The organism is Pullulanibacillus sp. KACC 23026 (assembly GCF_029094525.1).
In the GTDB taxonomy this organism is placed as follows: Bacteria; Bacillota; Bacilli; order Bacillales; family Sporolactobacillaceae; genus KACC-23026.
On record NZ_CP119107.1, the window covers coordinates 4,613,721 to 4,669,515 of the forward strand.

At 43.0% G+C, this 55,795-nt stretch carries 66 protein-coding genes, 6 tRNA genes and 3 rRNA genes (1 of these 75 running past the window's edge); 5 read left to right on the plus strand and 70 right to left on the minus strand.

All coding sequences use genetic code 11. The features are described 5' to 3' along the window. From glmS to rocF, 7 genes are all read right to left on the minus strand, one after another. A protein-coding gene (gene glmS, locus PU629_RS21400) for a glutamine--fructose-6-phosphate transaminase (isomerizing) (protein ID WP_275282041.1) crosses the window boundary here: on the minus strand, nt 1–1,654 show its 5' portion. 149 nt of this gene lie to the left of the window's left edge; the window shows 1,654 of its 1,803 coding nt (coding positions 1–1,654); its start codon is at nt 1,652–1,654; the stop codon falls past the left edge of the window. A 430-nt stretch (nt 1,655–2,084) separates the two neighbouring features. Continuing rightward, a complete protein-coding gene (glmM, locus tag PU629_RS21405; protein WP_275282042.1) occupies nt 2,085–3,437 on the minus strand; it encodes a phosphoglucosamine mutase in 1,353 nt (450 codons plus the stop codon). Nucleotides 3,438–3,522: 85 nt separating this feature from the next. Then, nucleotides 3,523–4,767, minus strand: a complete 1,245-nt coding sequence (locus PU629_RS21410; RefSeq protein WP_275282043.1) for a CdaR family protein — start codon at nt 4,765–4,767, stop codon at nt 3,523–3,525. After that, the gene (gene cdaA / locus PU629_RS21415; protein ID WP_275282044.1) at nt 4,760–5,581 is read right to left on the minus strand and encodes a diadenylate cyclase CdaA; all 822 of its coding nucleotides are present in this window, start codon (nt 5,579–5,581) and stop codon (nt 4,760–4,762) included. The genes PU629_RS21410 and cdaA overlap by 8 nt, the downstream gene beginning before the upstream one ends. 211 nt (nt 5,582–5,792) lie before the next feature. After that, nucleotides 5,793–6,404, minus strand: a complete 612-nt coding sequence (locus PU629_RS21420) for an anti-sigma factor (RefSeq protein WP_275282045.1) — start codon at nt 6,402–6,404, stop codon at nt 5,793–5,795. Between the two features lie 14 nt (nt 6,405–6,418). Continuing rightward, the gene (gene sigW, locus PU629_RS21425) at nt 6,419–6,982 is read right to left on the minus strand and encodes an RNA polymerase sigma factor SigW (protein WP_275282046.1); all 564 of its coding nucleotides are present in this window, start codon (nt 6,980–6,982) and stop codon (nt 6,419–6,421) included. A gap of 330 nt (nt 6,983–7,312) precedes the next feature. Then, the gene (gene rocF, locus PU629_RS21430) at nt 7,313–8,209 is read right to left on the minus strand and encodes an arginase (RefSeq protein ID WP_275282047.1); all 897 of its coding nucleotides are present in this window, start codon (nt 8,207–8,209) and stop codon (nt 7,313–7,315) included. 733 nt (nt 8,210–8,942) lie between these two features. Between rocF and PU629_RS21435 the strand changes: the two genes are divergently transcribed. After that, nucleotides 8,943–9,407, plus strand: a complete 465-nt coding sequence (locus PU629_RS21435; protein WP_275282048.1) for a MarR family winged helix-turn-helix transcriptional regulator — start codon at nt 8,943–8,945, stop codon at nt 9,405–9,407. Between the two features lie 695 nt (nt 9,408–10,102). Here the strand turns inward: PU629_RS21435 and PU629_RS21440 are convergent. From PU629_RS21440 to PU629_RS21490, 11 genes are all read right to left on the minus strand, one after another. After that, a tRNA-Ala gene (locus tag PU629_RS21440) sits at nt 10,103–10,178 on the minus strand. Between the two features lie 22 nt (nt 10,179–10,200). Further along, nucleotides 10,201–10,285, minus strand: a tRNA-Tyr gene (locus tag PU629_RS21445). A gap of 9 nt (nt 10,286–10,294) precedes the next feature. Further along, nucleotides 10,295–10,370: transfer RNA gene (locus tag PU629_RS21450), tRNA-Val, on the minus strand. A 3-nt stretch (nt 10,371–10,373) separates the two neighbouring features. Continuing rightward, nucleotides 10,374–10,448: transfer RNA gene (locus PU629_RS21455), tRNA-Glu, on the minus strand. 243 nt (nt 10,449–10,691) lie between these two features. Further along, nucleotides 10,692–10,841, minus strand: a complete 150-nt coding sequence (locus PU629_RS21460) for a hypothetical protein (protein WP_275282049.1) — start codon at nt 10,839–10,841, stop codon at nt 10,692–10,694. A 261-nt stretch (nt 10,842–11,102) separates the two neighbouring features. After that, nucleotides 11,103–11,178 (minus strand) — tRNA-Thr (locus PU629_RS21465). 2 nt (nt 11,179–11,180) lie between these two features. Next, nucleotides 11,181–11,255: transfer RNA gene (locus PU629_RS21470), tRNA-Asn, on the minus strand. 381 nt (nt 11,256–11,636) lie between these two features. Continuing rightward, nucleotides 11,637–11,752, minus strand: a 5S ribosomal RNA gene (gene rrf / locus PU629_RS21475). Between the two features lie 64 nt (nt 11,753–11,816). Next, nucleotides 11,817–14,733: ribosomal RNA gene (locus PU629_RS21480) — 23S ribosomal RNA — on the minus strand. A gap of 124 nt (nt 14,734–14,857) precedes the next feature. Further along, nucleotides 14,858–16,418, minus strand: a 16S ribosomal RNA gene (locus PU629_RS21485). The 16S, 23S and 5S rRNA genes sit together here with 2 tRNA genes alongside, the layout of an rRNA operon. 662 nt (nt 16,419–17,080) lie before the next feature. Continuing rightward, nucleotides 17,081–17,302 carry a hypothetical protein gene (locus PU629_RS21490; RefSeq protein WP_275282050.1) on the minus strand — a complete coding sequence of 74 codons (222 nt, stop codon included), beginning with the start codon at nt 17,300–17,302 and terminating at the stop codon, nt 17,081–17,083. Nucleotides 17,303–17,457: 155 nt separating this feature from the next. On the opposite strand from PU629_RS21490, the gene PU629_RS21495 reads away from it, so the two are divergent. Beyond that, complete coding sequence (locus PU629_RS21495) at nt 17,458–18,219, plus strand: polysaccharide deacetylase family protein (RefSeq protein ID WP_275282051.1); 762 nt, start codon at nt 17,458–17,460, stop codon at nt 18,217–18,219. A gap of 167 nt (nt 18,220–18,386) precedes the next feature. Here PU629_RS21495 and PU629_RS21500 read toward each other — a convergent pair whose 3' ends face one another. Further along, nucleotides 18,387–18,992: a KinB-signaling pathway activation protein gene (locus PU629_RS21500; protein WP_275282052.1), complete on the minus strand. Its 606-nt coding sequence runs from the start codon at nt 18,990–18,992 to the stop codon at nt 18,387–18,389. A 194-nt stretch (nt 18,993–19,186) separates the two neighbouring features. On the opposite strand from PU629_RS21500, the gene gerD reads away from it, so the two are divergent. Further along, nucleotides 19,187–19,789 (plus strand): spore germination lipoprotein GerD, encoded by a 603-nt coding sequence (gene gerD, locus PU629_RS21505; protein ID WP_275282053.1) that lies wholly within the window; start codon nt 19,187–19,189, stop codon nt 19,787–19,789. A gap of 58 nt (nt 19,790–19,847) precedes the next feature. Here the strand turns inward: gerD and PU629_RS21510 are convergent, their stop codons facing one another. Next, the gene (locus PU629_RS21510) at nt 19,848–20,894 is read right to left on the minus strand and encodes an Mrp/NBP35 family ATP-binding protein (RefSeq protein WP_275282054.1); all 1,047 of its coding nucleotides are present in this window, start codon (nt 20,892–20,894) and stop codon (nt 19,848–19,850) included. Between the two features lie 360 nt (nt 20,895–21,254). Between PU629_RS21510 and PU629_RS21515 the strand changes: the two genes are divergently transcribed. Next, on the plus strand, nt 21,255–21,422 hold the full coding sequence (locus tag PU629_RS21515) for a hypothetical protein (protein ID WP_275282055.1): 168 nt from the start codon (nt 21,255–21,257) through the stop codon (nt 21,420–21,422). A gap of 71 nt (nt 21,423–21,493) precedes the next feature. Here PU629_RS21515 and cwlD read toward each other — a convergent pair whose 3' ends face one another. Beyond that, nucleotides 21,494–22,207, minus strand: coding sequence for an N-acetylmuramoyl-L-alanine amidase CwlD (cwlD, locus tag PU629_RS21520; protein ID WP_275282056.1), 714 nt, complete (start codon nt 22,205–22,207; stop codon nt 21,494–21,496). Between the two features lie 69 nt (nt 22,208–22,276). Beyond that, complete coding sequence (locus PU629_RS21525; protein ID WP_275282057.1) at nt 22,277–22,714, minus strand: DUF2521 family protein; 438 nt, start codon at nt 22,712–22,714, stop codon at nt 22,277–22,279. Between the two features lie 357 nt (nt 22,715–23,071). On the opposite strand from PU629_RS21525, the gene PU629_RS21530 reads away from it, so the two are divergent. Beyond that, a complete protein-coding gene (locus tag PU629_RS21530; RefSeq protein ID WP_343076297.1) occupies nt 23,072–23,665 on the plus strand; it encodes a nitroreductase family protein in 594 nt (197 codons plus the stop codon). Nucleotides 23,666–23,714: 49 nt separating this feature from the next. Here the strand turns inward: PU629_RS21530 and tuaH are convergent, their stop codons facing one another. The 48 genes from tuaH to rpsJ form a co-directional block, all read right to left on the minus strand. Then, nucleotides 23,715–24,893 carry a teichuronic acid biosynthesis protein TuaH gene (gene tuaH, locus PU629_RS21535; protein ID WP_275282058.1) on the minus strand — a complete coding sequence of 393 codons (1,179 nt, stop codon included), beginning with the start codon at nt 24,891–24,893 and terminating at the stop codon, nt 23,715–23,717. A gap of 18 nt (nt 24,894–24,911) precedes the next feature. Further along, nucleotides 24,912–25,670 carry a teichuronic acid biosynthesis protein TuaG gene (tuaG, locus tag PU629_RS21540; protein ID WP_275282059.1) on the minus strand — a complete coding sequence of 253 codons (759 nt, stop codon included), beginning with the start codon at nt 25,668–25,670 and terminating at the stop codon, nt 24,912–24,914. A gap of 12 nt (nt 25,671–25,682) precedes the next feature. Beyond that, nucleotides 25,683–26,363 carry a YveK family protein gene (locus PU629_RS21545; protein WP_275282060.1) on the minus strand — a complete coding sequence of 227 codons (681 nt, stop codon included), beginning with the start codon at nt 26,361–26,363 and terminating at the stop codon, nt 25,683–25,685. Between the two features lie 3 nt (nt 26,364–26,366). Further along, nucleotides 26,367–27,869, minus strand: a complete 1,503-nt coding sequence (gene tuaE / locus PU629_RS21550; RefSeq protein ID WP_275282061.1) for a teichuronic acid biosynthesis protein TuaE — start codon at nt 27,867–27,869, stop codon at nt 26,367–26,369. A 16-nt stretch (nt 27,870–27,885) separates the two neighbouring features. After that, nucleotides 27,886–29,097 (minus strand): teichuronic acid biosynthesis protein TuaC, encoded by a 1,212-nt coding sequence (gene tuaC, locus PU629_RS21555; protein ID WP_275282062.1) that lies wholly within the window; start codon nt 29,095–29,097, stop codon nt 27,886–27,888. Beyond that, nucleotides 29,094–30,545 carry a teichuronic acid biosynthesis protein TuaB gene (tuaB, locus tag PU629_RS21560; protein WP_275282063.1) on the minus strand — a complete coding sequence of 484 codons (1,452 nt, stop codon included), beginning with the start codon at nt 30,543–30,545 and terminating at the stop codon, nt 29,094–29,096. The genes tuaC and tuaB overlap by 4 nt, the downstream gene beginning before the upstream one ends. A gap of 20 nt (nt 30,546–30,565) precedes the next feature. Then, nucleotides 30,566–31,192 (minus strand): sugar transferase, encoded by a 627-nt coding sequence (locus PU629_RS21565; RefSeq protein WP_275282064.1) that lies wholly within the window; start codon nt 31,190–31,192, stop codon nt 30,566–30,568. Between the two features lie 319 nt (nt 31,193–31,511). Beyond that, nucleotides 31,512–32,699 (minus strand): multicopper oxidase family protein, encoded by a 1,188-nt coding sequence (locus PU629_RS21570; protein ID WP_275282065.1) that lies wholly within the window; start codon nt 32,697–32,699, stop codon nt 31,512–31,514. Between the two features lie 12 nt (nt 32,700–32,711). Then, on the minus strand, nt 32,712–33,938 hold the full coding sequence (locus PU629_RS21575; RefSeq protein ID WP_275282066.1) for a multicopper oxidase family protein: 1,227 nt from the start codon (nt 33,936–33,938) through the stop codon (nt 32,712–32,714). A 92-nt stretch (nt 33,939–34,030) separates the two neighbouring features. Next, on the minus strand, nt 34,031–35,674 hold the full coding sequence (locus PU629_RS21580; protein WP_275282067.1) for a phospholipase C: 1,644 nt from the start codon (nt 35,672–35,674) through the stop codon (nt 34,031–34,033). A 326-nt stretch (nt 35,675–36,000) separates the two neighbouring features. Next, complete coding sequence (rpsI, locus tag PU629_RS21585) at nt 36,001–36,393, minus strand: 30S ribosomal protein S9 (RefSeq protein ID WP_275282069.1); 393 nt, start codon at nt 36,391–36,393, stop codon at nt 36,001–36,003. Between the two features lie 18 nt (nt 36,394–36,411). Continuing rightward, nucleotides 36,412–36,849 (minus strand): 50S ribosomal protein L13, encoded by a 438-nt coding sequence (rplM, locus tag PU629_RS21590; protein ID WP_275282070.1) that lies wholly within the window; start codon nt 36,847–36,849, stop codon nt 36,412–36,414. 24 nt (nt 36,850–36,873) lie between these two features. Then, a complete protein-coding gene (locus tag PU629_RS21595; RefSeq protein WP_275282071.1) occupies nt 36,874–37,086 on the minus strand; it encodes a hypothetical protein in 213 nt (70 codons plus the stop codon). A 244-nt stretch (nt 37,087–37,330) separates the two neighbouring features. Then, the gene (gene truA / locus PU629_RS21600) at nt 37,331–38,071 is read right to left on the minus strand and encodes a tRNA pseudouridine(38-40) synthase TruA (RefSeq protein WP_275282072.1); all 741 of its coding nucleotides are present in this window, start codon (nt 38,069–38,071) and stop codon (nt 37,331–37,333) included. Nucleotides 38,072–38,086: 15 nt separating this feature from the next. Then, nucleotides 38,087–38,890, minus strand: coding sequence for an energy-coupling factor transporter transmembrane component T family protein (locus PU629_RS21605; RefSeq protein ID WP_275282073.1), 804 nt, complete (start codon nt 38,888–38,890; stop codon nt 38,087–38,089). 2 nt (nt 38,891–38,892) lie between these two features. Then, a complete protein-coding gene (locus tag PU629_RS21610) occupies nt 38,893–39,765 on the minus strand; it encodes an energy-coupling factor ABC transporter ATP-binding protein (RefSeq protein WP_275282074.1) in 873 nt (290 codons plus the stop codon). After that, nucleotides 39,741–40,589 (minus strand): energy-coupling factor ABC transporter ATP-binding protein, encoded by an 849-nt coding sequence (locus PU629_RS21615; RefSeq protein WP_275282075.1) that lies wholly within the window; start codon nt 40,587–40,589, stop codon nt 39,741–39,743. The genes PU629_RS21610 and PU629_RS21615 overlap by 25 nt, the downstream gene beginning before the upstream one ends. A gap of 114 nt (nt 40,590–40,703) precedes the next feature. Next, nucleotides 40,704–41,066, minus strand: a complete 363-nt coding sequence (rplQ, locus tag PU629_RS21620) for a 50S ribosomal protein L17 (RefSeq protein WP_275282076.1) — start codon at nt 41,064–41,066, stop codon at nt 40,704–40,706. Nucleotides 41,067–41,128: 62 nt separating this feature from the next. After that, on the minus strand, nt 41,129–42,073 hold the full coding sequence (locus PU629_RS21625; RefSeq protein WP_275282077.1) for a DNA-directed RNA polymerase subunit alpha: 945 nt from the start codon (nt 42,071–42,073) through the stop codon (nt 41,129–41,131). Nucleotides 42,074–42,303: 230 nt separating this feature from the next. Further along, on the minus strand, nt 42,304–42,699 hold the full coding sequence (gene rpsK, locus PU629_RS21630) for a 30S ribosomal protein S11 (protein WP_275282078.1): 396 nt from the start codon (nt 42,697–42,699) through the stop codon (nt 42,304–42,306). Between the two features lie 19 nt (nt 42,700–42,718). Beyond that, on the minus strand, nt 42,719–43,084 hold the full coding sequence (gene rpsM, locus PU629_RS21635) for a 30S ribosomal protein S13 (RefSeq protein ID WP_275282079.1): 366 nt from the start codon (nt 43,082–43,084) through the stop codon (nt 42,719–42,721). 29 nt (nt 43,085–43,113) lie between these two features. Next, nucleotides 43,114–43,227, minus strand: coding sequence for a 50S ribosomal protein L36 (gene rpmJ, locus PU629_RS21640; protein WP_003322638.1), 114 nt, complete (start codon nt 43,225–43,227; stop codon nt 43,114–43,116). A 30-nt stretch (nt 43,228–43,257) separates the two neighbouring features. After that, nucleotides 43,258–43,476, minus strand: coding sequence for a translation initiation factor IF-1 (gene infA / locus PU629_RS21645; protein WP_275282081.1), 219 nt, complete (start codon nt 43,474–43,476; stop codon nt 43,258–43,260). Further along, the gene (locus PU629_RS21650; RefSeq protein ID WP_275282082.1) at nt 43,469–43,792 is read right to left on the minus strand and encodes a KOW domain-containing RNA-binding protein; all 324 of its coding nucleotides are present in this window, start codon (nt 43,790–43,792) and stop codon (nt 43,469–43,471) included. Before PU629_RS21650 ends, infA begins: the two co-directional genes overlap by 8 nt. A 17-nt stretch (nt 43,793–43,809) precedes the next feature. Beyond that, complete coding sequence (map, locus tag PU629_RS21655; protein WP_275282083.1) at nt 43,810–44,556, minus strand: type I methionyl aminopeptidase; 747 nt, start codon at nt 44,554–44,556, stop codon at nt 43,810–43,812. Continuing rightward, on the minus strand, nt 44,553–45,206 hold the full coding sequence (locus PU629_RS21660) for an adenylate kinase (protein WP_275282084.1): 654 nt from the start codon (nt 45,204–45,206) through the stop codon (nt 44,553–44,555). Before PU629_RS21660 ends, map begins: the two co-directional genes overlap by 4 nt. A gap of 39 nt (nt 45,207–45,245) precedes the next feature. After that, nucleotides 45,246–46,526: a preprotein translocase subunit SecY gene (secY, locus tag PU629_RS21665; RefSeq protein WP_275282085.1), complete on the minus strand. Its 1,281-nt coding sequence runs from the start codon at nt 46,524–46,526 to the stop codon at nt 45,246–45,248. Then, the gene (gene rplO / locus PU629_RS21670) at nt 46,526–46,966 is read right to left on the minus strand and encodes a 50S ribosomal protein L15 (RefSeq protein WP_275282086.1); all 441 of its coding nucleotides are present in this window, start codon (nt 46,964–46,966) and stop codon (nt 46,526–46,528) included. The genes secY and rplO overlap by 1 nt, the downstream gene beginning before the upstream one ends. A 26-nt stretch (nt 46,967–46,992) precedes the next feature. Next, complete coding sequence (gene rpmD, locus PU629_RS21675; protein WP_275282087.1) at nt 46,993–47,181, minus strand: 50S ribosomal protein L30; 189 nt, start codon at nt 47,179–47,181, stop codon at nt 46,993–46,995. Nucleotides 47,182–47,194: 13 nt separating this feature from the next. Next, a complete protein-coding gene (gene rpsE, locus PU629_RS21680; RefSeq protein WP_275282088.1) occupies nt 47,195–47,695 on the minus strand; it encodes a 30S ribosomal protein S5 in 501 nt (166 codons plus the stop codon). Nucleotides 47,696–47,712: 17 nt separating this feature from the next. Next, on the minus strand, nt 47,713–48,063 hold the full coding sequence (gene rplR / locus PU629_RS21685) for a 50S ribosomal protein L18 (RefSeq protein ID WP_275282089.1): 351 nt from the start codon (nt 48,061–48,063) through the stop codon (nt 47,713–47,715). A gap of 28 nt (nt 48,064–48,091) precedes the next feature. Beyond that, nucleotides 48,092–48,631: a 50S ribosomal protein L6 gene (gene rplF, locus PU629_RS21690; RefSeq protein WP_275282090.1), complete on the minus strand. Its 540-nt coding sequence runs from the start codon at nt 48,629–48,631 to the stop codon at nt 48,092–48,094. 27 nt (nt 48,632–48,658) lie between these two features. Then, a complete protein-coding gene (gene rpsH / locus PU629_RS21695; protein WP_275282091.1) occupies nt 48,659–49,057 on the minus strand; it encodes a 30S ribosomal protein S8 in 399 nt (132 codons plus the stop codon). A 29-nt stretch (nt 49,058–49,086) separates the two neighbouring features. Further along, complete coding sequence (locus tag PU629_RS21700; RefSeq protein WP_275282092.1) at nt 49,087–49,272, minus strand: type Z 30S ribosomal protein S14; 186 nt, start codon at nt 49,270–49,272, stop codon at nt 49,087–49,089. 21 nt (nt 49,273–49,293) lie between these two features. Then, nucleotides 49,294–49,833 carry a 50S ribosomal protein L5 gene (gene rplE / locus PU629_RS21705; RefSeq protein ID WP_275282093.1) on the minus strand — a complete coding sequence of 180 codons (540 nt, stop codon included), beginning with the start codon at nt 49,831–49,833 and terminating at the stop codon, nt 49,294–49,296. Nucleotides 49,834–49,858: 25 nt separating this feature from the next. Continuing rightward, entirely contained in the window at nt 49,859–50,170 is a 312-nt protein-coding gene (gene rplX, locus PU629_RS21710) for a 50S ribosomal protein L24 (protein ID WP_275284513.1), read from the minus strand. Between the two features lie 50 nt (nt 50,171–50,220). Next, nucleotides 50,221–50,589: a 50S ribosomal protein L14 gene (gene rplN, locus PU629_RS21715; RefSeq protein WP_275282094.1), complete on the minus strand. Its 369-nt coding sequence runs from the start codon at nt 50,587–50,589 to the stop codon at nt 50,221–50,223. 33 nt (nt 50,590–50,622) lie between these two features. After that, complete coding sequence (gene rpsQ / locus PU629_RS21720; RefSeq protein ID WP_275282095.1) at nt 50,623–50,889, minus strand: 30S ribosomal protein S17; 267 nt, start codon at nt 50,887–50,889, stop codon at nt 50,623–50,625. A gap of 21 nt (nt 50,890–50,910) precedes the next feature. Further along, on the minus strand, nt 50,911–51,114 hold the full coding sequence (gene rpmC / locus PU629_RS21725; protein WP_275282097.1) for a 50S ribosomal protein L29: 204 nt from the start codon (nt 51,112–51,114) through the stop codon (nt 50,911–50,913). After that, nucleotides 51,114–51,539, minus strand: a complete 426-nt coding sequence (rplP, locus tag PU629_RS21730) for a 50S ribosomal protein L16 (protein ID WP_275282098.1) — start codon at nt 51,537–51,539, stop codon at nt 51,114–51,116. Before rplP ends, rpmC begins: the two co-directional genes overlap by 1 nt. Nucleotides 51,540–51,541: 2 nt before the next feature. Then, nucleotides 51,542–52,201, minus strand: coding sequence for a 30S ribosomal protein S3 (gene rpsC, locus PU629_RS21735; RefSeq protein WP_275282099.1), 660 nt, complete (start codon nt 52,199–52,201; stop codon nt 51,542–51,544). Between the two features lie 3 nt (nt 52,202–52,204). After that, a complete protein-coding gene (rplV, locus tag PU629_RS21740) occupies nt 52,205–52,546 on the minus strand; it encodes a 50S ribosomal protein L22 (protein WP_275282100.1) in 342 nt (113 codons plus the stop codon). A gap of 17 nt (nt 52,547–52,563) precedes the next feature. After that, entirely contained in the window at nt 52,564–52,842 is a 279-nt protein-coding gene (gene rpsS, locus PU629_RS21745; RefSeq protein ID WP_275282101.1) for a 30S ribosomal protein S19, read from the minus strand. A gap of 36 nt (nt 52,843–52,878) precedes the next feature. Beyond that, nucleotides 52,879–53,712 carry a 50S ribosomal protein L2 gene (rplB, locus tag PU629_RS21750; RefSeq protein ID WP_275282102.1) on the minus strand — a complete coding sequence of 278 codons (834 nt, stop codon included), beginning with the start codon at nt 53,710–53,712 and terminating at the stop codon, nt 52,879–52,881. 25 nt (nt 53,713–53,737) lie between these two features. Continuing rightward, entirely contained in the window at nt 53,738–54,028 is a 291-nt protein-coding gene (rplW, locus tag PU629_RS21755; protein WP_275282103.1) for a 50S ribosomal protein L23, read from the minus strand. Continuing rightward, the gene (gene rplD / locus PU629_RS21760; RefSeq protein ID WP_275282104.1) at nt 54,028–54,651 is read right to left on the minus strand and encodes a 50S ribosomal protein L4; all 624 of its coding nucleotides are present in this window, start codon (nt 54,649–54,651) and stop codon (nt 54,028–54,030) included. The genes rplW and rplD overlap by 1 nt, the downstream gene beginning before the upstream one ends. 17 nt (nt 54,652–54,668) lie before the next feature. Beyond that, a complete protein-coding gene (gene rplC, locus PU629_RS21765) occupies nt 54,669–55,307 on the minus strand; it encodes a 50S ribosomal protein L3 (RefSeq protein ID WP_275282105.1) in 639 nt (212 codons plus the stop codon). Between the two features lie 36 nt (nt 55,308–55,343). Further along, nucleotides 55,344–55,652, minus strand: coding sequence for a 30S ribosomal protein S10 (gene rpsJ, locus PU629_RS21770; protein WP_275282106.1), 309 nt, complete (start codon nt 55,650–55,652; stop codon nt 55,344–55,346). Between the last annotated feature and the right edge of the window lie 143 nt (nt 55,653–55,795).

Below are 55,795 nucleotides of genomic sequence, written 5' to 3' on the forward strand. Positions count from 1 at the left end.
CATCTTCTGATTCGAGACCTTCCATGCTGACAATGAGGGCTTTAGCTCCGCGGGCAACGACTTCTTTCACGTTGCTGCGGATGGCTCCATTAACATGAGATTGTGTGGCAATCGCAATAACCGGTGTATCCTTTTCAATTAAAGCGATCGTTCCATGTTTTAATTCCCCGCCGGCAAAGCCTTCCGCTTGCACATAGGAAATTTCCTTTAATTTAAGAGCCGCCTCTAAGCAGACATAATAGTCAACCGCTCTTCCGATGTAGAAGGCATTTCGAGTCGTTTGAAGATAATTGGTTGCTAGGGCTTCGATCTTTTCTTTCTCGTCCACAAGAGTTTGCATGGCGTTCGCCACAATGCTTAATTCTTGTGTCAGATCCATCTTGACCTCGAGTCCTCGCTCAACAGCGGCATCGGCTGCCGTAATAGCAAGTACCGCAATTTGCGCTGTATAAGCCTTTGTCGAGGCTACGGCAATCTCTGGACCTGCATAAAGAAGTAAAGTATGATCGGCTTCACGGGATAAGGTTGAGCCTGGCACGTTTGTTACAGTTAGCGTCTTAAAGCCAAGCTTTTTAACATGAACAAGCACTGCACGACTGTCGGCCGTTTCTCCGCTTTGAGAAATAAAGATGAACAGCGGCTTTTTCGAAACCAATGGCATATTATAAGAAAATTCACTTGCAATATGCACTTCTGTTGGAATACCGGCAATGTGTTCAAATAATTGCTTACCAACAAGACCTGCATGGTAGCTTGTTCCCGCTGCAATGATATAAAGACGATCGGCTTCCTTAATGGCTTGACGAACAGAATCTTCTACCTTTATCACGCCATCTTCATCGCGGTACTCCGAAATAATACGGCGGACAACGGCTGGCTGTTCATCGATTTCTTTCAGCATATAGTTCGGATAAGTGCCCTTTTCAATGTCCGAAGCATCGAGCTCTGCCGTAAATGGCTTGCGTTCAACAACGGTGCCGTCAAGCTTCTTAATTCTGCAGAAATCGCGCGTGACAAGAACAATTTCCTGGTCCATTAATTCAACGAACTGATTCGTCACCTGAAGCATGGCCATGGCATCACTTGCGACAACATTAAAGCCTTCACCTAGACCGACTAGCAGTGGGCTTTTATTCTTACCGACATAAATCACATCAGAGTTGTCAGCATCTAACATAGCAATCGCATAAGAGCCGTGAAGCTGCTCTAAAGTAGAGCGGAAAGCCTCTTCCACGCTTTTGCCGCCTTGGACCTTCTTCTCAATGAGCTTTACAACCACTTCGGTATCCGTTTCGCTCACAAAATCGACATCTGAAAGCTCTGCCTTCTTTAATTGTTCATAGTTTTCAATAACCCCATTATGAACTAAAGTAAACCGCTCAGAGGCGCTTTGGTGAGGATGTGCATTCAAACGGCTTGGTTCACCGTGTGTTGCCCATCGCGTATGACCGATCCCAATGGTTCCATTAGCTGTTTCATCCAGAAGCTCTTCCAATGCAGCGATACGGCCTTTTTCCTTAAACACGTGTACACCATTCGTATTTAATAAAGCAATCCCTGCTGAGTCATAGCCGCGATATTCTAATTTTCGAAGCCCTTCAATTAAAATCTCAGTTGCATTTCTTTGCCCAATATATCCTACGATACCGCACATTTGGTCTTCCCCCTAATCATGTAGGGTAAGAACCGTGGGGGCTTCTTACCCCACTTGTTTTATAATGTTTGGCTTACCGCCCTGTTCTTGTGCAAAGAGTCACCCCTCTGTTTTGAAACAGGTGCTTTCGGGTGTAAGCATTCCCGAGAGGCATCCGCCGAAAAAATTCGATTCTCCTCTTCCTCGTCAACTACTCGACCTTCCGTCAGTAGTTCAGGCGCTTTTGTATGAATGGATTTAGCTACGCCCACCTTTCTCTATTTAACTCACGTGAACGATTAAATGTTACTGGTTCTTCTAAGAAAAGTCAATGAAAATAAAATAGATGTGCTGAATTAGCCACAAGCTATTTCGTTCTCTCTATTTATATGGCGCATGCAGAGAAAACGTTAATGGTCACGCCGCATACGCCCTTTTTAATGTGTTTTTTTTAGGAAACAGGATTAAACTTTTCTTTGATAGCTACTACAACGCGATCAACAATTTCGTCGCATTTCTCCTCTGTCGGAGCCTCCGCCATGACGCGAACTAAAGGCTCCGTTCCAGATGGCCGGACGAGGATCCGGCCATTGCCTTCCATCTCTCGTTCAACCTCTTGGATAAGGGCTTTAATCGCTTCATCTTTTAACACTTCGTTTTTGTCCGTTACTTTAACATTGACTAATTTTTGTGGAAAGGTCATCATTTCAGAAGCAAGCTCTGACAGCTTCTTCCCTGTCGCTTTTAAAGTACTGACAAGTTGAAGAGCGGAAAGCATGCCATCTCCTGTTGTTGAAAAATCCAAGAAAATCAGATGTCCGGATTGTTCGCCCCCCAATGAGAAGCCCTCCTCACGCATCGCTTCCATCACGTAACGGTCGCCTACTGCGGTTTGGCGCGTTTCAATTCCTTGCTCTTCCAACGCTTTATAAAGGCCTAAATTACTCATAACAGTGGTTACTAGTGTATTCTTCTTTAAATAGCCGAGAGACTTCATGTACTTCGCGCAAATGTACATGATGTGGTCGCCATCTACCACCTGACCCTTTTCATCGACCGCAATCAAACGGTCCCCATCGCCATCAAAGGCAAGACCAAGGTCGGCCCCTTGTTCAAGGACAAATTTGGCTAACGTTTCAGGATGAGTAGAACCTACGCCTTCATTGATATTAATTCCATTTGGAGAGGCACCAATCGTCACGATATCCGCTTCTAAATCAGCAAACAAATGGGAAGCAAGTGAGGATGTTGCCCCATGTGCACAATCGAGCGCAATTTTAAGTCCACTGAAATCGTCTTCTTGAACCGTCTGCTTTAAGTACTGTAAATATTTCTGTCCGCCTTCAAAGTAATCACTAACTATGCCAATATCTTTTCCAACCGGTCGCGGAATATCTGCGTCATTCCCATCAAGGTAGGTCTCAATCTCGGCTTCCTGGTCATCCAATAATTTAAACCCGTCTGAGCCAAAAAATTTAATTCCATTGTCTGGGACTGGATTGTGTGAAGCAGAGATCATAACCCCTGCTTCTGCATCCATTGCTTTAGTCAAATAGGCAACACCTGGGGTTGAGATCACACCAAGACGCATCACCTCGACGCCAATTGAAAGGAGTCCTGCAACCAGTGCAGATTCAAGCATGGCTCCTGAAATGCGAGTATCTCGTCCAACTAAAACCTTAGGATTTTCGAGTCCTTTAGTTAAAACATACCCCCCCGCACGCCCTAAGCGAAACGCGAGTTCAGGCGTAAGTTCTGTATTTGCAATGCCTCTTACTCCATCAGTTCCAAAATATTTACCCATATAAAACACTCCTCGACTGTCAAACAATTATTAGGCTTGACTGCATTCCAACTCAAATTTGGTTATCCTGTTTTCCGACCATTTCTTACTGTCCCGATGACGAATTCGAAATAACAATATCTGCCGTCGTTTGACTCAGTACCCCATCGACAAAATCAGGCGTGGTTAGAAGAATCGGAACAACATGTTCACCCGTTGATAAACTGCCAATATTTATAACAACTTTAAGATCAGATGATTTAATTTGACTAATAATGGATTTTGCACCGCTTATGGTAACATCAACCGTCCTATTCTGCGGATCGTTAAACGAAACGTCCCTCGACTTACTTGTTGAATCGTTAACAATAATTGGTATGTCACTTATTTTCTTTGTGACTGTCTTTTCAAATTGAACAGTCGCCGTTACTTTCGCTGGATTCACTTTTTCAGCTCCGTTTGGAACAGGGATCTTTATATCCACTTGATTGCTTTTATTCAGGTTTCCTAAGTTGAGTGGAATATCATGAATACTATCAATGCCATCAATCACGTCGTGCGAACCAAAAATTTGAACAGTTTCGGAGCTGAGAGTGACTGATTTTATGCTTTCTCCATCAGGAGGTGAACCGGTCGGTTGAATATCAATTGGAACAACTTTTGACGGACTTACAACCGGGATCTTGATGCGGACCACTGCCGGGTTTAGTGTTACATCCAATTGATTTCCATTTTCATCATAAGCATTTAATGGAACTTGCTGATTAACGGCTCCGGTAACATCCTGCGCATTTAGAACACCTTTTACAAATGATATAGAATCAACCAGCTTCTGCCCGCCTGTTACTGTGACTTCTTTCGGTGAAAGGACAGGTGTCCCTAGCTTATAGCCCGCTGGCAATGATCCTTTATTAAGCAAATCAACACTTATTGGGAGTGTTTTCGTTACTTTCTTCTCCAACGTCACTGTGACTGTTGACGGCACGATGTTCAGCTTAACTCCCGATGGAAAACCGGAAACTTCAGGATGTACCTTATAAGTACCCGGGGACTTGCCGGTTAAATCTATGTACACGCTCTTCGTTGTCGTGTATTTTGTCTTTAATATTTCTTCACTATTGCCTTTTACCTGAATTTGCACAGTATCTGGAAGTCCATACAGAATTTCTTTATCTTTATCGTATTTCGCATCCAATGTCTCATTGATTGTGGTTGATTGATCATTCGTTCCAAGCAGAACCGCCGTGCTGTTTTTGGTTGGTTGTTCTGCTGTTACCATCGTGTAGAGCATCAGGGCGATAAGAAAGGAAATAATTCTGATGAACCAACTGTTTCGAAACAATCTATCCATTCTTCTTCCCTCTCCAATTCCAACGAATTGCAACCGTGCCTTTCGCTTGATTGGCCCATTCCTGGGTTAAAATCTCACCCAATCTTTCTTCGGTTAAGTTTCGATGCAATTCACCGTTTTTTGTAAGCGAAATGCCCCCTGTTTCCTCAGAGACAACAACCGTAATACTATCAGTAACCTCACTAACCCCCATAGCGGCTCTGTGCCTTGTCCCCAATTCTTTTGATATCAACGGGCTTTCAGATAAAGGTAAGTAACAACCTGCTGCCATGATTTCATTTTCCCGAACAACAACCGCTCCATCATGAAGAGGTGTATTAGGAATAAAAATATTGATCAAAAGCTGTGAAGTGAGAGTAGCATTCATTGGAATTCCCGTCTCAATATAATCATTTAGACCGGTTTCTCTCTCCAATGAGATTAACGCACCAATTCGGCGTTTTGCCATGTAGGAAGTCGCTTTAACAATGGCATCAACAGAATTGGTGAGTTTATCCTCCTGCTGGGTATCCCGTGAGAATAGCCGGCCTCTCCCAAGTTGCTCTAACGCTCTTCTTAATTCAGGTTGGAAGATGATTATAATCGCAATTAACCCATATGTAACGGCATATGTCAGCATCCAATTCAACGTTTTCAAGCCTAATAAACTGCTCAAAAACCAAATGACAACAATAACGGTAATCCCTTTTACTAGCTGGACTGCTTTTGTCCCTCGAATCACCATAATAATTTTGTAAACTACATAAGTGACAAGGAGTATGTCTACAGCATTTCGTAACAAATTAATGATATTTATATCAGACCATGAATACATGGTGTCAGCCTCCAAAATTATGATGCCATAACTTTTATATTATACCATATATAAACATTTCATGCCTTCTAATCAAGGGAAAAGAGGTTATTAAAGCATATAAAGAGACTGCCCCTTTATGGTTTGGCTTCCTCACTTCCTCTTTATGCATATAAAAAGGGATTTGAAAGCGGTCTGCCTTGGCTTCGGGACAGCCTCTTAGAACTATTATTTAAAAGACGGTTTGGAAAAAAGCCTTTATTTGATACCAAACCCAACCAACCGCTCGATTGACGCGTTCAACATGACCTGTCACTTCTCCAGCAGAAGCCATAAGAGAGTGACTGTTAACGAGAATGACATTGCCATCTACCTTACCTTCAATCTTGACATCCCCGTTCTTAATCACTAAATCACCTTTAATGACTTGATCCTTTGGAACCACAACAGTGTGGTGACCTGAATAAGCCAACTGCCCATTCCCTTTAACAACTTTTGCCTGAAATGCTTGATCTTGTCCGAGTGAGAAAACATACCCTAACATAAGGAGCAAAAAACAAGCAGCTGATACGACAACCGGATGTCTCTTCAACCAATTAACAAATGATCGCTGTCTTTGTACAGGCTTTGGCAATTGATTCATGACCTTATCTGTAAAATGAATTGATACCTCAGGAAGCGCAAACTGATTAAGCTCTTGGTCAAGTTCCACTAGGCTTTCATAGACTTCCCGACAGCTTGCACAGCTCAATATATGTGTTTTTAACTCATGGATTTCTTGTTCGGTTGCCTCACCATCAATTATATGATGAATCGTTTTCAGTCTTTCTTCTGAACAAGCCATGACCCTCACCTCACTTAGTGCTTCACCAGACGTTTCCGCAGGGCTTCTCTGCCCCGGTGAATATGCGTTTTGACTGTAGCAACAGGAAGCTCTAATATCTCGCTAATTTCATTGAGACTTAAATCATCCACATACTTTAAGATAATAGCTGATCGATATTTGACCGGAAGTGACTCAATGGCATTGTAGAGGTCTTGTCTTTCTTCAGACTTAACCGCTTCTTCGTCAGGGCTCAAATCCTCTGCCGACAGTTGAGACTGCAGGGTGACCCCCTCTGTTCCCGGAACCTCCGCATCCAAATAGACACTCGGGCGACGCTTTCTTAAGTAATCAATTGAAATATTGGTTGCAATCCGATACAGCCATGTTGAAAACTTTTTATCTATATCATAACTATCGATGTTTGAATAAGCTCGTAAAAAGGCCTCTTGGGCTAAGTCCTCAGCCTCTGTGGGTAAATGAACTAATCTCAGGCAAATGGCATAGACCTGTCTTTTATAAAGGTCTACCAGTTCTCGAAAAGCCTCCTGATTACCCTTCCTCAAATCCATAATAATTTCTCTCACGTCATCATTCATTTTGACACGGCCCCATTCCAGTGGCATTACTAATACGAAATCAAAAAACAAAAGGTTTCAAAATAAGTTTAACAAATTCTCCTTGCAAATAGGGAAAAAGTGTAAAGGATTTTTTGGAAATCTTTCTCTTATCTATAAATATTAATGGCCATGCCACTTGGAAAAAGCTTTTTTTGGAATACACGCCGGAAAAGACTCTTATGCGGACGCGCTGCACGAAGTCCCATTCCTTTAACCGGGCAGCGTTTCAAACGCAAATCTGTACAGCTTTTTCAATAGTACAAAAAAAGAACCGAGGAATAGACCCTTGGTTCTTTAAAGAAAGCTTCCTTATAACAGCTTTTCACCGAATAGCGAGGCTGTCAAATCGACAGCTAATGTCCCCGTTTTGTTCTTGTCATCAAGGATTGGATTCACTTCCACAAATTCTGCTGATGTGATCACATTTGCTTGAGCAAACATTTCTAGAGCGAGATGGCTTTCTCGATAAGTCACACCGCCAATCACAGGTGTTCCGACACCAGGAGCTTCAGAGGGATCAAGACTATCTAAATCAAAGCTTAGATGAATGCCATCGGTCCTATCCTTCAGATAATCCACCGTCTCTTTTATGACTGCTGTCATTCCTATTTTATCAATTTCGTGCATGGTATAAACCTTAATGTTCGTTCTCTTAATAAGCTCGCGCTCGCCTTCGTCAATGGAACGCGCACCAATGATGACGATGTTCTCGGGCTTTACTTTTGGGGCATAACCTCCAATGTTAATCAAGGACGAATCGCCAAGCCCCATGCTCGCAGCTAACGGCATTCCATGAATGTTCCCGCTTGGGGATGTCTCAGCCGTATTAAGATCAACATGAGCATCATACCAGATAACTCCCAAATTCTGATATGACTTTGAAACACCGGCTAGTGTTCCAATAGCAATACTGTGGTCGCCGCCTAAAACTAACGGAAAACGACCTTTGTTAACTTCTCCTTCAACAATTTGTGCTAATTGTTGATTCGCCTCTGAAACCGCTTTTAAATTTTTTAACCCTTTAATACTAGAGGACTTTTCTGGCCGTCCAATCGTCACATCTCCGCAATCCTCAATTTCATAACCCAACGATTCTAACCGCTGTATTAATCCGGCATAGCGCATGGCGCTTGGGCCCATATCTACACCACGTCTTGATTGCCCCAAATCCATTGGGACTCCAATCACTGAAATGTGTCTATTCATAGCCAACCTCCTATTTTTAGCCGTTTAACTGCAGCTTATTGCTAAGTGAGGCATCTAATATCTATTCTACATGTAATAAATTGGCTTTGGAACCCTGTTTCCCAACTGAATTAAAACACACTCCAAAAAAATTAAATTCGTGTGTATACTTTCTTTTTTAAAAGGACATTCTAAGTTATGAAAGGGCGCAAGTGAAAGACACTCGGATCTTAGGGAGATGGTTCCGTTGGAAAAGCGTACTTGTAAAAGTCACTTTGACCATTAAAACCAATAATCTCTTTTAAGAAAGAAGGGTCTCCAAAAGACACTTACCGAACGTCCTCAGAAGCTTAACCCTTTCATGGGGTTCTATCCTAGCGATAGAACCCTTTTTATTTTGGTTTTTTCTAATCAGGAAAAGCCAATTGTTTCACAAAAATCACTACACCCATTTTATTAATCCAAAGGACAAAAGACCCATATACCCCTTGTCAAACCGTTCAAACCTTTTACGATAAAATAAAATCAGCTAATTAAAGACGTCAACCATGGGCTAAATAAACAAGAAAAATATAATCATACACTTCAAGATTTTTTATTAAATACTACTCAGACTAGTAAATAATAAATCAGATGAATTCTTTTCACTTGAATTACAGTTTATGCTGAAAGGTTTATTTTTACAATTTCCTAATGTAAAATAGTTCATAACCAAACAGTTCACACATGAACTATTTGCTTAGGAGTGATTTATATGGACTTAGATTTTAAAGACCCGAAAGTTAGACAAGTACAGGAGGTTTATCAATCATTCTGGGCTATTAACAAGACAACAGCTAAATTCACGAAAAAGAATGCTGAAAATTTTGGGCTGACATTACAACAATTATCTATACTTAATACTTTATTTACATTTCCAGAATTAACGCAACAAGAGTTGGTTGAAAGGCTTATTTCATCAAAAAGTACGATTAGCGTTGGAGTTGATAAATTAGTTAATATGGGTTTAGTGGAAAGAAAATTTTCTGAAGATGACAGAAGGGAAGTAAAGTTAAAGCTAACAGCCAAAGGCGAAGAAGTATCAAAGAAATCAAGTAAGAATTCCATATCTTATAAAGCGATGCTTTCTGCATTAGAAAATATGGCTGATGAAGATATTAAATCATTACTTCGCATTCAAAAAGAACTATTAAATAACCTAATCGAAAGCGGTTATTAAAACAACCAGTTACAGTTATTAGTCAATTAACGGCATGCGTTGAAGCTGATCTTTAGAATATAAAACCACACTTAAAAATTAAGAAGTTCCATCAAATCGTATGCTAAAGCAGCAGACCAAATCGCAGCCCAGACGATTTGGTCTCTTATTTCCCTCTATTATCCAGCAAAATCGCAACCTAAAAAACATCTTGACCCTTTTATTATTAGGTGTCCTTTTTGAATTACCTGAAATAAGCGGAGTTTTTCCGGTTAAGCAGGGAAAAATGACTTCGATCCACGCTTCCTGGAGTCAATAGGCGGAATATCTCCGTCTATTTAAGCCATTTTCTGCGCTATTTCGAAAATAAGAGAAATATCTCCGCTTATTTATCAAACCCGCTTTAGCGTCTAATGAACTTATACAAGAAAAACCTATTAAAGACAAAAGCTTGGGAATAACCCCAAGCTTTTTCCATGGTTGCGGACATTGTGTCCTTATTCTAGCCTAGGGACACAAAACGAACCAGGCAATAGCTTAATTAACAGATCTGATACCCGCCACATCCCGGAAAAGCTAAAACTTCATTGATATCAAGAAACCAGATGTCCAGCACGGTGGAGAGTCAGATATTGGATCCTTAAATTTATTCACCACACGTTGATTGACAGTTCCAAAAAAGCAAAAAAACTTTAAACAGTGTTTAAAGTTACAATTGGTGGAGCCTAGCGGGATCGAACCGCTGACCTCCTGCGTGCAAAGCAGGCGCTCTCCCAGCTGAGCTAAGGCCCCATATACTATTTATTTGTTTAAATGGTGGAGGGAGAAGGATTCGAACCTTCGAACCCGTCGGGAACGGATTTACAGTCCGTCGCGTTTGGCCGCTTCGCTATCCCTCCATATTATGATGGTGGAGGATGACGGGATCGAACCGCCGACCCCCTGCTTGTAAGGCAGGTGCTCTCCCAGCTGAGCTAATCCTCCAAATGGTGACCCCTACGGGATTCGAACCCGTGTTACCGCCGTGAAAGGGCGGTGTCTTAACCGCTTGACCAAGGGGCCGCTATTAAACCGACGCTTTTTATTATATTTTATTATCACAAAAAAGTAAAGCCTTTTTAGATAAAAATTAATTCTTCCGTAACTTCATAGTAAAAACAAACAACAGCTTAAAGGCCTCATAAACTTATCTTTCTTTATCCCGTATTCTTTTGTGCGAAATCCCATTATTTAAATGAAGAGTTAGCTCATCTTTTCATAAACTATAAAATCAAGGTGCCTAAAATACGGGCACCTAAATTGTCATTAGCTATTTGGAAACACTTCTTTTTCTTCAGCCATTCGATCCATTCGATGTTTTATCAAACCAGAAAACTTATTCTGAGGTTTCATTAGTTGATAAGCCATTGCCCCAATTCCTATAGAGGCTACAATTGGCACCCAGGCTTTTGACATTACTATCTTCCCCCATTCTCGAATTAATCAGTACTTTTTTAGATTATCCTAAGGGAAGAAAAAAATAGCTTGAATAGGTTTCCATTTAAGATGATATTTTTCAGAAAAACTAATATATGCTTATGCCACTCTAAATTTGGACGTTGCCTGTTACAGTAAACTTTTCCTATTAAGATGTATTTTAGTATTTTTATGAGATCCAGACATGCAAAAACCGGGGCTTCGCATAAGCGAAAAACCCCGGTATTATAAGCTATTTAATGGAGCTTCCAACAGGATTTGAACCTGCGACCTCTTCCTTACCATGGAAGCGCTCTACCTGCTGAGCTATGGAAGCAGTGGCTCCGCAGGTAGGACTCGAACCTACGACCGATCGGTTAACAGCCGATTGCTCTACCACTGAGCTACTGCGGAATAATTTGGTTAAACTATGGATTATTCTTTGTTATTGATGTGGTACCTGTCCCTTCCTCTTCTAGTTTAATCTTAGAAGCAGCATATGCGTCGGGACAACTCGCAGCTTATCCAAAGGAGCTATGCTCGTCACTGAGCTACTGCGGAATAATTTGGTTAAAATATGGATTATTCTTTGTTATTGATGTGGTACCTGTCCCTTCCTCTTCTAGTTTGATCTTAGAAGCATATGCGTCGGGACAACTCGCAGCTTATTCAAAGGAGCTATGCTCGTCACTGAGCTACTGCGGAATAATTTGGTTAAAAGAAAAACAAATTATCTGACATAAATAATTATAGCACAGAAACAACACGGTTGTACATAAAATTTAAAAATATTTTGCCCGGCGGCGTTCTACTCTTGCAGGGGGAAGCCCCCAACTACCATCGACGCTGAAGAGCTTAACGGCCGTGTTCGGGATGGGAACGGGTGTGACCTCTTCGCCATAACCACCGGACAAAGTATTCAATTGAAGGATCATACCTTCAAAACTAGATAGGAAGTCAAACAAACAATAATTTAAGGTTAAGCCCTCGATCGATTAGTATCCGTCAGCTCCATGCGTTGCCGCACTTCCACCTCGGACCTATCTACCTCATCATCTCTAAGGGATCTTACTGACTTAAAGTCATGGGAAATCTCATCTTGAGGGGGGCTTCATGCTTAGATGCTTTCAGCACTTATCCCGTCCACACATAGCTACCCAGCGGTGCTCCTGGCGGAACAACTGGGACACCAGCGGTGTGTCCATCCCGGTCCTCTCGTACTAAGGACAGCTCCTCTCAAATTTCCAACGCCCGCGACGGATAGGGACCGAACTGTCTCACGACGTTCTGAACCCAGCTCGCGTACCGCTTTAATGGGCGAACAGCCCAACCCTTGGGACCCACTTCAGCCCCAGGATGCGATGAGCCGACATCGAGGTGCCAAACCTCCCCGTCGATGTGGACTCTTGGGGGAGATAAGCCTGTTATCCCCAGGGTAGCTTTTATCCGTTGAGCGATGGCCCTTCCATGCGGCGCCACCGGATCACTAAGCCCGACTTTCGTCCCTGCTCGACTTGTAGGTCTCGCAGTCAAGCTCCCTTGTGCCTTTACACTCTGCGAATGATTTCCAACCATTCTGAGGGAACCTTTGGGCGCCTCCGTTACTCTTTAGGAGGCGACCGCCCCAGTCAAACTGCCCACCTGACACTGTCTCCGAACCGGATTACGGTCCCGGGTTAGAATGTCCATACCGAAAGGGTAGTATTCCACCGACGCCTCCACCGAACCTGGCGGTCCGGCTTCAAAGGCTCCTACCTATCCTATACAATCGATACAGACATCCAATATCAAGCTGCAGTAAAGCTCCATGGGGTCTTTCCGTCCTGTCGCGGGTAACCTGCATCTTCACAGGTACTATAATTTCACCGGGTCTCTCGTTGAGACAGTATCCAAGTCGTTGCACCTTTCGTGCGGGTCGGAACTTACCCGACAAGGAATTTCGCTACCTTAGGACCGTTATAGTTACGGCCGCCGTTTACTGGGGCTTCAATTCAGAGCTTCTCCTAAAAGGATAACCCCTCCTCTTAACCTTCCAGCACCGGGCAGGTGTCAGCCCCTATACATCACCTTTCGGTTTAGCAGAGACCTGTGTTTTTGCTAAACAGTCGCTTGGATCTTTTCACTGCGGCTCAGCAGGGCTATTCACCCCGCCAAGCACCCCTTCTCCCGAAGTTACGGGGTCATTTTGCCGAGTTCCTTAACGAGAGTTCTCCCGAGCGTCTTAGGATTCTCTCCTCGCCTACCTGTGTCGGTTTGGGGTACGGGCACCTTGAGACTCGCTAGAGGCTTTTCTTGGCAGTGTAAGCACGGGCACTTCGGTACTAAAATTCCCTCCCCATCACAGCTCAGCCTTATGAAGGCGGGATTTGCCTCACCTTCAGCCTTACTGCTTGGACGCGCATATCCATCAGCGCGCTTGCCTTGCCTTCCTGCGTCCCCCCATTGCTCAAACGTCTCCTGGTGGTACAGGAATATCAACCTGTTGTCCATCGCCTACGCCTTCCGGCCTCGGCTTAGGTCCCGACTAACCCTGAGCGGACGAACCTTCCTCAGGAACCCTTAGGCTTTCGACGGAGGGGATTCTCACCCCTCTTTTCGTTACTCATACCGGCATTCTCACTTCTAAGCGCTCCAGTAAACCTTCCAGTTTACCTTCTCTGCCCTTAGAACGCTCCCCTACCATCCCATTGGGATCCATAGCTTCGGTGATACGTTTAGCCCCGTTACATTTTCGGCGCAGCGCCACTCGACCAGTGAGCTATTACGCACTCTTTAAATGGTGGCTGCTTCTAAGCCAACATCCTGGTTGTCTGGGCAACGCCACATCCTTTGCCACTTAACGTATACTTGGGGACCTTAGCTGATGGTCTGGGCTGTTTCCCTCTCGACGACGGATCTTATCACTCGCCGTCTGACTCCCGAGGATGAGTCCTTGGCATTCGGAGTTTGACTGAACTCGGTAACCCTGTGGGGGCCCCTCACTCAATCAGTGCTCTACCTCCAAGTCTCTTCCCTCGAGGCTAGCCCTAAAGCTATTTCGGGGAGAACCAGCTATCTCCGAGTTCGATTGGCATTTCACCCCTACCCACACCTCATCCCCGCACTTTTCAACGTGCGTGGGTTCGGGCCTCCATTCAGTGTTACCTGAACTTCACCCTGGACATGGGTAGATCACACGGTTTCGGGTCTACAACCTTAAACTATCGCCCTATTCAGACTCGCTTTCGCTCTGGCTCCGTCTCTTCAACTTAACCTTGCTTAAGATCGTAACTCGCCGGTCCATTCTACAAAAGGTACGCCGTCATCCATAAAAGGACTTCGACTACTTGTAAGCACACGGTTTCAGGATCTCTTTCACTCCCCTTCCGGGGTGCTTTTCACCTTTCCCTCACGGTACTGGTTCACTATCGGTCACTAGGGAGTATTTAGCCTTGGGAGATGGTCCTCCCGGATTCCGACGGGGTTTCACGTGTCCCGCCGTACTCAGGATCCACTCAGGTTGGGGGTCTGTTTCGACTACAGGGCTGTTACCTTCTCTGGCCGGCCTTTCCAAACCGGTTCGTCTACAGCTCCCCTTCCGGGATGAGTGTCCTACAACCCCAAGAGGCAAGCCTCTTGGTTTGGGCTGTTCCCGTTTCGCTCGCCACTACTAAGGGAATCGCATTTGCTTTCTCTTCCTCTGGGTACTTAGATGTTTCAGTTCCCCAGGTCTGCCTTCCATACCCTATGTATTCAGGTAAGGATACTGCCCGTTCAGGGCAGTGGGTTTCCCCATTCGGAAATCTCCGGATCAAAGCCTACTTACAGCTCCCCGAAGCATATCGGTGTTCGTTCCGTCCTTCATCGGCTCCTAGTGCCAAGGCATCCACCGTGCGCTCTTATTCGCTTAACCTTGTTATAATTAATGTCTTGTTTGCACTTCATTATCCAGTTTTCAAGGGACGATTTCGAGTGTTCACACACTCAAAACCAAACAAATAACCAAAAGCACCTAACGCTAAGAATCGTTTCCTTAGAAAGGAGGTGATCCAGCCGCACCTTCCGATACGGCTACCTTGTTACGACTTCACCCCAATCATCTGTCCCACCTTCGGCGGCTGGTTCCTTACGGTTACCTCACCGACTTCGGGTGTTACAAACTCTCGTGGTGTGACGGGCGGTGTGTACAAGGCCCGGGAACGTATTCACCGCGGCATGCTGATCCGCGATTACTAGCAATTCCGGCTTCATGCAGGCGAGTTGCAGCCTGCAATCCGAACTGAGAGTGGCTTTATGGGATTCGCTCGACCTCGCGGTTTCGCTGCCCTTTGTACCACCCATTGTAGCACGTGTGTAGCCCAGGTCATAAGGGGCATGATGATTTGACGTCATCCCCACCTTCCTCCGGTTTGTCACCGGCAGTCACCTTAGAGTGCCCAACTGAATGCTGGCAACTAAGATCAAGGGTTGCGCTCGTTGCGGGACTTAACCCAACATCTCACGACACGAGCTGACGACAACCATGCACCACCTGTCACTCTGTCCCCCGAAGGGGAAAGCCCTATCTCTAGGGTGGTCAGAGGATGTCAAGACCTGGTAAGGTTCTTCGCGTTGCTTCGAATTAAACCACATGCTCCACTGCTTGTGCGGGCCCCCGTCAATTCCTTTGAGTTTCAGCCTTGCGGCCGTACTCCCCAGGCGGAGTGCTTAATGTGTTAACGTCAGCACTGAAGGGTGGCCCCTCCAACACCTAGCACTCATCGTTTACGGCGTGGACTACCAGGGTATCTAATCCTGTTTGCTCCCCACGCTTTCGCGCCTCAGCGTCAGTTACAGACCAGAGAGCCGCTTTCGCCACTGGTGTTCCTCCACATATCTACGCATTTCACCGCTACACGTGGAATTCCACTCTCCTCTTCTGCACTCAAGCTCCCCAGTTTCCAATGACCCTCCACGGTTGAGCCGTGGGCTTTCACATCAGACTTAAGAAGCCGCCTGCGCGCGCTTTACGCCCAATAATTCCGGACAACGCTTGCCCCCTACGTATTACCGCGGCTGCTGGCACGTAGTTAGCCGGGGCTTTCTGGTCAGATACCGTCAAGGCGATAGCATTTCCTCTATCACTTGTTCTTCTCTGACAACAGAGCTTTACGATCCGAAGACCTTCATCGCTCACGCGGCGTTGCTCGGTCAGACTTTCGTCCATTGCCGAAGATTCCCTACTGCTGCCTCCCGTAGGAGTCTGGGCCGTGTCTCAGTCCCAGTGTGGCCGATCACCCTCTCAGGTCGGCTACGCATCGTCGCCTTGGTAGGCTATTACCCCACCAACTAGCTAATGCGCCGCGGGCCCATCTGTAAGTGATGGCAGAACCATCTTTTACATTGACACCATGCAGTGTCAACGATTATCCGGTATTAGCTCCGGTTTCCCGAAGTTATCCCAGTCTTACAGGCAGGTTGCCCACGTGTTACTCACCCGTCCGCCGCTCGATCCACAACCATCACCCCGAAGGGATCTGGAAGTTTCACGCGCTCGACTTGCATGTATTAGGCACGCCGCCAGCGTTCGTCCTGAGCCAGGATCAAACTCTCAAAAAAGTGCAGTTAAAGCACTGCTGGCTTTTGCTGGGGACAGATCTCTTCTAAAAAGAGGTCTGTTCTCCTTAAAAAATATGTTCGTTTGATTCCTAGCGTTAAACTCAAAGTATGACTTTGACTGGCGCTTTTGGTTTTTGTTTAGTTTTCAATGTGCGAACTCGTCATCCTCTTAAACGTTTGCTCTCAGAGGCGACTTTTATATAATACCACGCTTCAGAATTTAAGTCAACATCTTTTTTTTAAGATGTTTTATTCGTTTCTTTTTCAAAAAAACGATGCTCTGTAAGCGGCGTTTATTAATTTATCATGTTTTGACCTCACTTGTCAACGATTAAATTAAACTTATTCATTTTCAATGATTCAACCGTGCATCTCCAGAGCTAAGTACAGCTACACAAATGGTTTAAGAAGTAAGCACGAAGCTCTATCGAAGCAGCAGGGGCACGATGAATTCCAATCGGTAGGCGGGTTTGATCGACGTTATTAGCTTAGTTGATCACCAACCTATAAAAAAGGAATCTGGATTCTGCGCAAGCACCGGATGCCCCCTCTTCAGAAATAGTCCACAATCAAATTGTTCGCCTTTTGCCAAAGCAAGTTCACAATGTCTCAGGCTTTAGTTATCCAATTTAGGAGAGAGACCCATTCTTCAACATTTAAATTTATATATAATTACTCTTGTTTCTCAGGTATTTCATACATTCTTCAGGAGAAGCGAAGCGTTTAAGAATTTTAAAGATAACTTGATAGCGTTCTTCCATTGCATGGCGAACAACGTGACTTAGTCGAGAATCTTCTATATCAAGCAATAATTCTTCAAGCTCTCTTTTAAGGAGATATTCAATTTCTCGTACTTCTTTCTCTTGAAACAGCGCTCCGAACATAACGTCACCTCGTTTTCTAGGGGTATACCCGTGTTAGCCATATTATCTTTTCCCTTTTTTTTACACTTTTATTCGTCTAGAAATTAGTACAAGGCTGCATAACCTGTCCAAAGATAAAATAAACTGTTACAAATAATTATTATAGGGGGAACGTTATGCCATTCGTTTGGATTCTTAATGGACGGAAAATAAAGAGAGTCCTCTTTATTTTTGTTACGGCATTTTTTGCTGCTTTAATCGCTTTTGTTCAACATCAGCAGATTGCAGTGTTTTCAGCTTCTGCACAGCCTCAAGCCATATCTAGTGTGCAAACTAGTAAGTCTCAAGTTGCTCTAACCTTTGATCTGAGCTGGGGGGATGTTCAAATTGAGCCGATCCTTAAAGTGTTAAAAGAAAACCATACTAAAGCGACATTCTTTATTTCAGGAGAATGGGCGGACCGGCACCAAGATTTAATAAAAGAACTGAAAACGGACGGGTTTGAAATCGAATCACATGGAATGACTCATGATACAAGTTATACGACTCTAAAGCCTAATGAGATCAAAAGAGATTTATCATTGGCCAATGAATCATTAACTAAAGCAGGTGCCGATACACCCAAATTTGTTCGTCCTCCTCTTGGAGCTGTAAATGAAACCACCGTACAATCAGCAGCAGAAATGAATCAACAAGTGATTATGTGGAATATCGATCCGCAAGATTATACCAATCCGGGGTATAAGGCCATTGTGGAAAGCGTTATGAATAATGCGAAGAAAGGGTCCATTATTCGTTTACATGCTTCGGATTCAGCAAGACAGACAGACCGTGCTCTTCCTCTCATCATTAAGGGATTAGAAGAGAAAGGCTATTCATTGGTCACGCTGTCCACATTAATTTCAGACTCAAAATCCACTTCTAACGTTATTAACTAGCCTTTCTGCACTTCCTCATTAAAATGCATGATTAATTTCAGTCCCCTTAAGGATGGGGACTTTTTATATTGGAATCACTCCCCTTGAAAAAGTGAAGTAGCTTGAGGATAAGAAAAGCGCCCACCTAAGCCTGAACATTCATGTTCACTTAGTGAGCGCTTTTTTAATTAGTTCTCTCTCGGGACGGTCAGCTTATGTAAGGTTAAAATCTGATAAGCGTTGCATGCTATTAGGGTTAGGCCAATCACACAAACAAGACTAAAATCCTTTTGGAAAAGGCCGACCAACCACTCAATGGTTGTAATGACAAACATAAAAAATATAGTAGGGACAAACGCATAGCTGTTCGTTGCTCGTTTTTTATAGTAGGCTGTCACCAGTGCGATTACTAAAAGGATAACAGGCAAGAGGAGGTCGCTAACGATCGATTCTCCATTTTTAGCAAAAGCTAAATGCCTAAAATAAACCAGATCAAACACAGCGAAAGCAATCAGCAGCCATTGTACATTTGCCCAAAGCGAATGCGAACCAAACATCCCTAGTGCGATCCTGTGAAGGGTGAGATAGGCAAAGAAGCCCATTTGACTAAGGACGCTGAACATTCCCCCAAAAACCATTAACACAAACACTTGAATGAGCGCACCTAGATAAGTACCCTTATGAATGGATTCAGACAGATGATGCCATTGTGTAAACAGACCCGCAAAGAAATAGACAAGTGCCCCAATTAATAATGTTTTAGTAAAGAATGATACCCATTTCTGTACATTCACGCGCTATGCCTCCACTCCTCTGTTAGCTCCATTTTACCCCGGACCATCCAAAATTGCTATGACTTATCTTCATTTTGTCCCAATATTTCGTCAATCCTGCCAAATGAAGAACCGGTTTTGGCTGTAAGAAAAAGTATAAAAATAAGTGTTCATCACATATTAAAGTTAGACTACTAAATATAGGAGTGACGACCATGAACCGATTCCTTACATCTATCGGGATGCTCAGTGCTTTCCTGCTTTTACTTTCCGGATGCGCTTCGCCTCCTTCGTCCTCTGGTTCTGCGCCCGATTATTCAAGTACGAAAAAAATGGTTGTCGACATGCTTAAAAGCGATGAAGGTAAGCAGGCTCTTAAAGATACTTTGTCGAGCGATGAATTTAAGAGTACCCTAGTCCTTGACAATCAAACCGTTAAACAAACCATTATTGATACAATGACATCTGATAAAGGGAAGGCCTTTTGGGAATCGCTTTTGAGTGACCCCGATTTTTCGAATAAACTTGCTAAAACAATGGCCTCGCAAAATAAAGCCCTTTTACAAGAACTCATGAAGGATCCAACTTATCAAGCCTCAATGATGGATATATTAAAATCACCAGATATGGAGAAAAATTATCTCGACTTAATGAAAACACAGCCCTTCCGCCAGCAAATGCAGAAAACATTAATTGAAACGGTTCAAAATCCCCTCTTTGCAACTCAGCTTGAGGATGCGATGCAAAAAGTCATTAAAGATCAGCTTAAGAGCAGCCAGAGCTCCAGTAAAAGCAGCGGAAGTAGCAGCAGTTCATAATAGGGAACCGACCTCTAACGAAAAAAAAGAGCCCAAGGGCTCTTTTTTATTAACGATTCTATAGTTTTTCAATAATGCGGCTTGCGATCTCTAAATAAATTTTTCCTATTGTGTGCTCACCGGCATAGACGGAAGGCGCAAATACTTCCGCTTCGGCATCAGGCTGTCCTAATGGAATTTGGCCAAGCAATTCCGTACCTAAAACTTCGCTTAGCTTCTCTCCACCGCCTTCGCCAAATACATATTCCCGCTCGCCTGTCTTTTTGCTCTCGAAATACGACATATTCTCAATGACCCCTAGGATCTCGTGCTCCGTTTTAACCGCCATAGCACCGGCCCGAGCCGCAACAAAGGCTGCCGTTGGGTGAGGTGTCGTCACAATAATCTCTTTACATTGCGGAATCATGGAGTGAATGTCCATCGCGACATCCCCTGTTCCTGGAGGCAAATCGAGTAAGAGATAATCAAGATCTCCCCAATCCACTTCGCCGAAAAAGTTATTGAGCATTTTTCCTAGCATTGGCCCTCTCCAAATAACAGGAGAGTTATCTTCAACAAAGAACCCCATCGAAATCACTTTTACCCCAAAACGCTCAACAGGTAAAATCCGTTTATTCGCTACTTTTGGACGTTCTTCAATTCCCATCATGTCAGGAACACTAAAGCCATAGATATCTGCATCAATGATTCCCACTTTTTTGCCTAAACGGCGAAGTGCGACAGCGAGGTTAACGGAGACCGTTGACTTCCCTACGCCGCCTTTTCCACTTGCAATGGCAATAAACGTCGTTTTGCTGCCTTTACCTAAAATACTTTGACCGCCTGCTTGATCAGGCAGTCCGCCAAGCTTGTCCACTTCTTCTTGGGTAAGCGGTTCAAAGCGTAAACCTACAGAGCCTGCCCCGTTTGCTTTTAGCTTTTGCACAATCTCCTGCTGGACCTTCATTTGTTCAGCCGTTTGTGTCTTTGCCAGAGCAATTTTCAGACTGACAAAATCATCCGAAATTTTCATTTCCCGAATAGCATTCGTTTCCACAATGTTTTTATGTAAATGGGGGTCATTAACCGTTTTCAGAACTTCAAGTACGCCCTCTTGTGTCAACATATCGCACAGACCTCCTATATCCCAAATAATAAATCTATTAAATTATAACAAACAACGCTTTTAAAAGCACAGACGAAGCTTATTCTATAGCCATTCTTTACAAAAGTCTTACCATTTTTGTAAAAATGCATACGACTAACACCTATTCCCCGTTCCTGGGGGCACCGCTTTTTTCGTGGGTAAACGTGGCTAGCACACCACTCTCCTTGCGATCACCGCTTTTTTCTTGCACAAACATGCTTTGCGCGTTGGGCCGACGCCTGTGCCTTTAGAAATTTTTAAAGCCCCTGACATCCGCCCAAGAAAATTGCCTAGAAATACATAGCATAATCTATAAAAAGAAATTTAGGAGGACATGACTTGATGACTCATTTTATTTATCCAGCGGAGTTAAGGGCTTTTCCAGGAGTCGGGTATCCTCTTGGCGGCTTATACCCTCGTCCATTTTGGTATGGCGGGTATGGGATTCCCCACTATGGCCACCCATGGCATCACCACTTCCATGGTTACCCTTATTTTCCATACTAAAAGGTGCAAAAAAACATGTGCTAACTTTAGCACATGTTTTTTAATTGAAACGGGAGATCCGTCCCTGCGTTTCATTTTGGTGGGGTTTTTTCGTTTGTATAGTAACGCATGATGCCGTTGTAGATGGCGCCTGCGATTTTTTTCTGATAGGCGGCGGTCTTCATTAGATTTCTTTCGTCTGGGTTGGTGATAAAGCCCACTTCAACAAGTGCTGAGGGGATTTTGGAAGCCTTAAGAAGATAAATACTGCTTGTGGCACTGGCTGAGCGGTTGGTATTCCCCAATTGTGTTCTGAAGGAATCCTGAAGAAAGCTGGCGAATTCTTCATTACTCTCTGATTTGGGATCGTAGAAGGTTTGAGCGCCATGCCAGGTTTCGGATGGGCTGGCATTTAAATGAACACTCACGAACAAATCTCCATCTGAATTGTTAATAAAGGTCGCGCGACGCTGTAAATCAACGGCTTTCCGTGCGCTGTAGCCCTTTTGATCCGGATCGGCTAAGTCGGAATCCCCTTCCCTCGTCATGAGAACAAGTGCCCCTTGTTCTTGGAGGTAGTCCTTAAGGTATTTAGTGATTTTTAAGGCAATGTCTTTCTCATAAAGGTTGCCATAATCTGCTCCCCCATCTGGTGCACCGTGACCTGCATCGAGGACAATAACCCGCCCTGATAGAGGCATATTCCAATGCGACCAGGAATATCGAGAGAGGATCTCATAATTTAAAATGATAATAAGCAACAAAATTCCTGCAATAATAATCCATCTTCTTGAGCGGCTTTTCATAATATCTTGTCCCTCCAAGTCAGCCATACTTGTATATATATATGGGACAAGATTTAATTTATGTCGATTTTAATGCAGTCGCATTCTCAATCGTTTTATGGTTGTCTGAAAGCCTTCCTTCCACCAACTATAAAGGAACGCCTCACAGGAGAAATAGAGCGATTCATAGACCAAATCCTCCGCTCCATACCAAAAGGTCCAGAAATCAAACAAATCCTCAGTTAATTCCTTTAAACGCTTTTCACTTCTTAAGTAGACGGATGTTTCGGTTTCTCCGTAATACCCCATTCTGCCAAAAGAGGCCCCAAACAAATACGCTTCAATCCCATAATCCATACACATATCACAGATCGTTTGTTGGTATTCGCCCATCGGCTTCAGGAAATTTTCGAAATACATCTCTACATTGGATTCAATTTTTTGTATGGATAAATCACGCAATGTCTTTCTTTCAAAATCGATTTGTTTATGGCGATACTTTTCGTGAAAATGTGTTACGGTTCCCAAAACTAACGCCTCCTTTCCTTCTTATCTTCCAACAATCCTGAAAGAGGCATCCTAACAATATTTGGAGACACTTTGTGAACGTTCAAAATCAGAGATAAATTAAGCTTTTCTTCATTATCGGTAATTCTTTCAAGCATTTATAGAAGGACCAAAATTGAGGGAATGGGCTACTTTGTTCTCCATAGGTTGCTTCTGCTTCCATTTTTTTTGCACTGGGCGAGTTTCAATTTGAAGCCACGGTCTATTGGCTTTTTTATCCCTTTACCTCTAGTTGGGGTGATAAGGCTCATTCATATGGAGACACTAATTATGGTTCATCATTAAATTTCACTTTTTTCGATAGAAGGGGGATTTCCATTGGGGATTGATAGGGGGACGAAACAAGCTATCTTAACTGGGTTAAAACAAAGAAGATCTATTTATGGATTAGCGAAAGATTCCTCTATTTCGATGGAACGGATTGAAGATTTGCTAAAGGATATAATAAAATATACATCTTTTAATTCCCATTCAACCCGGATCGTTCTGCTCATAGGTCAACACCATGAGAAACTCTGGGACATGACGACAGAGGTCCTGCGTACAGTGGTTCCTGAAGATCAATTTCAACCGACCCAAGAAAAGATGCACCGGTTCCGCGCTGCACATGGCACGGTGTTGTTTTTTGAGGATTATACAACTATTGAAGGATTGCAACGAGACTATCCGCTTTATCAAGAGAATTTCCCAATCTGGGCTGAACACAATGCCATGCACCAGCTCATGGTTTGGATGACATTGGAAAGCGAAGGGCTGGGCGCTAACCTTCAGCTCTACAATCCTTTGATTGATGAACGCGTTCGTGACAATTGGCAGCTTCCAGAAAGCTGGAAGCTCATTGTCCAAATGCCATTTGGCCGCCCATCAGCCAACAACAAGAAAAGGAATTTCAAGGACTTTCTCACAGGTTAAAGGTATTCCGATAAAAAGAATAAGGACAGAATGGCCACGAGGTAGGTGGTTATTCTTGCCCGATCTGTCTTTTCTTATTCAACACCAAGAGCATGCCTTTAAAGACATCTTCCCAATCTTTGGCCTTCGCTCTTTGCTTTCGAACCTCCAAGCATTTTTCCTCTCCTTTTACTTGGTTCAGCTGTTCAATCGCTTTGAGAAAGCCTTCGATTCCTTCTTCCTGAAGATAGACGCCTTCCTCCACAAACTTTGTTGTTGACGGTAGATGAAGCCCTACAACAGGTTTCCCGGCAGCCATAAATTCAAAAAGCTTTAATGGAAAAACGGCTTTGTTATATGGTGAATCCTTATACGGCATAATCCCTATATCGATTAAATTCATGTACATGGGCACATCCATTGGAGGTACACTTCCCGTCCATATAACGTTTGGAAGGCTTAAGAGCTGTTTGAATCCAGAGTTATCATTGGTTTGGTCTGGGCCGACAAACATAAAAAGGTCGTCTTTCTTTTGCTTAGCCGCCTCAAAAATAAGTTTAAAATCCAGCTTTGGTTTGATTCCCCCAATATAGCCTAAGACCGTTCCAGAGAAGTCAGCCGGCAAGACACTTTCTTTTTGAGATATTTCACTCGCAAACAGCGCAAACTCAACGCCGTTTTCAAACGTCACCACCTTTTCTCCTGATCCTAACTGGGAAACCACACGTTCTCTAAGGTAATCAGAAGTACAGAAAATGGTCGTTGCCTCTTGAATAATAAACGTTTCCGCTTTCGCAATAACCTCTTGCCGGATTTTAGAAAGCGGTGTTTGCCTGCCGCTTATAGGAGCTGCCCACAAATCGCTGCAATCATAAACCACCTGATCCCATTTCACCATTTCCAAAACTTTAGGGAATCCCGGGAAGGTATACCAAAGAATGAGCTGGTACTTGCCTTCAGCTTTTTGAAGATAGTCCACCAAAGGTCCCAACTTCCGCTTATAAAAGAGGCTAATATAACGCCCAAAGCGGAATAATTTATGAGAATGGATATCCATTACGGTCCATTGTTTCACACCATTTGTTAGCACTGACGATTGAGTTTCTTGTTTTGGGGGAGCTGGGCACAGCCAAATTACCTCCTCGGTATGATCGTGACCTTGTAAATACTCTGCCAGTCGATGCCTTCTGTAACGAAGTCTGTCTTGCTCCCATTCGCCTGTCGCGACAATTACATGTATGGTTTTCATGGCGCCATCCTTCTTTTTTTATAGCCTTTTGGCTAAAGCATTGAACGCATAGTGCGATAAGCACCATCCTGCCTTCACTAAATTCAGTTCTTCTACCTGTCGATACACATGCCAATTCATTTTTAAGGCTTTCCACTTATTTTTTGAAATAGAGGGATTACCTGCTCTGTAATTCGCTAAATTCTCATTAAGTCCGTATGCCACAAAGCCTCTCTTAAGAATCGAAAGCCATGTCGCCAAGTCCTGTCTCGTTCGAAGATTAGGCATTTGGAAGGGCCCTACTTTTTCACGGTCAATCATAACGGTTAAGCAGCCTATAATTGTATTTTTTAATAAATCATCATAGGTCATTTGGCGCGGAGTCCCGACTTCTTTATTAAGAAACTCCCCCTCTTGATCCATCCATTCGTAGCCGGTAAATGTAAAAGCCTTATCTCCTGATTGCATAAATTGCAGCTGTTTTTCAAGTTTGGCTGGTTTCCAGGAATCATCACTATCCAGAAAGGCAACATAGCGGCCTCGTGCGTGGTGCAAAGCTGTGTTTCGGGCAATGGCCGCACCGCCGTTTTCCTTCAGAAAGTGAATATGGATCCGATCATCTAATTCGGAGTAATACTTCAGCTTCTCACGTGTGTCATCTGTTGAACAGTCATCCACGATCACCATTTCCCAATTCGTCCACGATTGGCTTCTCACCGATTCAATGGTGTCAACGATATAGGCGCTGGCATTATACGTAGGGGTGATGACTGATACAAGTAGCTCAGAATGTCTCATAAGACAAGCCTCCTATTGTTTTCGAACCAGTTCTGGAACGACAATCCATATAAAGCCAAACGCTATTCCTAGTAAAACCCCTAATACCCCTCTTTCTTTAGAGGAAAGGGATTGATCAACACTATTGGCCTCAGAATCCGGTACTTTTAACAAAACGGCTGGCTTCATATTGAGCAAGCTCATTTTTTGGTCATATAAAAAACGCTGCTGGTCCACGATGGCATCAGAAGCCACTGATTTCTTTTGTACCGCTGAAATCGAGTCCTGTATCAAACTCACTCTTTGGTCATAATTTTTCTTATCAAGCGACATGAAGGCGTTTGTGATTTGATTGAGAATTTTTACCGCATCTGTCTTAGAAGCATCCGTGTACGTAACAGTCAATAATTGACTGTTTGGACTCGTTACAACCTTAAGGTCATTTTCCAATTTAGCTTCCTTTTGTGCCCATAAATCAGGCAAGTTCTCTATATAAAAAGGGGCAGTCATAAGCAAGGTCGACACACTTTTGGCATCGTTTAGATCTGTATCCCCATAGTTGCCTAAGGTTAGTGTAGCCTCGGCTGTATAAGTAGTGGGCACTTTGCTTCCGGGAAGCATATAACCGATCAAACCAAGTGCAATCGGAATTAACAAAAGAACAAGAATTTGCTTTTTTATTTTGTTGATCAACCGTCTTTGGATATTAGTCATGTTTCATTCTTCTCCTTTGTTAACCACTAATTGCGGATACCGTTTTTTAAAGACCGAAACGACGGATGCCGTAAAGCCGAGAAACACCCAGTGAAAATAAAGATTGCTTACGGAACTTGGGCTGATACTCGACACTAGAAAAGAGACAAGTCCAATCATTCCCGCTTCCAGAAGGACCCTGTGTTTGGGCTTTTGCGAAAATAAGATATATAAGCTGTAGAATAAATAAACAAACAGCAAGAGATAGCCTAACCCGATAAAAAGGCCAAAATCCCCTGTGATTTCAGCTATCCAATTATGTGCCTCCACGACACCATTGGTCGCATAGACCGGGTCATGAGCAAAGTAAAAGGGGAGATTACCCGCCCCTACTCCAAATCCATAGCTGTTTATAAAATAATGAAGCGTATCTCTTAGAAGATTAATCCTTACACTATTTGAAGACATGACGGCCCCAATTGGAGGATGGGTGGCCAGCGCAAGCTTTAACTGAATATAGTGGGTCAGTTTTCCCCAAAACGCTAATATGAAGAGCACGATGAAACATGCTCCGCCTATCAGAGACCACTTTTTTAAGCGGGCTGAGAAAAAGAGAAACGCATAGACCCCTAAACCGACCATAACACCTAACAGACTGGCACGAGATTCCGTCAAGTAAATCTCATAAACAGCTAAACATCCAAGTAATAGCGTGATCACCTTTAAAGAAACCTTTTTAACATTTTTGACCGCCACAAAATAAAAACTGGTTGAGATCGTCAAGAACGTCGCAAAGTCATTCTGATTAAAGAAAACGGTGGTAGGATAGCCTAGTTTTCCGGCTGACGCTCCATACAATGTAGAGGTGGGCAACTGGACATGCATCACATTATTTATAAGACCTATTAGCAGTAATACAACGGTCATCACTAGCCAAATCGCATAGAACCAATACAATCGAATGAGTTTGTTGAAAGCAACGACACTTAAATAAACAAAAGAAATCCCAAGAACTAAAAGAAAGAGATATTTCACGCCATCAACAAAGGACTTCACCCAGAGCAGGCTCACCATCGCATAAGCCAGCCAATAGCCAAGAAACAAGAGAACGCCTTTGACTTGGATCTCCTCCCAATATTGGGACAAGATCTTCTTTTTTGTGAGCAACATTAAGAAAAAGACACCGATGGATAGGAGCAGCATAAGCCGGTAAAGAAACAGATTAAAGAAAGAAAAGGACAGATTTAAAAGTAATTGATTCAAGAAGGTCCCCGCAACCAAAAGATACATCATACTGATGAATAATTTTTCTGTATGCCTCTTCTGGACAATGACCAGAACCACAACAAGCATAAAGAAAATGAATAGAACAAAGAGGGTTTGCCAATCTTTTGCTTTGTGTATGAGAAGAAACGCCAAAAGCAAGAAGATCAAAGCCCCGACAGCCTTAATAGCTGCCTCTCTTACACGAAGCCGCTTCAAGTAGGAAAATCCCGACTTGTTGTGACGGTTAAATTTATTTGCCATATTCGAGATGGTCTCCCTACTCATAAAGAAATGGATTATCCTTGTTTAAAATTTTCGGCATTAATTTTTTATAAATCCTCACTAATTCAGCAGCATTTGTTTCCACATTATAGTGAGTTTGCACTTTCCTATATAACGCCTCAATGATCACTTCTGTATAAACGTCTTCAAATAAAACACCCTTTATCTGCTTCACAAGACCGGAAACGGACTTTGAATCAATTAATAGATCTTGATAAGGACCAAATAATTCAGGAACCCCGCCGACCTTTGTACAGATCACTGGGCATTTAAGCGCCAGTGCTTCGATGATCACAGTTGGCATGCCCTCTGTATAAGAAGGTAAAACAAAAACATCACTTGCCTGTATATAGTCCCTAATTGTCTCGTTCTCAACCTGCCCCGGTAAGAAGAGCCGCTTGTCTATCTCAGGATGCTGAGTCCCTTTTTCTTTTAAAGGTCCCTCACCTACCATGACGACGGCTACCTCATCTGGTAAGAAATCCAAAGTTTCGATCAACTCATGAATACCCTTTGCAGCGGTTAATCTTCCCACAAAAACGATTATTTTTTTGTCAGAAGGTAATCCAAGCTTTTTTCTTAAATCCTGTTTAGTCTCATTAGCAGGATGAAATCGTCCAAGGTCAATCCCAATAGGTAGAACAAGGCTCTCTCTATCGGTCATGTCTTTGGTTCGGTCTCTCAGGGTTCCGCCAACCGCTAAGACTGTATCCGCCGATTGGACAGACTTTATAAAGGCTCTCTTGCTTAAACGACTGTAAGAAGGATAGACATTCACATCACTTCCATGCAAAGTTAAGAGCCATGGGCGGAACAATTCGTCAGCCACATGCCTTGCTGCTCCGCCAGACGGCATGGCAAAATGGGCATGAATGAGATCCGGTTCTAAGTTATACCGCTGAATCGTTTTAAGAGCGGCTGATGCGATTCTCCTATCCGGCTGGGCCCACCTTAATTGACCTGGCAGAGCTAAATAAGGAGGGCGATACACTTTGATTCCATTCCGCTCATAGGTTTCTGGAATTTCAACGTTATTTTTGTAAGCTTTCTTAAGATGACGAAGAGGAGCCGTATTTTGGGGCAATGGACATACGATACTGACCTCGACGCCTTGTTTTTTTACAGCCCGTGCCTGGGTCTCATGAAAAACGCCAGCACTAGGTGATCGGTCACTCGGATAGACACTCGTCATCCACAAAACCTTCATGATTTTAGAGCCCCCTTTTTAAACCTTTGAAAAAAAGAGGGGTACGCTCGCCTTAAAAGAAATACATAGAGAATGGCGGCAACCATTACCGGTAAGACGAGCGACCACACCGCCTCTAATCGCAAGGATGTACAGCTTAGTGTCAAGAGATAAGCGGCAGCTGTAATCAGAAGGGAAGGCCCAAGAGGACGTGCAATAGTCCGAATATAGGCTTTCCACCTCAATTCAATTAACCAAGCCAAGAGCCATCTTCCAATAAAGAAGTTCACAAGACTGACCACAGCATAGGTCCAAGCGACAATCTGGAGATCATCTGTCTTTACCGCAAAGTACAGGCCTATCCCATAAATAAGGAGAACCCCCGCATCCCAATAGAAAGCAATGGTTGCCTTGCCTTTTGCCAGAATGACCGACCCATTAGGATTCATGAGGACTCTAAGGATTCCAACGATCGACATAATGCTCATGATCTCGGTCGCCCCCACCCATTTGTCACCGAAAAACGTGATAATGAAGCTTTTGGAAACAACTGTTAAGCCAAGAAGAATCGGAAACGTAACAAGACTTAAGAGTTCGGTCATGTGCAAAAAGCCATCGTTTAGAGCCGTATTATCATGTTGATTCTTGGAGAAAACAGGAAAGGCGACACGAGTCATAATTGGATTAATCCTTAAAACCGGAATCGTGATTACCTGATAAACCAGGTTATAGACACCCAATGCCTCTGCTCCCATAAATCGGCCAATTAAGATCACATCCATATTGGACCCTATTCGATTGACCACCCGAGATAGCAATTGGTATACACCAAATTTAAGAACGTCCTTACACCCTGACAAATTGAAAACAAAAGAGGGTCGCCATGTGTTTATGTAGCAAAGAAAATAAAGGAGGCTCTTTATCCCGTATAAGATAACTTGCGATAGAACAAAAGCATAGACAGGGTCACCAATGAACATAAAAACGATCAAGACAATAAAAGCAAGGATCGTTGATGCCATTTCTATGATGGCCAATTCCTGAAACCGCAGCTCCTTCTGAAGTAGGTATTGACTCTGCTGACCTATTGGCGCAATGAGAAACATAAACGAGAGCACTCTGAGTAAATGAACTAATTCTTCTCTGTGAAAGAAATCCGCAATCAAGGGACTTGCTACGGTTAAAAATACAAAGAGAAAAAATCCCATTATAATATTCAGCCAAAATAATGTTGAAAGGATGTGGGGAGCAACGTCTTCTTTTTGTATGACAGCCGAACCGATTCCCATATCCAATAGGATTTGTGAAAATAGCGTAAGGGTTGTCAACAAGCCGACCAATCCAAATTGAGCGACACTCAATCGGTGAGCAAGAAGCCCGAACTGAACGATTTGAATAAACGTGATGGTGATGGTTGACAGACTCGTCCATTTCACTCCTAGGAGCATCTGACTTCTTATACCCGCCATTCTGTCTGTTCCCTTCTCTTTTAACGGGCACCTTCGCCCGTTATAATGACTGAAAATGTCCGAATAATAATTTTCAAGTCTAACAAAAACGAGACATGTTTTATATACTCCATATCATGCTTAAATTTTTCTTCAGGTGAAATATCATAGCCTCCACGCACTTGAGCTAAGCCTGTAAGACCCGGTTTAACAAGGAGGCGATTTTCGAACCCGCTGATCTCTCTGGCAAATTGTTCTGTGAACATTGGCCTTTCTGGACGAGGTCCAACAATGGACATATCGCCTTTTATAATTAAAAAAAATTGGGGAAGTTCATCAATTCGTGTTTTCCTGATAAACTTTCCAATGCGTGTCACCCGGCAATCATTAGAAGCTGCCCATCTCGCTCCCTCTTTCTCTGCATCACTTCTCATGGAACGGAGCTTTATTATTTTAAATATTTTTCCATTTTTCCCTAGTCTTTCCTGAACATAAATTGGAGATCCGGGTGTTTCTAATCGAATAAGTAATGAAAAAAATAAAATGATTGGTAATGAAAATAAGAGACCAACCATTCCGAGAACGAGATCTAAGACTCGTTTATAAACAAGATAATAAATGGATAACCTTGGTAGTCTATAGAGGGATGCCTGTTCAATTGAATACATATGACTGTAATTTTTAGTACCCAGAAATCCTCACCTCCTACCTCGATAGTATAAGTCGCAATTGTGAAGCAGGTATTGAGAAGAGGTAAAGAATCGATTAACTCCTTGTAAATGAATTTTAAATCTCTAAATAGTTTGTAAATTTTTAGTGCAAAAAAAAGGCTTGTCCTCCAGATACATTCTTAGAGTACAGCCATCTTTTTAATAAGCATCTGTTATTCAACTAAATGGCGTTCTGCTGATCCCAATAAAGACATTTTTCAAATTAGATCATTATTAATGGGTAAATCAGTACCCGCCCTTTTTTATTATGAAGAAGTTATTTAACGATAAAGTTGGTCATCAAGCCTTGCATGGCATCAACATCATCATCAGGATTAATCGTATGATCTAAAATATGGCAGTGGAACATCCAGGTACCGGGCGCATTAGCGATAAATTCGATATCAGCTGTTTCTTCCGGAGCTAAGGAGACGACATTCATCGGCATCGGTTTCTTTAGATGATGCCCATCCTCTGATATCAGCTTAAATGTGTATCCATGAAGATGCATGGCGTGATAGTTCTCACTGCTGCTGTTAATCAACCTCACAACAACCCGTTGCCCCTTTTTAATATAAAAGTTAGGTGAATTAGGGCTCGGCTTACCGTTTAACGTGAAAACATTCTCGTCAAACTTCTGATCCACCTTGAATGAACCAATATCGAATAAGGCTTCTACATCCGCATCCGGGTATTCCTTTCCTTTAGCTGGATCCACAATTAAGGCTCCGTGTAATCCATAATCAATCTGCTCGTCCATGTCTGTCCCGCTAAAATAGTCATGCGTACCCACCATATCCTGTGTTACCGTAAACTCATAGACTTTGGAGTCTCCAGGCTTTACGGATTGATCGGGGAGCCCACCCATCTGTTTAGGAACGGAGAGGCCCTGAAACCTTAAGCTAGTCGGTTCATTGAGTTTATTTTTCAATACAATCCTAACCTTGTCCCCTACTTTGACTTGAATTAAGGGACCAGAGGTTTGTCCATTATAGCCAGAGGCATTGACATTCTTCTGTTCGTATAGATTCCATATAATCGGATTTGCTGTTAATGTATACTGCTTAGTCCCATCCTTTAATAGCTTCGGGGCCATGGCTTTCTCATTCATCATATCCTTTGCGGTTTTCTTTTGCTGCTCGATCTCTTTCTTGGTTAGTGCATCGGTTCTTGCATCCATCACGCCTGGCATATCCCCATAACTTGCTAATAACTCTGGAGAAATCGTGCTTTTTTCCTGTTTAGTTTCCTTGGCGGGAATTGATTTTGAAGGTTCAGCATTCGAGACTTTTGCCGATAGGCCTATTTCTGCTCCAACCATGAACACCACAACAAGAATGCCTGCTACTATTGACGCGGTTTTTACCCCTTTTGAAAAGTCCCTTTTAAAAATCCTTATTATGAAAAATAAAATGAGCAAGCCTGCTATAAAAACGATGGCCAGCGCTCCTACAAATTGAATCAAGCCGCTCCCTCCTTACTTAACATGAATCAGTGTCATCATGCCGCCAAGCTGATCTTGTGTATCATCCGGGTTTTCCATCTCGCTTCCAATGGTGCTGTGGAACCACCAATCCCCCGTCCGGTTCGCTGTAAACATGACATCCATCGTCTCACTAGGTGCAATCGAGACGACATTTACCGTTTGCTTGACAGGTAATGGTGCGCCGTCTTCCGCTACTATCTTCAGTGAATAACCATCGAGGGAAACCGAATGATAATTCTCAGAACTCGCATTAACGAGGCGAAGGAGAACACGCTGACCTTTTTTCAGAGTCATTTGCGGCGTGTAAGGATAAGACCTTCCATTAATCATAAAAACATTTTCTGGATCAGAGCCGTCAACCTTTGTCGAACCTAGTTCAAACAATTTATCAACATCATAATTTTTGGATGAATCCTCTTTTGGGCCCACAATTATAGCCCCATACATCCCCGCATCCACCTGGAAGTCATCATCATAATGACTATGGTACCAATGTGTGCCTATCATCTGATTGGTGACAGTAAATTTGTATTTGAACGTCCCATTAGGTTTAATAGCAGGGGTTGGCATACCTGGCACACCATCCATATCATTTGGGACCTGAAAACCATGCCAGTGAACCGTCATCGGTTCGGTTAATTGATTCGAAACATCTATTTCAACTTTATCGCCTACTTTAACACGAATGAGTGGGCCAGGTACCGTCTTGTTAAACCCCCATCCTTCCATCGTCTTTCCAGGATAAAGCGCCCAACCAAATGTAGAAGCCTTCAGTGTAAATTTTTTGGTCCCATCCGGCAATAGGGTGGGCTTTAGCGCCTTTTCATTCATGATATCGACAGCCGCTTGATTCTCTGCTTTAATTTCGCCTTTGTTCAAATTATAGTTCGTAGCAGGGGGCGTCGACGCCGTGCTTGATGTTGCCATTTGGGAAGTGTTAGTCATCCCTGGCATGTTCTGCATGGAGTCCTTTTGGTTGGTCGTCTCTCCATCTGCCTTGGCAGTTGGCACAGTGTGATTAATGGATACCTCAACGATCAAAATAGACAACCCTGCCACAATAACGAGACCCTTAAAAAACAGCGCCTTTTTACTTCCTAAACGACCTTTTTTAAACGTCCCTATAAAAAAAGAAGAAGAGAGAAACCGAGGCAAAAACAAGACACTTCCTATTATCACTAACGAAAGAAAAAAATAAATAAAATATCTAGCTGCCATTTTTACCACGTCCTCCTAAAATTTCAGTAAAAAAATTTAGGTTAGGCGCTTCGCTCTGCCCCTCAACGCCTAACCCGATTAGATCTTGATCGTTATTTTTGCTTAGGTTCTGTTACTCCCGCATCCTTGTACAAAGCTTTTAAGTAAAAATCACTTTGTTTTAATGCTTGTGCCTTATTCTCGACTTCACCTGTAGAAGGATTTAAATAAACAGGCGCAGTTTTCCCATGATTTGAAAAGTCAAACATATTTTCGATTGAGCCTGCCATGGCATCAAATGAGCCGTTTCCAATGCGTCCAAGATTCCAGTTATCTTCAATAAACTTCAAGATACTAGATTGGTCAGTCAACGTGTTATCCACATAATTTTGCTTGGCATAAGGCGAGAGAACAAGCAATGGCAAACGAGGACCATAACCTGCGCGGTCGAGGGAGCCATCGAGACCTGAAGTACCCGCACTTCCTTGGCCATTAAGTGTATCCAATGCAGGGTCATTAGATCCGTTCACGAGCGGAGCCATTACATGGTCATACCAACCGTCGGAATCATCATAGGCAATAACAATAGCTGTATCCTTCCACTCTGGAAGTGACTGAATTCGGTTAATTGTATTGGTGAAGAAGGTCTGCTCATCGAGTGGATCAGAGTAACCGGCATGTCCATCTTGATATTCAGGAGCCTTCAAGTAGCTGACTGCAGGAAGGTTGCCAGAATCCGCTGCTGTCCAGAAATCGGTTAAATCATACTGATGATTCGCTTGATCTGTTTTACCAATCATAGATGGGCTTGACGGTGCCAAATGATTTGGGTTAGACGTAGATTTATAATACTGGAATGGCTCATGGTGAGGGCTATAATCTACGGAAGATCCCCCTGCCACGTTTTGGTGCTGCTCAGACGAATTTCGGAAGCCGCCTTGGAACCAGCCCCATGTAATGCCTTTCGCATTTAGCAGGTCACCAATGTTTTTATTTGAATCGGTCATTTTAGCGGTTGAACCTGTTCCAGATGCGTTATCGTAATAGGGATTGGTATCTCCAGAAAGAGTTCCTGTTGAAGGCTGGGATTTACTTACTGTTCCACCGTTAGTGCTGTTCCCGTTATAAAGTGTTACTCCATGGTCCTGACCTGAAATAAGATTGAGAGCTCCGGGAGTAGAAGGACCATAGTTAGTACCAAAGGAATTATCATTTAGTGAAAAATGCTGCGCATAGTTCCACATTGCCGTTACCGTATTACCATCATAGTAATCCATAACAAGGTTGGAGCCGTGGCCGCTATTCGCCACAAACTTGTCCATCTTCCCACCATCAAATGAGCTTTGTTCAGCGGCGTAGCTGTGATCCATGTCTGCGGTAACCGCTTGAGAACGGTCAAGACGCTCTGGGTTAGCTCCATTTGGGTTATTCGTTAATAATGGACCACTTAAACCGTTAACTGTCGGTGTGTTCTTAGCTGCCGTAAATTCCGGCTCACCTTTAGGGTTTTGCGCAACTGGGTATGTACCGAAATAATGATCAAAAGAGACGTTCTCATCGAAAATAACGACAACATGCTTGATTGGAGTTTGAGTGGATGAAGCTTTTTTATGACCTGAGTTTGCAACTGGCTTCTGATGAGTTGATTTTGCATTAGCTCCTTGCAGAGAGGAACTGATAGCGGGTGCAAATGCGAACACCGAACCTAACGCCGCGGCACTAAGAACTTTTAAAGCTGTGGACATTTTCTTCTTCATTTAACCGACCTCCATAATTTTCTAAACTTACAGTTAAATTATAGAGAAGAAATGTTAGACTTTAATTACGGCTATGCAAAGGTTTTGTTAGTCTTATGTAAAAACTATTAATTAATTCGGGAAATTCACATCCCTTTTAAAGGACCAAAGACCTACTGCAAATGATTGGAGGCAGATTTCCTTACTGTATAGGTTTGTCCCCGAAAACCAAAATGGTTGGCAACAGACCTCAACAAAGAGTTTTTTCACTTCAGAGGTCTGCCCTCCAAAAACAAAAAGACCCCCAACCAAATGGTTGAGAGCCTTGAAACGTAGATATAGATATATTAACGTTTTGAGAATTGTGGTGCACGACGAGCTGCTTTAAGACCGTATTTCTTACGTTCTTTCATACGAGGGTCACGAGTGAGGTACCCTGCACGCTTAAGAGATGGACGGTATTCAGGATCAGCTTGTAAAAGTGCGCGAGCAATACCATGACGGATTGCGCCAGCTTGACCAGTGTAACCGCCGCCTTCAACGTTTACTAGTACATCATATTTACCAAGAGTATCCGTTTCAACAAGCGGTTGCTTGATAATCGCTTTAAGTGTTTCATAGTCCATGTACTCATCGATGTCACGCTTGTTGATGACAATACGTCCATCACCTGGAACAAGACGAACACGTGCTACAGATTTCTTACGACGACCAGTGCCGATATATTGAACTTGTGCCATGCTTTCCCTCCTCCTTTATTAACCTTTTAATACGTAATTTTCAGGTTGTTGAGCTTGATGCGGGTGAGTACCTTCTGCATATACATGCAGTTTCTTAGCCATTTGACGACCAAGGCTATTGTGTGGCAGCATCCCTTTAACTGTACGCTCAATCAACTCACGCGGGTATTTTGAAACCATTTCTTGAGCTGTTCTGACACGAAGACCGCCAGCCCAACCACTGTGGTTGTAATATTTTTTATCTGACAGTTTCTTACCTGTAAAATGAACTTTATCTGCATTGATGATGATCACATGATCACCCGTGTCGACATGCGGGGTATAAGTTGGTTTGTGCTTACCGCGAAGAATAGTTGCAACTTCACTAGCAAGACGACCAATCGTTTGTCCTTCCGCATCGATCACGTACCACTTACGTTCTACTTCTTGCGGCTTAGCCATAAACGTTGTACGCACGATGTACCCTCCTTGAGTATTTGTTCACTTCTCATAAAATCCATCTATGTGTACGGGGCGATAGTGGTCTTTAATAGAAATGCCAAAGAATACTATATCGCAAATATGCCCTAATGTCAATAGGAAACCTACTACTTGAAACCCCTTCATGGTCTTACTTCTTAGATTTGCAACATGTAGTTTTGCCATGAATCCAAAGGTTTTAAACATGGATTTTGGACAAATTCCAATTGCCATGGTCCACTCCAATATAACACATAAATGATTGACGTGCTGATTTACCTTAGCGTATTCTCGTTACAGCTATTTTCTTTAGGTGTAACGGCATTTCTCTATTTCCTAATTTTTCGCCGTTTCCCGGGCCTTAGCGTTTTCTCGTTACGCCTATTTGGTTTTTGTGTAACGACGATTCCTTATTGGCCAGGTTTGAGCCCGCTACTAGACCCAGGATTTAAGCAGGCACGTGTGACTCGCCAAACGCTTAATAAGTCACTCTCCACAGGTACAAGCCTTGCGGTGGGGCTGTGGGATACCCTACTGTTCGATCTTTTGCTTCGAGGATCTGTTTAATCTCAATAGGGGCAGCCTTTCCTCTCCCAACCGCGATTAAATGTCCAACAACAATCCGAACCATCTGATACAGAAACCCATTACCAGCAATCCGGACCTCTAGCTCATCTTCATGTGTTTCACAGATGTCTAGAGATGAAACGGTACGGACTTTATCAACAACCGAGGTATTGGCTGCACAAAAGGAAGTGAAATCATGAGTGCCAATCACCCACTTTGCCCCTTCTCTCATCTGGCTTAGATCGAGTTGATCAGGCACATGGACACTATAATTTTGGCGAAAGACATCCGGTTCTTTTCGGTTCAAGATTTTAAAACGGTATTCCTTTTCTTGAACATCAAAGCGAGCATGGAAGTCATCCGCTGCATCCTCAACACTTCTGATCAAAATATCTTTGGGAAGAAGTGAATTTAACGCCCTCACCCAATTAGGTGCAGGAACGTTGAGGGAGGAGTCAAAATGAATAACTTGCCCAAATGCATGGACCCCCGCATCCGTGCGCCCAGATGCCGTGACACGATGCGCCTCACCCTTATGCATTCTTTTCAGGGCTTCTTCAAGTTCTAACTGCACGGTTCGTTTTCCCGGTTGAACCTGATAACCTGAGAAATGAGTGCCATCATAGGCTATGATTGCTTTAAATCTAGGCAACTTCCTACACCTCTCTTACAAAGAAAACCAATGCAAAGCACATAGTACACCTGTAAAAAGAATCATGCTTATCATTAAGAGGTGGTCCCGCTTTTCCCAAACAAGGGCTCTAAGCTTCGTACGGCCCACATCTCCGCGATATCCCCTTGCTTCCATTGCCATCGCTAATTCCTCTGCCCGCTTAAAGGCACTTACAAATAAAGGAACAAGAAGCGGAATGATCGCTTTTACCCGTTGTATAAAGGACCCGGATGTAAACTCCGCGCCTCGAGCCGATTGAGCTTTCATGATCTTCTCGGTTTCTTCCATCAAAGTCGGAATAAAGCGAAGCGAGATCGACATCATGAGCGCAAATTCATGAACAGGAAATTTAAGCTTTTTAAACGGTGCCAGAAGTGTTTCAAGACCATCCGTTATCTCAATAGGCGTCGTCGTTAACGTCAGAAGCGTCGTCATCAAGACAATCGCTAACAAGCGAACAGAAATGAATATAGACTGGCGAATGCCCCCTGTTGTTAACTGAAACCATCTCCACTCAAAAATCACCTTGCCTTGTTGCGTAAACAACAAATTTAAAATGAGAGTAAAAAGGATGATCAGAATAACCGGTTTTAACCCTTTATAAATATAACGAAGTGGCACTTGTGCAAATGAAAGTGCCAAGAGGCAGTATAGCGCAACCATTCCATATGCCAACCAATTATTAGCTAAAAATATAATAATAACAAACAATAAAACGGCAAGAAGTTTCGATCTTGGGTCCATTTTGTGTATGGGAGACTTCCCAGGGTAATATTGTCCAATAATTACATTAAACATTATTAGACCCCCTCCTTCTTTTTGAGGAAGGAAGCCAGATGACGACTCGTTTCCTCCACTGAAAAAAGAGTGGTAAGAACCTGATCATCGCCCCACTTTTGACTTAGGCGCTCCAAAAAAGCCATTGTTTTTGGTATATCTAACCCTAAAGAACGGAGTGTTTCTTTGTTCTTAAAAATGTCTGTTGGCGGGCCGCTCATGACAAGCTTGCCTTGATCCATAACTAGAACTTGGTCAGAATAATAAGCGGCATCATCCATGCTGTGAGTCACCATGATCGTCGTGAGCCCTTGTTCACGGTTAAGAGTCGAAAAGAGTGACATCATCTCTTCACGCCCTCTTGGGTCAAGACCAGCAGTTGGCTCATCCAAAATAATGGCCTCTGGGTTGCTGGCAAGAACACCGGCAATCGCCACGCGGCGCATTTGACCGCCGCTTAATTCAAATGGCGACCTTGTTAAAATTTTCTCAGGCAGCCCAACAAGTTCAAGAACTTCTCTTGCTCTTTTTTGGGCTTCTTCAAGTGTCATTCCAAAATTAAGGGGACCAAAACAAATATCTTTTTCAACCGTCTCCTCGAAAAGCTGATGCTCAGGATACTGAAACACCATGCCAATCCGTTTGCGAAGCTGCTTTAATTCCTTTGCCTTGCTTCCAGACTCAATACGAGCATCCCCAATTACAATGCTTCCCTTTGTTGGCTTTAAAAGTCCGTTCATATGCTGAATCAAAGTGGATTTCCCGGACCCGGTATGACCAATAATCGAGACAAATGAACCTGATGAAATCATCACACTTATATCCTCAAGGGCAACGCGCTCAAAAGGGGAACGAGGATGGTATACATGGCTTAATGACGAGATCTTAATGTCCATAATTCTTCCACCAATTCCTCTTCCAAAAATATCTCTTTTGATACTCTGACCTGTTGGTTTGTTAAACCTTCTCGTAATTTCACAGAAAAAGGGAGATCAAGTCCAATCGACAACAGTTGCTCAGGATCCTTAAACACCTCTCTAGGTGTCCCTTCACCCAAAACATGGCCTTGGTTCATAACCACAATTCGATCGGCATGAGACGCCTCTTCTAGATCGTGTGTAATAGAAAGAACGGTAATCCCCTGTTCCTTATTTAAACGTCTCATAATTTCGATTATATCCGCTTGACCTTTTGGATCGAGCATAGAAGTCGCTTCATCCAAAACAATAATAGACGGTCTTAAGGCGATAATTCCCGCAATGGCAACGCGCTGCTTCTGACCGCCTGAAAGCCGATGCGGCTCTTGCTCCACATAATCAGACATCCCCACCCAATCAAGTGCCTCTTGAAGCCGAATCACCATCTCTTCACGAGGTATACCATGGTTCTCCATGCCAAAAGCGACATCATCTCGGACCGTCGCCCCAACAAATTGATTATCTGGGTTTTGAAAGACCATGCCGACCAGCCGCCGAATCTCCCAAAGCGTTTCACCCTCTTTGGTATTTAATCCGTTGACTAAAATATCCCCTTTTTCAGGAACCAGCAATCCATTCAAACACTTGGCCAATGTCGACTTGCCTGACCCATTATGGCCAATGATTGCGAGCCATTCTCCCTTATATACTTCTAGGGAGACATCCTCTAAAGACCAATCCGGTTGTTCTTGACTATATCGAAAGCCCAATTTGTTCACTTGAATGATCGGCTCTGTTTTCATCACAATCACTCCAATGAGGTCCAAAGATCATTTAAGAAAAAACTTTATTAAATAAAAAAAGAGGGCATAGAAGCAGCCTTATAGACCTCGCTCTCTTGCCCTTGTTGTTCTTAATTATACAAGTTCGATAATCGCCATTTCAGCATTATCACCACGACGAGGTCCTAATTTAAGGACACGTGTGTAACCGCCTTGGCGATCTTGATAACGAGTTGCGATCTCATCAAACAATTTTTGAAGCGCCAATTGACCCGTTTCTTCGTTAGCTACCTCGTTGCGTACGATAGTAGCCGCTTGACGGCGAGCGTGAAGATCCCCACGCTTTCCTAAAGTAATCAATTTTTCAACGACTGAACGCAATTCTTTTGCCTTTGCATGAGTCGTTTCGATGCGCTCATTAATAATGAGGTCTGTAGCCAAATCACGGAATAAAGCTTTACGAGCACCCGTGACACGGCCTAATTTTACGTATGCCATGACAAATCCTCCTTCTTTGAAGTCTTAATTTCTTTTTTGCGCAAAAAAGAAAGTCAGGTAATTTATTCTTCGTCTCTTAACCCTAAGCCAAGATCCGCTAGTTTTTCTTGAACCTCTTCCAAGGATTTACGACCTAGATTACGCACTTTCATCATATCTTCCTCGGATTTTTGCGTTAATTCCTGCACCGTATTAATGCCAGCACGTTTGAGACAGTTGTAAGAACGGACGGAAAGATCCAATTCTTCAATTGTCATTTCAAGCACTTTTTCTTTTTGGTCTTCTTCTTTCTCAACCATAATTTCAGCAGTTAAGGCTTGATCCGTTAAACCAACAAAAATATTAAGGTGTTCAGTAATAATTTTTGCGCCAAGGGAAACAGCTTCTTCAGGTCTAATGCTTCCGTCAGTCCAAACATCGAGGGTTAATTTGTCGTAGTTAGTTACTTGACCGACACGCGTGTTTTCAACTTGATAGTTGACCCTTTTTACAGGGGTATAGATCGAATCAATTGGGATAACTCCAATTGGCAATTCATCGTGCTTGTTGCCTTCCGCAGGTACATATCCTCGACCCTTTTTGGCCATAAGCTTCGCATGGAAACGAGTATCACCCGAAAGCGTCGCAATGACTAGATCTGGATTTAATATTTCGACATCACTATCATGAATAATGTCAGCCGCGGTGACTTGGCCTTCACGTTGAACGTCAATTTCTAATGTCTTCTCCTCATCGGAGTAGAGCTTCATAGCTAGGCCTTTAATGTTGAGAATAATGGCGGTCACATCCTCAACGACCCCGTCCATCGTGGTGAACTCATGTAAAACATTATCAAACTGAACGGATGTCACGGCAGCACCTGGGAGGGATGATAAGAGTATACGGCGAAGAGAATTGCCCAAAGTGGTCCCATAGCCACGCTCTAGAGGCTCTACCACAAATTTTCCGTATGTGGCATCCTCGCTGATCTCAATCGTTTCGATCTTTGGCTTTTCGATTTCTATCATTCCAATAAACCCTCCTTCAAACGTCGAAATCTAAGGTTAATATCTTTTTAAAACCCAAGATTTCCCGTAACTCCCTATGGGCATGCATTATTTCCTAATAAACTGTCTCGTCCTAACGAGAATGTTCAAATGTTGGAGACTCACATGCTTGTGAGTCCTAACTATTCGAACCTATCTCTAAGCATAGCTACCATTATTGACAGATTTGCAGAAAATATACCCAAATAATACTATACGCGACGGCGTTTTGGTGGACGACATCCGTTGTGTGGAACAGGAGTTACGTCACGAATGGCGGTGACTTCGAGTCCAACTGCTTGAAGTGCGCGAATCGCAGCTTCACGACCAGCGCCAGGGCCTTTTACTGAAACCTCAAGAGATTTTAAGCCATGCTCTTGAGCCGCTTTACCGGCTGTTTCAGCAGCAGTTTGTGCAGCAAATGGAGTCGATTTACGAGAACCTTTAAAACCAAGTCCGCCTGCACTTGCCCAAGAAACGGCATTACCATGTGCATCCGTAATAGTAACAATAGTGTTGTTAAAAGTTGAACGGATATGCGCAATTCCATTTTCAATATTCTTTTTGACACGACGTTTACGGTTACGAGTATCTTTACGTTTTGCCATGAAAGCTTATACCTCCTTCTTATTTTTTCTTATTAGCGATTGTGCGACGTGGGCCCTTACGAGTACGTGAGTTGTTCTTTGTATTTTGACCACGAACAGGCAAGCCGCGACGATGACGAAGACCACGGTAAGCACCAATTTCAATTAGACGTTTAATGTTAAGAGATACTTCACGTCGAAGATCTCCTTCCACTTTAATCCTGTCGATTTGTTCACGAATACGGCCAAGTTCTTCTTCAGTAAGATCGCGAACACGAGTCTCTTCAGAAACATTAGCAGCTTTAAGAATTTGTTGAGCTGTTGTTTTACCGATTCCGTAAATGTAAGTTAAAGAAATTACTACACGTTTTTCTCTCGGAATATCAATACCAGCAATACGTGCCAAAGAGTGACACCTCCTTATTTTTTAAATCATTAACCTTGTTTTTGTTTATGTTTTGGGTTTTCGCAAATAACCATAACGGTTCCTTTTCGGCGAATAACCTTGCATTTTTCACAAATAGGTTTTACTGATGGTCTAACCTTCATTGTTAAAACCTCCTTAAAAGGCGGTCTCTCCTACTTTAAACGGTAGGTAATTCGACCGCGAGTTAAATCGTACGGCGATAATTCTACCCTAACTTTGTCTCCAGGTAAAATACGAATGTAGTGCATCCTTAATTTACCTGCGATGTGAGCAAGAATTTTGTGCCCGTTTTCTAATTCTACACGAAACATTGCATTAGGCAAAGGTTCTATGACGGTGCCTTCTAACTCAATGACATCTTCTTTAGCCATCGATCGATTCACCCTTCCTTTGGTCACTGACTTGTTCATCCAAAAACTTGGATATGGCAAATCTCAACTTGCCGTTCGTGACTTTTCCGGTTTCATAGATGCTGTTCTTTACTTCGTTAGAGATAAAGGGCTGAATTTCTAAGTGGTTGAGATTTTTCCGCTTCGCTCTATCGAACTTCCGCTTATCACCATCTGCAATTTCCACAAAGCGCTCATTCAACACTTTAACTATTACACAGTATTTTCCAGCATCCCTACCTTTTAAAACACGGACAACATGCCCTGGTTTGGGACTCGGTTCAGGAATACTATCCAATTCCTCATCACCTTCGCTTACGGCTTAGTTAAGATTTCAAACCCATCTTCGGTTACCGCAACGGTGTGCTCAAAATGAGCAGACCAACTGCCATCTTCTGTTACTATCGTCCATTCATCATCAAGCAAACTGATCAAACGACGACCACTGTTAACCATTGGTTCCACAGCGAGAACCATTCCCGGTACAAGTTTAGGACCATGATTAGGTGGACCGTAATTTGGAACATCAGGATCTTCATGCAAGTCTCTTCCCACACCATGGCCAACCATCTCACGAACTACGGAGAACCCATGCTTTTCAACATGCTGCTGAATTGCATGAGAAATTGACGTGAGACGTGTGTTAGGTCTGATTTGTTCAAGACCAGCATACAAGGCGTCTTCAGTTACTTGAAGCAGCCTTTCATGATCACTTGAAATGGTTCCAATTGGATACGTCCACGCTGAGTCACCATGGTAACCATTATAAAGAGCGCCGATATCAATACTGATGATATCTCCGTTCTTTAATACCCTATTTCCAGGAATCCCATGCACGACTTCTTCATTTACCGAGGTACAGATGCTTCCTTTAAACCCATTATAACCTTTAAAAGATGGGGAAGCCCCCTGGCTTTTAATGAATCGCTCGGCAATGGCGTCTAACTCACTTGTTGTGATACCTGGTTGAAGATGGGGTTTTAACGTCTGATGCGTGAGGGCGACAATTCGCCCGGCATCACGCATGATGCGAATTTCCCTCGGAGTCTTTCGGATGATCACACGTTCAAGCTCCCCAAAATCGTTTCAATCGACTCGAATACGTCCTCAATGTCGCGGTCGCCGTCGATTTCTTGTAAACACCCTTGATGACTATAAAAATCAAGCAAAGGTTGTTGTTGTTTGGCATTTACTTCAAGACGAGCTGTGACGGTTTCTTCTTTGTCGTCAGGTCGTTGATGCAGGTCACCGCCGCATTTATCGCAAACGCCCTCTTTAGCGGGTGGATTAAAGACTAGATGGTAGGTAGCTCCACATTGACTGCAGATCCGACGCCCCGTTAAACGAGCCATCAGTTTACTTTGATCCATCTTAATATAAAGAACAGCATCTATGCGTCGACCGGTATCCGCTAGAATTCGTTCCAAGCTCTCGGCTTGAGCGACTGTTCTAGGAAAACCGTCAAGAAGAAAACCTTCCTTACAATCATCCTTCGCAAGTCTCTCGTTGACGATGCCAACAGTGACTTCGTCCGGAACTAGCTCTCCTTTATCCATATACCTTTTGGCTTCTAAACCAAGTCCTGTTTCATCTTTGATCGCTTGACGAAACATGTCACCGGTTGAGATATGGGGCAGACCGTACTTTTCAACGATGCGTTCAGCTTGTGTCCCTTTTCCTGCGCCTGGTAATCCCATTAATATGAGGTTCATACTACCCCTCCATTTCTGGTCAGCATCATTTAAAACGACTTACCGTTTAATAAAGCCGCGATAATGGCGCTTAACAAGCTGACTTTCAATCCGTTTCATGATATCAAGTGCAACACCTGTCACAATGAGCAAGCTCGTTCCACCGATTCTGATGTTAGCTGGAAGGTTTGCTATGTCGACAAAAAGCATCGGCAAGACAGCAATGATAGCTAAGAAGATTGAGCCGGCAAGCGTTAAACGGTACAAAATTTTTGTGATATATTTCTCAGTACTTTTACCTGGGCGAATACCTGGAATATAACCGCCTTGCTTCTTAAGGTTATCCGCCATTTGCTCCGGATTCACCTGTACGAAGGTGTAAAAATACGTAAAGGCTATGATTAACAGGGCATAAAGGATCATCCCTGTAATGGTAGTATAGTCAAAAGTATTAATAATCCAGCGTGTTACATTGTTTTGTGGAAAAAACTGAGCAATTGTTCTAGGAGTGATTAAAAGTGATATCGCAAAGATGACCGGAATAACCCCTGCAGCATTCACTTTAATTGGTAAGTGAGTGGTCTCGCCACCATATGTCCCAGTTGTTCGTTTGGCATACTGAATTGGAATTTTTCTATAACCTTGCTGGATGTAGATCGTCCCAATAATGACAGCTAGAATAACTGCAACAAACACTAACGCATAAATAACTTCCAAGAATATATTGCTTGCGCTGGTAAATTTCTGAGCATATATCTGATTAATTGCTCCAGGTATACGGGCCACAATCCCTCCAAAGATGATAACGGAAATACCGTTGCCTACACCATGTGAAGTGATTTGTTCACCAAGCCACATGAGGAATGAGGTCCCAGCTGTAAGAACTAAAGCAATTAAAAGATAAGAGGCAATACCCGGACTTTTAATCAATCCTGGGAATTGCGCATTAAAACCTATGGACATACCTAAGGCTTGAATAAAGCCTAAAATAACGGTCCCATAGCGTGTGACTTGGGCAAGCTTACGTCTTCCCATCTCACCTTGTTTTGACCACTCAGTAAATTTTGGTATTACATCCATTTGCAAGAGCTGCACGATAATGGATGACGTGATGTAAGGCATGATCCCCATTGTGAGAATGGAAAAGTTTTGTAGGGCTCCACCACCAAAGGTGTTAAGGAATCCAAAAACAGAGTTATCCGCAAACGAGATAACAGATGCGTCGACACCTGGAACAGGAATAAATGTCCCTATTCTATAAATAACAAGCATCAACAATGTGAAGATGATTTTATTTCGAATGTCAGCCACACGCACAATATTGGAGATCGTACGAAACATTAGATCACCTCTGCTTGACCGCCAGCTGCTTCAATAGCCGCTTTTGCGGAGTCAGAGAACTTATGAGCCTTAACAGTCAATTTGACTTGTAATTGGCCGCTGCCTAGAATTTTTACACCGTCTTTAACTTGTTTAATTACGCGTGTTTCTAGCAAAAGTTCTGGAGTCACTTCTGTACCCTCAGCAAAGCGATTAAGTGTTTCAAGGTTAACAATTTCGTACACTTTACGGTTCGGATTTGTAAATCCACGCTTAGGTAAGCGTTGAATCAAAGGCATTTGTCCTCCTTCAAAACCAGGACGTACACCGCCGCCAGAACGAGACTTTTGTCCTTTTTGGCCACGACCGCTTGTTTTACCTAAACCAGAGCCGTTACCACGTCCGACACGCTTGCGTTCTTTACGGGAACCTTGTGCAGGTTGTAACTCATGAAGTTTCATATTGGCACCTCCTCGAAAATTACTTTTTATGCGTCGATTTCGTTCACTTTCACCAAGTGAGCGACCTTATTAATCATACCTCGGATGGACGGATTGTCTTCGTGGACAACAGTTTGGTTAGTCTTAGTAAGACCAAGCGTTCTTACTGTCACACGTTGACTTGGTAAGCGTCCAATGACACTACGAGTGAGGGTAATTTCCAATTTTTTAGCCATAATGGTCCCTCCCTTATCCTAACAATTCTTCTACTGATTTGCCACGAAGCTTCGCAACATCTTCTTTGCGCTTAAGGCCTTTGATACCTTCAATTGTCGCACGCACCATGTTAATTGGATTGTTCGAGCCAAGTGATTTAGAAACGATATCACCAATACCTGCAAGCTCAAGTACCGCACGAACAGGGCCACCAGCGATGATTCCTGTACCTTCTGGAGCTGGCTTTAATAGAACATTGCCGGCACCAAAACGACCCGTTACCTGATGTGGAATTGTCGTTTTTACGATTGGCACAGTAATAAGATTTTTTTTCGCATCTTCAACAGCTTTACGAATAGCTTCTGGAACTTCTTGTGCTTTACCCATTCCAAAGCCAACCTGCCCTTTTTTGTCACCAACAACAACGAGGGCAGCAAAACGGAAACGACGACCACCTTTTACAACCTTAGCAACACGGTTGATCGTCACGACACGTTCTTCAAATTCTGACTTGTTACGATCACGGTTTTGCATGGATTCCCCTCCTTTTATTAGAATTCAAGACCCGCTTCACGAGCTGCATCAGCTAGTGCTTGGATACGTCCATGATAGAGATAGCCTCCACGGTCGAAAACGACTTTAGTTACGCCTTTTTCAACGGCAAGCTTAGCAACTGCTTCACCGACTTTTTTAGCAGCTTCAACATCATTACCTTTTTCAAGCTTTAATGAAGAAGCAGAAACGATCGTTGAGCTTGATTCGTCATTTATTAATTGCGCATAGATGTGTTTAGAAGAGCGGAACACGTTTAAACGTGGACGTGCTGCAGTTCCGACTACTTTCGTACGCACATGCTGATGACGCTTTTTACGCACAGCGTTCTTGTTAGGCTTAGTAATCATAGCCTTTAGTCACTCCTTTCAACAGGCTTTATTTACCAGTTTTACCCTCTTTACGACGTACTTTTTCGCCTTCGTAGCGAATCCCTTTACCTTTGTAAGGTTCAGGAGGACGTACAGCGCGGATGTTTGCTGCTACTGCACCAACGCGCTCTTTGCTGATCCCTTTAACGGATACTTTGTTGTTACCCTGTACTTCAATATCAATTCCTTCTTCTGGAACGATTTCAACAGGATGGGAGTAACCCACGTTAAGGACGAGGTTCTTTCCTTGTTTGCTTGCACGATAACCGACCCCTACAAGCTCAAGGTTGCGCTCATAACCTTTTGTAACACCTTGAACCATATTGCTGATCAAGCTGCTAGTTGTTCCGTGTAATGATTTGTGAGCCTTAGAATCAGATGGGCGTGAAACTTGAATGGTATTGTCAGTCATTTCAATTTTCATTTCTGGATGAAAGTTGAAAGAAAGTTCACCTTTTGGCCCCTTAACAGTAACTGCATTATCTTCACCAATTGTAACGGTCACGTCATTTGGTACTTCTGTAGGTTTTAAACCAATACGAGACATCGTGACACCTCCATTCTCTTTTAGCTTTTACCAAACGTATGCAAGGACTTCTCCGCCAACGCTTTGTTTGCGAGCATCCTTATCTGTGAGGATCCCTTTGGAAGTTGACACAATTGCAATTCCTAATCCGCCAAGTACGCGTGGTACTTCATCGGCTTTCGCATAAACGCGAAGACCTGGTTTACTGATACGCTTCAATCCAGAGATTACTTTCTCTTGGTTTGGACCATATTTTAAGAAAATGCGAATCATGCCTTGTTTGTTGTCCTCAACATATTCAACTTCTTTAATGAAACCTTCTTGTTTGAGGATTTCAGCAATTTCTCTTTTCAACTTAGAGCCTGGCACTTCTAGAGACTCATGACGCACATTGTTTGCATTTCGGATACGTGTAAGCATATCTGCGATTGGATCTGTCATGACCATTCGAATGACCTCCTTCCCTTAACTTCGCTTTACCAACTGGCTTTTTTAACGCCCGGTATTTGTCCTTTGTAAGCCAATTCCCGGAAGCAAATACGGCATAGTTTAAATTTGCGAAGAACTGAATGCGGACGACCGCAACGTTGACAACGCGTATATTCACGAACATCATATTTCTTAGGTCGATTTGCTTTAGCAATCATCGATTTCTTAGCCATACTTTCCCTCCTTGCATTCCGTTATTTTCTGAATGGCATCCCGAGTAATGTGAGTAACTCACGAGCTTCTTCATCTGTTTTAGCGGTAGTAACGATAACGATATCCATACCGCGGACTTTATCGACTTTATCATAATCAATTTCTGGGAAAATAAGTTGTTCTCTCACGCCTAGTGTGTAGTTACCGCGACCATCAAAAGCTTTAGAAGAAACACCGCGGAAGTCACGTACACGAGGTAGTGAAACTGAGACAAGCTTATCAAGAAATTCAAACATTCTTGTTTTACGAAGCGTTACTTTTGCTCCGATTGGCATCCCTTCACGCAATTTGAAACCAGCAATTGATTTCTTTGCGCGAGTGATGACTGGCTTTTGCCCAGAAAGTGCATTTAGTTCTTCAACAGCGTTGTCAAGTACTTTTGCATTTTGAACAGCTTCACCAACACCCATGTTGATGACAACTTTCTCGATGGTAGGTACTTCCATAATGCTTTTATAATTAAATTTCTCCATCAATGCAGGAACAATCTCTTTTGTATACTTTTCTTGCAAGCGATTCATTCATTTAACCTCCTTTCACGTCGACTTATTTATCCAACGGGTTGCCGGTTTTTTTCGCGATGCGCACCTTTTTGCCGTCCACTTCTTTATAACCAACTCGAGTAGGCTCATTGGTCTTAGGATCTAATGGCATAACATTAGAAACATGAATTGGAGCTTCCATATCAATGATGCCACCCTGTGGATTTAATTGAGAAGGTTTAGCATGCTTCTTAACAATGTTAATTCCTTCTACTAATACGCGTTCGCGGCCTGGATAAGCTTCAAGAATGACGCCTTGTTTGCCTTTATCTTTACCAGAGATAACTTGAACTTTATCTCCTTTTTTAACATGCAATTTATTAGCCATGGTGGTTGACGCACCTCCTCTTTGTTCAAAATCGAACTTTATAGTACTTCCGGAGCGAGCGAAACAATTTTCATAAATTGTTTATCACGCAACTCACGAGCCACTGGTCCGAAAATACGAGTACCACGTGGACTCTTATCATCACGGATAATTACCGCTGCATTTTCATCAAAACGGATATAAGAACCATCAACACGACGAACGCCGCGGCGTGTGCGAACGATAACTGCTTTCACAACGTCACCCTTCTTAACAACGCCTCCGGGTGTTGCTTGTTTCACCGTTGCAACAATCACATCCCCAATGTTAGCCGTTTTACGACCAGATCCACCTAAAACTTTGATGGTTAGGATCTCACGGGCACCTGAATTATCCGCTACTTTCAAGCGAGTTTCTTGTTGGATCATTCAAAAGACCTCCCTTCGGGTAGAGAAACAAAATTAAATAATAACTGCTTCTTCAATTATCTCAATGAGACGATAACGTTTATCTTTAGAAAGCGGGCGAGTTTCCATAATGCGGACGATATCGCCGATTTTCGCTTTGTTTTCTTCATCGTGAGCTTTATATTTCTTAGAATACTTTACACGTTTTCCGTACAAAGTATCTTTTTTGTAAGTTTCAACTAAAACAGTAATTGTTTTATCCATTTTATCTGAAACAACACGACCTACATATACTTTGCGGCTATTACGCTCTTCAGCCATTCAAAGGATCCTCCTTTCAGATTAACCGTTTTGGATGTTTAATTCACGTTCACGAACAACGGTTTTCGCACGCGCAATTGACTTGCGCACTTCGCGAATCCGGGCTGTGTTTTCCAATTGGCCAGTTGCTAATTGGAAACGAAGATTAAATAATTCTTCTTTTAAAGTCTTGAGCTGTTGTTCAATCTCGGCAGTGGTCAAATTACGGATTTCAATTGCATTCATCAGACGTCACCACCCATTTCTTCGCGTTTAACGAATTTCGTTTTTACAGGAAGTTTATGTGAAGCAAGACGAAGCGCTTCTCTTGCAATTTCTTCAGATACGCCGCCAACTTCAAACATGATTTTACCTGGTTTTACAACAGCAACCCAGCCTTCTGGAGCACCTTTACCGGAACCCATACGAACCTCTAGAGGTTTTTTAGTATAAGGCTTTTGTGGGAAAATTTTAATCCAAACTTTACCGCCACGCTTCATGTAACGTGTCATGGCAATACGGGCAGCTTCAATTTGGCGAGATGTGATCCAAGAAGCAGTTGTAGCTTGTAGACCATATTCACCGAATGAAACCTCAGTACCGCCTTTAGCGTTCCCGCGCATTTTTCCACGGTGTTGTCTACGGTATTTTACACGTTTAGGCATTAACATGATTATTGGCCTCCTTCCTTGTTGTTCGTTCCTTTCGTCGGAAGGACTTCACCGCGATAGATCCAGACTTTAACACCGAGCTTACCATAAGTAGTATCGGCTTCTGCTGTTCCGTAATCAATATCTGCACGAAGCGTATGAAGCGGAACAGTTCCTTCGCTGTAGTCCTCTGAACGCGCGATATCAGCACCGCCTAGACGACCAGAAACTTGCGTTTTGATCCCCTTAGCACCAGCACGCATAGCGCGAGTAAGTGTTTGCTTTTGAGCACGACGCCAAGAAACACGACTTTCAAGTTGACGTGCAATATTTTCAGCAACAAGCTTTGCATCAAGGTCAGCTTGCTTGATTTCAAAGATATTAACGTGAACGCGTTTGCCTGTTAATTCGTTAAGGGATTTACGAAGTGCTTCGACTTCGGAACCACCTTTACCGATAACCATTCCTGGCTTAGCTGTTCTGATGGTGACATTAATTCGGTTAGCTGCACGCTCAAGCTCAATCCCTGAAACAGCAGCGTCTTTTAAACGATTTTCAACATACTCGCGAATCTTGATGTCTTCTAATAGGTAATCTGCATAGTTTTTATCAGCGTACCATTTTGATTCCCAATCACGAATGACACCAATTCGCAAACCTATTGGATGAACTTTTTGTCCCACGCATTATCCCTCCTTTTTTTCTGAAACAATAACGGTAATGTGGCTTGTACGTTTGTTAATACGGCTTGCACGTCCCATAGCACGAGGGCGGAAACGTTTCATAGTAGCACCTTCATCAACAAATACTTTTTCTACCACAAGATTATTAGCATCTAATTCATAATTGTGTTCAGCATTCGCAACAGCAGATTTTAAGACTTTCTCTACAATTGGAGATGCTGCTTTTGGCGTATTGCGCAAAATCGCAAAGGCCTCGCCAACCTGCTTACCACGAATAAGATCAACGACTAAGCGTGCTTTACGTGGAGCGACTCGAACTTGTCGAGCAATTGCTTTAGCTTGCATGCATGTGCCTCCTCTCGTTAACGACCTGTTTTCCTGTCATCTTTGGAGTGTCCGCGATAAGTACGAGTTGGAGCGAATTCACCCAATTTGTGACCGACCATATCTTCAGTTACATAAACCGGAACATGCTTACGACCGTCATATACAGCTAGTGTATGACCAATAAATTCCGGAAAAATAGTTGAACGTCTTGACCATGTCTTTACAACTTTTTTCTCACTGTTTTCATTCATTGCTTCCACTTTCTTCATCAAGTGATCGTCAACGAATGGTCCTTTTTTTAAACTGCGACCCATTTGGTCAACCTCCTTCCACTGCTCGGATTCGGGTTATTACTTCTTCTTACGGCGACGAACGATAAATTTATTTGAAGCCTTGTTCTTTTTACGTGTTTTAAGACCTAGAGTTGGTTTACCCCAAGGACTCATTGGTGATTTACGTCCAATTGGTGCACGTCCTTCACCACCACCATGCGGGTGATCGTTAGGGTTCATAACAGAACCACGGACAGTTGGACGAATACCTTTCCAACGCGAACGACCTGCTTTACCTACAACAACTAGCTCGTGCTCTAAGTTCCCGACTTGACCGACAGTTGCGCGGCAAGTTTCAAGAATCATACGCACTTCACCAGAGTTAAGGCGAACAAGTACATATTTATCTTCTTTACCAAGAATTTGAGCTTCAGCACCTGCTGAACGCACAAGCTGACCGCCGAACCCTGGCTTAAGTTCGATATTGTGGATAACAGTACCCACAGGGATGTTTTTAAGTGGCAGTGCATTACCCACTTTGATGTCAGCATCTGGACCAGAAACGATGGTTGTTCCGACAGTAAGACCCTTTGGTGCTAAGATATAACGCTTTTCACCATCTACATAGTGAATAAGAGCAATATTAGCAGTACGGTTTGGATCGTACTCAATCGTAGCAACGCGTCCAGGAATGCCATCCTTGTTACGTTTGAAATCGATGATACGGTATTTTCTTTTGTGACCGCCACCTTGATGGCGCACTGTTAATTTACCTTGGTTGTTACGTCCTGCTTTTTTTGGAAGAGGAGCAAGCAAGGATTTTTCCGGCTTATCAGTAGTGATATCACTGAAATCTAATGATGACATGTTGCGTCGACCGTTAGATGTCGGTTTGTATTTTTTAATCGCCATGAACGTTTACCTCCTTCTTTGTTGATTAGACGCCTTCGTAGAACTCGAGTTCTTTGCTGTCCGGCGTTAATGTAACAATAGCTTTTTTCTTAACAGACGTATAACCGCTGTGACGGCCAACGCGCTTTGGTTTTGCTTTTGTAGTCAAAGTGTTCACATTTGACACTTTCACTCCGAAAATCTCTTCAACTGCACGTTTGATTTCGGATTTATTAGAACGCTTGTCGACAATAAAAGTGTATTTTTTCTCAGCCATTAATTGCGTGGAACGTTCTGTAATTACAGGGCTTTGGATAATATCGCGAGCATCTTTCATTAACCAAGCACCTCCTCTAAATGACGAGCAGCTTCTTCAGTCAAAATCAACTTGTTGTAGTTAACTACATCAAGAACGTTGACTTGATCAGCTGAAATCAGCTTAACTGATGGGATGTTGCGTGCAGATAAGGCTGCTGCTTCATCAGGTTTTCCAGTCACAACTAATGCTTTCTCATTGACTTTAAGATCACTTAAAATTTGAACAAAAGCCTTAGTTTTTGGCGACTCGATTGAGATTGAGTTAAGAACGATCGTTTCGTTGTCTTTTACTTTTGAAGATAAAGCGGATTTGATTGCTAAGCGTCTAACCTTCTTAGGAAGTTTGTAGCTGTAGCTTCTTGGTGTAGGTCCGAAAACCGTACCACCGCCTACCCATTGTGGTGAACGAATAGATCCTTGACGAGCACGTCCTGTTCCTTTTTGGCGCCATGGTTTACGGCCGCCGCCTCGAACTGCCGAACGATTTTTGGTAGCATGTGTTCCTTGACGCTGTGAAGCTTGTTGCATGACGATTGCATCATAGACAACATGTTCATTTGGTTCAATTCCAAAAACGGAATCGTTTAATTCAATATCACCAACCGCTTTACCGGTTTGATCTAAAAGTTGAACCTTTGGCATGAAAGCATCCCCCTTTCTTATTTAGCTTCTTTTGCTTTTACAGCTGTTTTGATTTCGATATAGCTTTTCTTAGCGCCTGGTACATTCCCTTTAATCAAAAGAAGATTACGTTCTGTATCTACTTTAACAATTTCAAGGTTTTGTACAGTGATTCTTTCTCCGCCCATGCGCCCTGGTAATGCTTTACCTTTAAATACACGCATTGCATCAATTGCACCCATAGAACCAGGACGACGGTGATAACGTGAACCGTGAGCCATAGGTCCTCTTGATTGGTTGTGACGTTTGATTGAACCTTGGAACCCTTTACCTTTGGAAGTCCCTGTTACATCAACAACGTCTCCTGCATTAAAAATATCCACCTTAACTTCTTGGCCTACTTGATAGTCACCAAGATTTACGTTACGGAACTCCTTAACGAAGCGCTTAGGTGTTGTGTTTGCTTTTTCAGCATGGCCTTTTTCAGGTTTGTTTGAACGCACTCCTTTCTTGTCGTCGAAACCGAGCTGAACAGCCTCATAACCATCATTCTCAACCGTTCTTAATTGAAGAATAACGTTTGGCGTAGCTTCAACAACTGTTACAGGAACAACTTCCCCTGCCTCAGTAAAGATTTGCGTCATGCCGAGCTTGCGGCCTAAGATTCCTTTGGACATCCGTAAACACCTCCTAAAAATAACTTAATTTCTGTATTATAATTTGATTTCAATGTCGACACCAGATGGTAAATCTAAACGCATAAGTGAATCCACTGTTTGCGGTGTTGGATTTACAATATCGATTAAACGCTTATGCGTGCGCATCTCGAACTGTTCACGAGAATCCTTATATTTATGGACCGCACGTAAAATCGTATAAATCGATTTTTCAGTAGGTAACGGAATTGGTCCAGATACCTTTGCACCAGAACGTTTTGCTGTTTCAACGATCTTTTCTGCTGATTGATCCAAAATACGGTGATCATAAGCTTTCAAACGAATGCGTATTTTTTGCTTTGCCATTGTATTCCCTCCTTTATCGCCCATTTTATGAAATAGACTAACTCCGCGAAAATTTCCCGTATACACTAGCCATGGCAAAGGGGCCGGGTGTATCCGCAACCTTCCGCATCATCGCTAAAACCAACATTTCCTATTATATAAAA

Bases quoted from the DNA above. Each gene is read 5' to 3' on its own strand.
- rpmJ (WP_003322638.1), bottom strand. From the start codon at position 43,227: ATGAAGGTTAGACCATCAGTAAAACCTATTTGTGAAAAATGCAAGGTT.
- rpsQ (WP_275282095.1), bottom strand. From the start codon at position 50,889: ATGGCTGAAGAGCGTAATAGCCGCAAAGTATATGTAGGTCGTGTTGTT.
- PU629_RS21435 (WP_275282048.1), top strand. From the start codon at position 8,943: ATGGACTTAGATTTTAAAGACCCGAAAGTTAGACAAGTACAGGAGGTT.
- PU629_RS21610 (WP_275282074.1), bottom strand. From the start codon at position 39,765: ATGGACATTAAGATCTCGTCATTAAGCCATGTATACCATCCTCGTTCC.
- glmM (WP_275282042.1), bottom strand. From the start codon at position 3,437: ATGGGTAAATATTTTGGAACTGATGGAGTAAGAGGCATTGCAAATACA.
- PU629_RS21510 (WP_275282054.1), bottom strand. From the start codon at position 20,894: ATGTTGACACAAGAGGGCGTACTTGAAGTTCTGAAAACGGTTAATGAC.
- PU629_RS21595 (WP_275282071.1), bottom strand. From the start codon at position 37,086: ATGGCAATTGGAATTTGTCCAAAATCCATGTTTAAAACCTTTGGATTC.
- PU629_RS21580 (WP_275282067.1), bottom strand. From the start codon at position 35,674: ATGAAGAAGAAAATGTCCACAGCTTTAAAAGTTCTTAGTGCCGCGGCG.
- rplD (WP_275282104.1), bottom strand. From the start codon at position 54,651: ATGCCAAAGGTTCAACTTTTAGATCAAACCGGTAAAGCGGTTGGTGAT.
- tuaB (WP_275282063.1), bottom strand. From the start codon at position 30,545: ATGGCGGGTATAAGAAGTCAGATGCTCCTAGGAGTGAAATGGACGAGT.
- rplR (WP_275282089.1), bottom strand. From the start codon at position 48,063: ATGATTACTAAGCCTAACAAGAACGCTGTGCGTAAAAAGCGTCATCAG.
- PU629_RS21605 (WP_275282073.1), bottom strand. From the start codon at position 38,890: ATGTTTAATGTAATTATTGGACAATATTACCCTGGGAAGTCTCCCATA.
- tuaC (WP_275282062.1), bottom strand. From the start codon at position 29,097: ATGAAGGTTTTGTGGATGACGAGTGTCTATCCGAGTGACCGATCACCT.
- PU629_RS21545 (WP_275282060.1), bottom strand. From the start codon at position 26,363: ATGACTAATATCCAAAGACGGTTGATCAACAAAATAAAAAAGCAAATT.
- rplB (WP_275282102.1), bottom strand. From the start codon at position 53,712: ATGGCGATTAAAAAATACAAACCGACATCTAACGGTCGACGCAACATG.
- rplW (WP_275282103.1), bottom strand. From the start codon at position 54,028: ATGAAAGATGCTCGCGATATTATCCAAAGCCCTGTAATTACAGAACGT.
- rpmC (WP_275282097.1), bottom strand. From the start codon at position 51,114: ATGAATGCAATTGAAATCCGTAATTTGACCACTGCCGAGATTGAACAA.
- PU629_RS21490 (WP_275282050.1), bottom strand. From the start codon at position 17,302: ATGTTCGGAGCGCTGTTTCAAGAGAAAGAAGTACGAGAAATTGAATAT.
- PU629_RS21420 (WP_275282045.1), bottom strand. From the start codon at position 6,404: ATGGCTTGTTCAGAAGAAAGACTGAAAACGATTCATCATATAATTGAT.
- cdaA (WP_275282044.1), bottom strand. From the start codon at position 5,581: ATGTATTCATGGTCTGATATAAATATCATTAATTTGTTACGAAATGCT.
- rpsH (WP_275282091.1), bottom strand. From the start codon at position 49,057: ATGGTCATGACAGATCCAATCGCAGATATGCTTACACGTATCCGAAAT.
- rplP (WP_275282098.1), bottom strand. From the start codon at position 51,539: ATGTTAATGCCTAAACGTGTAAAATACCGTAGACAACACCGTGGAAAA.
- rplE (WP_275282093.1), bottom strand. From the start codon at position 49,833: ATGAATCGCTTGCAAGAAAAGTATACAAAAGAGATTGTTCCTGCATTG.
- PU629_RS21460 (WP_275282049.1), bottom strand. From the start codon at position 10,841: ATGTCAAAAGCCTGGGTGCCAATTGTAGCCTCTATAGGAATTGGGGCA.
- rplC (WP_275282105.1), bottom strand. From the start codon at position 55,307: ATGTCCAAAGGAATCTTAGGCCGCAAGCTCGGCATGACGCAAATCTTT.
- tuaG (WP_275282059.1), bottom strand. From the start codon at position 25,670: ATGAGACATTCTGAGCTACTTGTATCAGTCATCACCCCTACGTATAAT.
- tuaH (WP_275282058.1), bottom strand. From the start codon at position 24,893: ATGAAAACCATACATGTAATTGTCGCGACAGGCGAATGGGAGCAAGAC.
- rplQ (WP_275282076.1), bottom strand. From the start codon at position 41,066: ATGGCATACGTAAAATTAGGCCGTGTCACGGGTGCTCGTAAAGCTTTA.
- rpsS (WP_275282101.1), bottom strand. From the start codon at position 52,842: ATGGGTCGCAGTTTAAAAAAAGGACCATTCGTTGACGATCACTTGATG.
- tuaE (WP_275282061.1), bottom strand. From the start codon at position 27,869: ATGGCAAATAAATTTAACCGTCACAACAAGTCGGGATTTTCCTACTTG.
- gerD (WP_275282053.1), top strand. From the start codon at position 19,187: ATGAACCGATTCCTTACATCTATCGGGATGCTCAGTGCTTTCCTGCTT.
- rpsI (WP_275282069.1), bottom strand. From the start codon at position 36,393: ATGGCACAAGTTCAATATATCGGCACTGGTCGTCGTAAGAAATCTGTA.
- PU629_RS21625 (WP_275282077.1), bottom strand. From the start codon at position 42,073: ATGATAGAAATCGAAAAGCCAAAGATCGAAACGATTGAGATCAGCGAG.
- rplN (WP_275282094.1), bottom strand. From the start codon at position 50,589: ATGATCCAACAAGAAACTCGCTTGAAAGTAGCGGATAATTCAGGTGCC.
- PU629_RS21660 (WP_275282084.1), bottom strand. From the start codon at position 45,206: ATGAACCTCATATTAATGGGATTACCAGGCGCAGGAAAAGGGACACAA.
- PU629_RS21565 (WP_275282064.1), bottom strand. From the start codon at position 31,192: ATGTATTCAATTGAACAGGCATCCCTCTATAGACTACCAAGGTTATCC.
- rocF (WP_275282047.1), bottom strand. From the start codon at position 8,209: ATGAATAGACACATTTCAGTGATTGGAGTCCCAATGGATTTGGGGCAA.
- PU629_RS21410 (WP_275282043.1), bottom strand. From the start codon at position 4,767: ATGGATAGATTGTTTCGAAACAGTTGGTTCATCAGAATTATTTCCTTT.
- PU629_RS21700 (WP_275282092.1), bottom strand. From the start codon at position 49,272: ATGGCTAAGAAATCGATGATTGCTAAAGCAAATCGACCTAAGAAATAT.
- PU629_RS21615 (WP_275282075.1), bottom strand. From the start codon at position 40,589: ATGAAAACAGAGCCGATCATTCAAGTGAACAAATTGGGCTTTCGATAT.
- PU629_RS21495 (WP_275282051.1), top strand. From the start codon at position 17,458: ATGCCATTCGTTTGGATTCTTAATGGACGGAAAATAAAGAGAGTCCTC.
- infA (WP_275282081.1), bottom strand. From the start codon at position 43,476: ATGGCTAAAGAAGATGTCATTGAGTTAGAAGGCACCGTCATAGAACCT.
- rpmD (WP_275282087.1), bottom strand. From the start codon at position 47,181: ATGGCTAAAAAATTGGAAATTACCCTCACTCGTAGTGTCATTGGACGC.
- rpsJ (WP_275282106.1), bottom strand. From the start codon at position 55,652: ATGGCAAAGCAAAAAATACGCATTCGTTTGAAAGCTTATGATCACCGT.
- rplO (WP_275282086.1), bottom strand. From the start codon at position 46,966: ATGAAACTTCATGAGTTACAACCTGCACAAGGTTCCCGTAAAGAACGC.
- rplF (WP_275282090.1), bottom strand. From the start codon at position 48,631: ATGTCTCGTATTGGTTTAAAACCTACAGAAGTACCAAATGACGTGACC.
- secY (WP_275282085.1), bottom strand. From the start codon at position 46,526: ATGTTTCGTACGATCTCCAATATTGTGCGTGTGGCTGACATTCGAAAT.
- sigW (WP_275282046.1), bottom strand. From the start codon at position 6,982: ATGAATGATGACGTGAGAGAAATTATTATGGATTTGAGGAAGGGTAAT.
- cwlD (WP_275282056.1), bottom strand. From the start codon at position 22,207: ATGAAAAGCCGCTCAAGAAGATGGATTATTATTGCAGGAATTTTGTTG.
- rpsK (WP_275282078.1), bottom strand. From the start codon at position 42,699: ATGGCAAAACGTAAAGATACTCGTAACCGTAAACGTCGTGTCAAAAAG.
- PU629_RS21575 (WP_275282066.1), bottom strand. From the start codon at position 33,938: ATGGCAGCTAGATATTTTATTTATTTTTTTCTTTCGTTAGTGATAATA.
- rplV (WP_275282100.1), bottom strand. From the start codon at position 52,546: ATGCAAGCTAAAGCAATTGCTCGACAAGTTCGAGTCGCTCCACGTAAA.
- rpsE (WP_275282088.1), bottom strand. From the start codon at position 47,695: ATGCAAAACCGTGATCGTAACAAGTCAGAATTTGAAGAACGTGTCGTG.